This is a genomic window from Pseudoalteromonas sp. 120-MNA-CIBAN-0494 (genome assembly GCF_040308885.1).
In the GTDB taxonomy this organism is placed as follows: domain Bacteria; phylum Pseudomonadota; class Gammaproteobacteria; order Enterobacterales; family Alteromonadaceae; genus Pseudoalteromonas; species Pseudoalteromonas nigrifaciens.
In genome coordinates, this window is record NZ_JBEOOE010000002.1 from 229,533 (window position 1) to 287,203 (window position 57,671).

General features: G+C 40.6%; 49 protein-coding genes and 3 pseudogenes (2 of these 52 cut by a window edge). 10 read left to right on the plus strand and 42 right to left on the minus strand.

Annotated features, from left to right (window positions below; translation table 11 throughout):
- Window positions 1-364, plus strand: a pseudogene (locus AAEY55_RS02765) (methyl-accepting chemotaxis protein) (it extends 1,654 nt beyond the left edge of the window).
- Between the two features lie 56 nt (window positions 365-420).
- Here AAEY55_RS02765 and rfaH read toward each other — a convergent pair.
- From rfaH to radC, 4 genes are all read right to left on the minus strand, one after another.
- Window positions 421-906: a transcription/translation regulatory transformer protein RfaH gene (gene rfaH, locus AAEY55_RS02770; protein WP_197107650.1), complete on the minus strand. Its 486-nt coding sequence runs from the start codon at window positions 904-906 to the stop codon at window positions 421-423.
- Window positions 907-1,222: 316 nt separating this feature from the next.
- Window positions 1,223-1,378, minus strand: coding sequence for a 50S ribosomal protein L33 (gene rpmG, locus AAEY55_RS02775; RefSeq protein ID WP_004335545.1), 156 nt, complete (start codon window positions 1,376-1,378; stop codon window positions 1,223-1,225).
- A gap of 11 nt (window positions 1,379-1,389) precedes the next feature.
- Window positions 1,390-1,626, minus strand: a complete 237-nt coding sequence (gene rpmB, locus AAEY55_RS02780; protein ID WP_041454777.1) for a 50S ribosomal protein L28 — start codon at window positions 1,624-1,626, stop codon at window positions 1,390-1,392.
- 273 nt (window positions 1,627-1,899) lie between these two features.
- On the minus strand, window positions 1,900-2,574 hold the full coding sequence (gene radC, locus AAEY55_RS02785) for a DNA repair protein RadC (protein WP_011329290.1): 675 nt from the start codon (window positions 2,572-2,574) through the stop codon (window positions 1,900-1,902).
- 143 nt (window positions 2,575-2,717) lie between these two features.
- Between radC and coaBC the strand changes: the two genes are divergently transcribed.
- The 4 genes from coaBC to AAEY55_RS02805 all read left to right on the plus strand — a co-directional run bounded on the left by coaBC (window position 2,718) and on the right by AAEY55_RS02805 (window position 8,825).
- On the plus strand, window positions 2,718-3,911 hold the full coding sequence (gene coaBC, locus AAEY55_RS02790) for a bifunctional phosphopantothenoylcysteine decarboxylase/phosphopantothenate--cysteine ligase CoaBC (RefSeq protein WP_011329291.1): 1,194 nt from the start codon (window positions 2,718-2,720) through the stop codon (window positions 3,909-3,911).
- Between the two features lie 158 nt (window positions 3,912-4,069).
- The gene (gene slmA, locus AAEY55_RS02795; protein WP_011329292.1) at window positions 4,070-4,657 is read left to right on the plus strand and encodes a nucleoid occlusion factor SlmA; all 588 of its coding nucleotides are present in this window, start codon (window positions 4,070-4,072) and stop codon (window positions 4,655-4,657) included.
- Between the two features lie 161 nt (window positions 4,658-4,818).
- On the plus strand, window positions 4,819-7,599 hold the full coding sequence (locus AAEY55_RS02800; RefSeq protein ID WP_089368772.1) for a S9 family peptidase: 2,781 nt from the start codon (window positions 4,819-4,821) through the stop codon (window positions 7,597-7,599).
- A 119-nt stretch (window positions 7,600-7,718) separates the two neighbouring features.
- The gene (locus AAEY55_RS02805; RefSeq protein WP_179806931.1) at window positions 7,719-8,825 is read left to right on the plus strand and encodes a GGDEF domain-containing protein; all 1,107 of its coding nucleotides are present in this window, start codon (window positions 7,719-7,721) and stop codon (window positions 8,823-8,825) included.
- A gap of 80 nt (window positions 8,826-8,905) precedes the next feature.
- On the opposite strand, the gene AAEY55_RS02810 is transcribed toward AAEY55_RS02805, so the two are convergent.
- The gene (locus AAEY55_RS02810; RefSeq protein ID WP_011329295.1) at window positions 8,906-10,090 is read right to left on the minus strand and encodes an NAD(P)/FAD-dependent oxidoreductase; all 1,185 of its coding nucleotides are present in this window, start codon (window positions 10,088-10,090) and stop codon (window positions 8,906-8,908) included.
- Window positions 10,091-10,402: 312 nt separating this feature from the next.
- Here AAEY55_RS02810 and AAEY55_RS02815 point away from each other — a divergent pair, with 312 nt between their 5' ends.
- Window positions 10,403-12,538 (plus strand): S8 family peptidase, encoded by a 2,136-nt coding sequence (locus tag AAEY55_RS02815; protein WP_350549966.1) that lies wholly within the window; start codon window positions 10,403-10,405, stop codon window positions 12,536-12,538.
- A gap of 70 nt (window positions 12,539-12,608) precedes the next feature.
- Here AAEY55_RS02815 and AAEY55_RS02820 read toward each other — a convergent pair whose 3' ends face one another.
- The 7 genes from AAEY55_RS02820 to rplU all read right to left on the minus strand — a co-directional run bounded on the left by AAEY55_RS02820 (window position 12,609) and on the right by rplU (window position 18,478).
- Window positions 12,609-13,082, minus strand: coding sequence for a peroxiredoxin (locus AAEY55_RS02820; RefSeq protein ID WP_350549969.1), 474 nt, complete (start codon window positions 13,080-13,082; stop codon window positions 12,609-12,611).
- A gap of 92 nt (window positions 13,083-13,174) precedes the next feature.
- Window positions 13,175-15,100, minus strand: coding sequence for a methyl-accepting chemotaxis protein (locus AAEY55_RS02825; protein ID WP_350549972.1), 1,926 nt, complete (start codon window positions 15,098-15,100; stop codon window positions 13,175-13,177).
- 382 nt (window positions 15,101-15,482) lie between these two features.
- Window positions 15,483-15,860, minus strand: a complete 378-nt coding sequence (locus tag AAEY55_RS02830; protein ID WP_011329299.1) for a DUF3718 domain-containing protein — start codon at window positions 15,858-15,860, stop codon at window positions 15,483-15,485.
- A 79-nt stretch (window positions 15,861-15,939) separates the two neighbouring features.
- Window positions 15,940-16,431: a type 3 dihydrofolate reductase gene (gene folA, locus AAEY55_RS02835; RefSeq protein WP_172459222.1), complete on the minus strand. Its 492-nt coding sequence runs from the start codon at window positions 16,429-16,431 to the stop codon at window positions 15,940-15,942.
- Window positions 16,432-16,504: 73 nt separating this feature from the next.
- On the minus strand, window positions 16,505-17,662 hold the full coding sequence (cgtA, locus tag AAEY55_RS02840) for an Obg family GTPase CgtA (protein ID WP_011329301.1): 1,158 nt from the start codon (window positions 17,660-17,662) through the stop codon (window positions 16,505-16,507).
- Window positions 17,663-17,892: 230 nt separating this feature from the next.
- A complete protein-coding gene (rpmA, locus tag AAEY55_RS02845; RefSeq protein ID WP_002957747.1) occupies window positions 17,893-18,150 on the minus strand; it encodes a 50S ribosomal protein L27 in 258 nt (85 codons plus the stop codon).
- A gap of 16 nt (window positions 18,151-18,166) precedes the next feature.
- Window positions 18,167-18,478 carry a 50S ribosomal protein L21 gene (rplU, locus tag AAEY55_RS02850; RefSeq protein ID WP_006794538.1) on the minus strand — a complete coding sequence of 104 codons (312 nt, stop codon included), beginning with the start codon at window positions 18,476-18,478 and terminating at the stop codon, window positions 18,167-18,169.
- Between the two features lie 422 nt (window positions 18,479-18,900).
- Here rplU and ispB point away from each other — a divergent pair, with 422 nt between their 5' ends.
- On the plus strand, window positions 18,901-19,872 hold the full coding sequence (ispB, locus tag AAEY55_RS02855) for an octaprenyl diphosphate synthase (protein ID WP_011329302.1): 972 nt from the start codon (window positions 18,901-18,903) through the stop codon (window positions 19,870-19,872).
- Window positions 19,873-19,975: 103 nt separating this feature from the next.
- Here the strand turns inward: ispB and mdh are convergent, their stop codons facing one another.
- Window positions 19,976-20,908, minus strand: coding sequence for a malate dehydrogenase (gene mdh / locus AAEY55_RS02860; RefSeq protein ID WP_011329303.1), 933 nt, complete (start codon window positions 20,906-20,908; stop codon window positions 19,976-19,978).
- Between the two features lie 226 nt (window positions 20,909-21,134).
- Here mdh and argR point away from each other — a divergent pair, with 226 nt between their 5' ends.
- On the plus strand, window positions 21,135-21,602 hold the full coding sequence (argR, locus tag AAEY55_RS02865) for a transcriptional regulator ArgR (RefSeq protein ID WP_041454781.1): 468 nt from the start codon (window positions 21,135-21,137) through the stop codon (window positions 21,600-21,602).
- Window positions 21,603-21,617: 15 nt separating this feature from the next.
- Here argR and AAEY55_RS02870 read toward each other — a convergent pair whose 3' ends face one another.
- From AAEY55_RS02870 to AAEY55_RS02985, 25 genes and pseudogenes are all read right to left on the minus strand, one after another.
- Window positions 21,618-22,517 carry a Dyp-type peroxidase gene (locus AAEY55_RS02870; protein ID WP_011329305.1) on the minus strand — a complete coding sequence of 300 codons (900 nt, stop codon included), beginning with the start codon at window positions 22,515-22,517 and terminating at the stop codon, window positions 21,618-21,620.
- Window positions 22,518-22,567: 50 nt separating this feature from the next.
- Window positions 22,568-23,617, minus strand: a complete 1,050-nt coding sequence (locus tag AAEY55_RS02875) for an ABC transporter ATP-binding protein (protein ID WP_086997672.1) — start codon at window positions 23,615-23,617, stop codon at window positions 22,568-22,570.
- Complete coding sequence (locus AAEY55_RS02880; protein ID WP_350549978.1) at window positions 23,618-25,249, minus strand: iron ABC transporter permease; 1,632 nt, start codon at window positions 25,247-25,249, stop codon at window positions 23,618-23,620.
- Window positions 25,250-26,254: a Fe(3+) ABC transporter substrate-binding protein gene (locus tag AAEY55_RS02885; protein WP_089368781.1), complete on the minus strand. Its 1,005-nt coding sequence runs from the start codon at window positions 26,252-26,254 to the stop codon at window positions 25,250-25,252.
- A gap of 727 nt (window positions 26,255-26,981) precedes the next feature.
- Window positions 26,982-28,409: an NAD-dependent succinate-semialdehyde dehydrogenase gene (locus AAEY55_RS02890; protein ID WP_011329310.1), complete on the minus strand. Its 1,428-nt coding sequence runs from the start codon at window positions 28,407-28,409 to the stop codon at window positions 26,982-26,984.
- 236 nt (window positions 28,410-28,645) lie between these two features.
- Window positions 28,646-28,984 (minus strand): ISC system 2Fe-2S type ferredoxin, encoded by a 339-nt coding sequence (gene fdx / locus AAEY55_RS02895; RefSeq protein ID WP_011329311.1) that lies wholly within the window; start codon window positions 28,982-28,984, stop codon window positions 28,646-28,648.
- Window positions 28,985-28,995: 11 nt separating this feature from the next.
- Window positions 28,996-30,858 (minus strand): Fe-S protein assembly chaperone HscA, encoded by a 1,863-nt coding sequence (hscA, locus tag AAEY55_RS02900; RefSeq protein WP_011329312.1) that lies wholly within the window; start codon window positions 30,856-30,858, stop codon window positions 28,996-28,998.
- Window positions 30,859-30,910: 52 nt separating this feature from the next.
- Entirely contained in the window at window positions 30,911-31,438 is a 528-nt protein-coding gene (gene hscB / locus AAEY55_RS02905) for a co-chaperone HscB (RefSeq protein ID WP_041454584.1), read from the minus strand.
- A 112-nt stretch (window positions 31,439-31,550) separates the two neighbouring features.
- Window positions 31,551-31,874, minus strand: a complete 324-nt coding sequence (gene iscA / locus AAEY55_RS02910; RefSeq protein WP_011329314.1) for an iron-sulfur cluster assembly protein IscA — start codon at window positions 31,872-31,874, stop codon at window positions 31,551-31,553.
- A gap of 9 nt (window positions 31,875-31,883) precedes the next feature.
- Window positions 31,884-32,267 carry a Fe-S cluster assembly scaffold IscU gene (iscU, locus tag AAEY55_RS02915; RefSeq protein WP_011329315.1) on the minus strand — a complete coding sequence of 128 codons (384 nt, stop codon included), beginning with the start codon at window positions 32,265-32,267 and terminating at the stop codon, window positions 31,884-31,886.
- A gap of 43 nt (window positions 32,268-32,310) precedes the next feature.
- The gene (locus AAEY55_RS02920) at window positions 32,311-33,528 is read right to left on the minus strand and encodes an IscS subfamily cysteine desulfurase (protein WP_011329316.1); all 1,218 of its coding nucleotides are present in this window, start codon (window positions 33,526-33,528) and stop codon (window positions 32,311-32,313) included.
- A gap of 24 nt (window positions 33,529-33,552) precedes the next feature.
- The gene (gene iscR / locus AAEY55_RS02925; RefSeq protein WP_011329317.1) at window positions 33,553-34,044 is read right to left on the minus strand and encodes a Fe-S cluster assembly transcriptional regulator IscR; all 492 of its coding nucleotides are present in this window, start codon (window positions 34,042-34,044) and stop codon (window positions 33,553-33,555) included.
- Window positions 34,045-34,251: 207 nt separating this feature from the next.
- Window positions 34,252-34,977, minus strand: coding sequence for a tRNA (cytosine(32)/uridine(32)-2'-O)-methyltransferase TrmJ (trmJ, locus tag AAEY55_RS02930; RefSeq protein WP_011329318.1), 726 nt, complete (start codon window positions 34,975-34,977; stop codon window positions 34,252-34,254).
- 230 nt (window positions 34,978-35,207) lie between these two features.
- The gene (gene tldD, locus AAEY55_RS02935; RefSeq protein ID WP_011329320.1) at window positions 35,208-36,647 is read right to left on the minus strand and encodes a metalloprotease TldD; all 1,440 of its coding nucleotides are present in this window, start codon (window positions 36,645-36,647) and stop codon (window positions 35,208-35,210) included.
- Complete coding sequence (locus AAEY55_RS02940; RefSeq protein ID WP_192531540.1) at window positions 36,644-37,471, minus strand: carbon-nitrogen hydrolase family protein; 828 nt, start codon at window positions 37,469-37,471, stop codon at window positions 36,644-36,646. Before AAEY55_RS02940 ends, tldD begins: the two co-directional genes overlap by 4 nt.
- Before the next feature lie 38 nt (window positions 37,472-37,509).
- Entirely contained in the window at window positions 37,510-41,361 is a 3,852-nt protein-coding gene (locus AAEY55_RS02945) for a YhdP family protein (protein WP_350549983.1), read from the minus strand.
- Window positions 41,361-42,833, minus strand: coding sequence for a ribonuclease G (gene rng / locus AAEY55_RS02950; RefSeq protein WP_011329323.1), 1,473 nt, complete (start codon window positions 42,831-42,833; stop codon window positions 41,361-41,363). The genes AAEY55_RS02945 and rng overlap by 1 nt, the downstream gene beginning before the upstream one ends.
- A gap of 1 nt (window position 42,834) precedes the next feature.
- On the minus strand, window positions 42,835-43,404 hold the full coding sequence (locus AAEY55_RS02955) for a nucleoside triphosphate pyrophosphatase (protein ID WP_179806922.1): 570 nt from the start codon (window positions 43,402-43,404) through the stop codon (window positions 42,835-42,837).
- Window positions 43,404-43,883, minus strand: coding sequence for a rod shape-determining protein MreD (gene mreD / locus AAEY55_RS02960; protein WP_350549986.1), 480 nt, complete (start codon window positions 43,881-43,883; stop codon window positions 43,404-43,406). The genes AAEY55_RS02955 and mreD overlap by 1 nt, the downstream gene beginning before the upstream one ends.
- Window positions 43,876-44,718 carry a rod shape-determining protein MreC gene (gene mreC, locus AAEY55_RS02965; RefSeq protein WP_172459221.1) on the minus strand — a complete coding sequence of 281 codons (843 nt, stop codon included), beginning with the start codon at window positions 44,716-44,718 and terminating at the stop codon, window positions 43,876-43,878. Before mreC ends, mreD begins: the two co-directional genes overlap by 8 nt.
- On the minus strand, window positions 44,718-45,761 hold the full coding sequence (locus AAEY55_RS02970; RefSeq protein ID WP_011329327.1) for a rod shape-determining protein: 1,044 nt from the start codon (window positions 45,759-45,761) through the stop codon (window positions 44,718-44,720). The genes mreC and AAEY55_RS02970 overlap by 1 nt, the downstream gene beginning before the upstream one ends.
- Window positions 45,762-45,888: 127 nt before the next feature.
- Window positions 45,889-47,928, minus strand: coding sequence for a formylglycine-generating enzyme family protein (locus tag AAEY55_RS02975; RefSeq protein ID WP_350549990.1), 2,040 nt, complete (start codon window positions 47,926-47,928; stop codon window positions 45,889-45,891).
- 120 nt (window positions 47,929-48,048) lie between these two features.
- Window positions 48,049-48,105 (minus strand): annotated as a pseudogene (locus AAEY55_RS18760) (hypothetical protein); the annotation flags it as partial.
- Between the two features lie 9 nt (window positions 48,106-48,114).
- Window positions 48,115-49,032, minus strand: a pseudogene (locus AAEY55_RS02980) (ISAs1 family transposase); the annotation flags it as partial.
- A gap of 113 nt (window positions 49,033-49,145) precedes the next feature.
- Window positions 49,146-49,850: an MSHA biogenesis protein MshI gene (locus AAEY55_RS02985; RefSeq protein WP_306288429.1), complete on the minus strand. Its 705-nt coding sequence runs from the start codon at window positions 49,848-49,850 to the stop codon at window positions 49,146-49,148.
- Between the two features lie 304 nt (window positions 49,851-50,154).
- Here AAEY55_RS02985 and AAEY55_RS02990 point away from each other — a divergent pair, with 304 nt between their 5' ends.
- Window positions 50,155-51,063: a 1-aminocyclopropane-1-carboxylate deaminase/D-cysteine desulfhydrase gene (locus AAEY55_RS02990; RefSeq protein ID WP_011329345.1), complete on the plus strand. Its 909-nt coding sequence runs from the start codon at window positions 50,155-50,157 to the stop codon at window positions 51,061-51,063.
- Between the two features lie 2 nt (window positions 51,064-51,065).
- On the opposite strand, the gene AAEY55_RS02995 is transcribed toward AAEY55_RS02990, so the two are convergent.
- The 4 genes from AAEY55_RS02995 to AAEY55_RS03010 form a co-directional block, all read right to left on the minus strand.
- A complete protein-coding gene (locus AAEY55_RS02995) occupies window positions 51,066-52,421 on the minus strand; it encodes an EAL domain-containing protein (RefSeq protein WP_350549995.1) in 1,356 nt (451 codons plus the stop codon).
- Between the two features lie 135 nt (window positions 52,422-52,556).
- Window positions 52,557-52,814, minus strand: a complete 258-nt coding sequence (locus AAEY55_RS03000; protein ID WP_350549998.1) for a hypothetical protein — start codon at window positions 52,812-52,814, stop codon at window positions 52,557-52,559.
- 197 nt (window positions 52,815-53,011) lie between these two features.
- On the minus strand, window positions 53,012-53,746 hold the full coding sequence (gene ssb / locus AAEY55_RS03005; RefSeq protein WP_350550001.1) for a single-stranded DNA-binding protein: 735 nt from the start codon (window positions 53,744-53,746) through the stop codon (window positions 53,012-53,014).
- Window positions 53,747-53,766: 20 nt separating this feature from the next.
- Window positions 53,767-55,134, minus strand: a complete 1,368-nt coding sequence (locus tag AAEY55_RS03010; protein WP_089368797.1) for an MFS transporter — start codon at window positions 55,132-55,134, stop codon at window positions 53,767-53,769.
- Window positions 55,135-55,295: 161 nt separating this feature from the next.
- On the opposite strand from AAEY55_RS03010, the gene uvrA reads away from it, so the two are divergent.
- Window positions 55,296-57,671, plus strand: the 5' portion of a protein-coding gene (uvrA, locus tag AAEY55_RS03015; RefSeq protein WP_011329352.1) for an excinuclease ABC subunit UvrA. The gene runs 447 nt beyond the window's last position; 2,376 of the gene's 2,823 nt are visible here — the first part of the coding sequence; it begins with the start codon at window positions 55,296-55,298; its stop codon lies off the right edge, out of view.

Consider the following 57,671-nt stretch of genomic DNA (forward strand, 5'->3'; position numbering starts at 1 on the left):
AATCAACCCAAGAGATTCAATCTATGATTGAGTCACTACAAAGCGGTGCAGAAGCCGCTGTATCGGCTATGGAAAAAGGTAAACAACAAGCCGTGTCGTGTGTTAAGCAAAGCGATTTAGCAAGCAGCGCTCTCGACTCGATTACTTTAGCCGTATATCGCAAGCGCATAACGTGAGTGAAGAAATATCAACGGCAGCGCAAGAGCAACAACAAGTATCACAAGAAATAAGTGAGCGCTTAGAGTCCATTGTTGCTATAGCCGAGCAAACCGCTGAGGGCGCAATACAAACGACCATATCAAGTTCAGAAGTAGCAAAACTAGCAGAAGAACTTAGGTTATCAGTAGAGAACTTTAAGGTTTAATTACTGCTATAAACATTTATAAAAAGGGGAAGTAATTTATTACTTCCCCTTTTTTATTAAATTTTGCTTATTGCTTGATTACTCACGCTAATTTCTATTTGTTTGTTAAGCAAATTAATGAACAAAATACTGCGCATATCGCCATCAGGCTCTTTATAAATAGCGTCAATATTTTTAAATGACTCATTGTTTACACTCACCAAGTCACCGCTTTTAGGAACTTGCGATTCATGTGAGTGCGAACGCTCTGCTTTAAGCTGATTAATTAACTCAACGGGCACACGCTGATATGCAGCACCATAAGTTACAAAGCCACTTACTCCGCGGGTATTTTTTACCGCAAAAAAGTTACCATTCTCAGCTTCTAAACACACAAATACATAACCAGGAAATAAAGCAGACTGCTTAACAGTGCGGCGTCCTTTAACTAACTTTTCAGTAGTTAACTTTGGAAAAAATGACGCTATTCCTTGGTTTTTTAAATTAACCTGCGCACGCTCTTCTTGGCGAGGTTTACATACAACTAAATACCAACTTTCCATGGCAATTCCTACAGCCTGAGTTGAAGATAAGACAACCATAAACTAAATGAGCGCAGCATTATACTCCTATGCAAACCTTTATGTAAAATAGCCCCACAGTAAATAAGTACTCACTTAGAAAAAGTGATTTAATACGCTGATAATCAAACGAGAAGGTTTTAATTGAGGGGTAAGCGCTGATATATTACAGCTATTAGAAGCAAGCTCTAAGCGAAAGCCAAGGGCAATATTAAACAATTAAGCTATTATTTAACGTAAATCAAAAACAAAAAACCCAGCATAAGCTGGGTTTTTACATTCTAATAGAAAACTAAAATTACTTAATTTTAGCTTCTTTAAAAAGAACATGTTTACGAATCTTTGGATCAAACTTTTTGATTTCCATCTTCTCAGGCATGTTACGTTTGTTCTTGTCGGTAGTGTAGAAAAAACCAGTACCGGCAGTTGAAACTAAACGGATTTTATCGCGCATGATTCAGATCCTTAAACTTTTACGCCGCGAGCACGGATTTCTGTAAGAACCGTGTCGATGCCTTTTTTATCGATAATACGCATACCTTTAGTAGTAGTGCGTAATGTTACAAAACGTTTTTCACTTTCAACCCAAAAACGGTGTGTTTGTAGGTTAGGTAGGAAACGACGTTTAGTCGCGTTTCTCGCGTGTGAACGGTGATTACCAACCGCAGGACGCTTACCTGTAACTTGACATACTTTAGCCATGTCTATATATCTCCAATAACTTAGCTCGAGCTTAATTTTCCCTAAGGCCATGTAGTTGTGCCCTAGAGATAAATCGAAGGGCGCTCTTTATACAGCTTTTACAGGCGAAGATCAAATAACTGATCTCATCCAATCAGCTCATGTGCAAATTTGATAGCGGCTAATTATAAAGATCGAAAGCCCATAGGGAAAGTAAAAACTGCATTTAAATTAAACTAATTTGCCAAAACACACTAAACTGCTCGTTTTTAGTACTCTTCTGTAAAAGTAAAGCTAAATAAGACCTCGTTCAGCAAAAGAAACACAGGTTTCTCCTCCAACAATAATATGATCCAGCACATTTATATCTACCAATTGCAGTGCTTGTTGCAATTTATTAGTAATAAGTTTGTCGGCCTGACTCGGTTCGGCAATCCCGCTTGGGTGATTATGCGCAAAAATAACCGCTGCTGCATTATTTTTAAGTGCCGCTTTTACCACTTCTCGTGGATATACACTGGCAGAATTAATGGTGCCATAAAAAAGTATTTCATCTTTAATTAAGCGATTTTGACTATCAAGATACAGCACCATAAATACCTCCTGCTGCAAACCTCGCATTTGCAAGGTTAAATAATCATATACAGCGTTTGGCGAGTTAAATATAGCATCGCGCTGGCAACGCTCCTGCATATAACGCTGGCTGAGCTCAAGCACCGCTTGCAACTGCACATACTTAGCTGTACCTAACCCTTTTTGCGCACAAAACTCTTCCATACTGGCATTAAATAAATTGTGTAGCGTTTTGTTTTCATTAAGTAAATGTTGGGCAAGCTCAATCACATTCATACCCGGCAAACCGGTGCGTAAAAATATGGCAAGCAATTCAGCATCACTGAGCGCTTTTGCGCCTTTTTCGATTAGCTTTTCGCGGGGACGCTGCGAATTAGGAAGTGAGGTTAGTTGCATTATTCATCCTTGATAAATCGGCTTATATATTAACTGTAATGCAAATTTGAAAATTAGCCTGTTATTTTCATCTTAAAAGCTTAGCTGTACGGGTCAAGATTTGTTATTTTAGCCCTAATATTAAATAAGGCTGATGGACAACCATGATTAATTTAACTAATAAAAAAATAGTGCTGGGAATTAGCGGCGGTATAGCGGCCTATAAATGCGCAGAACTGGTTAGACGCTTAAAAGAGCATGGTTGTAGTGTTAAAGTAGTTATGACTGAATCAGCAAAACATTTTATAACCCCCTTAACTATGCAAGCTGTGAGCGGTGAAATGGTTGCAGACTCCTTACTCGACCCTTCAGCAGAAGCTGCTATGGGCCATATTGAGTTTGCCAAGTGGGCCGATTTAATTTTAGTTGCCCCAGCCACCAGCAACATTATTGCTAAAATGGCGGCGGGCATTGCTGATGACTTACTGACTACCTTATTACTTGCAACTCCGGCTAAAGTCGCTATCGCACCGGCTATGAATCAGCAAATGTATGCTCACCCTGCTACACAAGCTAATTTAGCCACACTTAAAGCACGTAACGTGCTTATTTGGGGCCCAGGAAAGGGTGAGCAAGCTTGTGGCGATGTAGGCGCTGGGCGCATGCTAGAGCCTCATGAGCTAGTTGCTTTATGTATTGCAAAAGAGCAACCTCAGTTACTTGCAGGTAAAACCATTACCATAACTGCAGGCCCGACCCGAGAAGCCATTGACCCGGTACGTTTTATATCTAATCACAGCTCAGGAAAAATGGGCTACGCACTTGCTGAGGCCGCTTTATTACTTGGCGCTAAAGTTAATTTAATTTCAGGCCCGGTGACTATAAAAGCCCCTACTGGCGTAAATTTGATCAACATAGAAAGCGCCGAGCAGCTATTAAACGAATCACTCAACTACGCACCGCGCTCAGATGCGTTTATTGGCTGCGCAGCTGTTGCCGACTACCGCGCAGCAACCGTTGCAGCACAAAAAATGAAAAAGCAAGGCGACGAGCTTACCCTTACTTTAGTTAAAAACCCGGATGTAATTGCACACGTAGCTAATTTACAGCAAAACCGCCCTTACACTGTTGGTTTTGCCGCAGAAACACAAAATGTAGCAAACTACGCAAAAGGCAAACTAAAAAATAAAAACCTGGATATGATTTGCGCTAACGATGTATCACAAAGTGATCTTGGGTTTAACGCTGACAATAATGCGCTAACCCTGTACTGGCATAATGAACAGCTTGAATTACCAACAAATAGCAAAACAGCAATTGCGCTAACAGTGATCCAACAGCTCGCTCAGAGAATATAAAAGAGCTGGAAACAAACTGAATAAAACATTAACATGCTAAACACGCGTTTACTTTTAAGAGTTTAAATTTGTTTAATTCTAAATATAAACGCGCCTTAAACATTTGAATCAAAATGACTAGCTCCTGCTAAAAGATAACTAATAAAAAAGGAATGTTCATGCCTGCGACAAAAAGAAGTAATCGCAAAGAGCAAATACTGCAAGCACTTGCACAAATGTTAGAAACCAGTCCCGGCCAGCGTATTACCACAGCAAAGCTAGCCGCTGAGGTTGGTGTATCGGAAGCAGCGTTGTATCGTCATTTTCCTAGTAAAGCACGTATGTTTGAGGGCTTAATAGAATTTATTGAAGACACGCTTTTATCTCGTATAAATCTTATTTTAGAAAACGAAAAAGAAAGCCAAGCCCGCGTTTATAATATTTTGCATTTACTACTAACGTTTGCTGAAAAGAACCCTGGTATTACCCGTATTTTAACCGGCGACGCATTGCAAGGTGAGCAAGAGCGGTTACGTGAACGAGTGCAAAGTTTCTTTGAAAAACTTGAGACCCAATTTAAACAAGTACTGCGCGAGAGAAAACTGCGTGAAGGTAAAAACTTTCAAAGTGACGAGCTAACCCTAGCCAACTTTTTACTTGCCTATGTTGAAGGTAAAATGAATCAGTTTGTACGCAGTAATTTTAGTACTAAGCCAAGCGCACAATTTGAAAAACAATGGCCGGAGCTACAAAAAATCTGGTTATAAACTCCAAATTCAACACACGTAACCTTGTGAGCCACGCTTGCAAGGTTTTTAAATTTTCACCTTCAGCCTTTCAACTCTGCTTTGCTACCACTTGTCGTATATACTCGAATTATAGACAAAACTCGTTACAATAAAATAACGCTAAAAAACGAGAACCTATAATGAAAACAAAGCTCACCCTTTTAAGCTCTGCGCTTATTGTCAGCGTAGCTAGCACCACAGTTTACGCTAAAGAGTCGCTACAATTTAACGATGTGTTTGATTTTAAATCAGCCAAAGCAACGCAGCTATCTGAAGATGGCCGTATTTTATCGCTCAGTGCAACCCCGTATCGTGGTGATGCCACTGGCCAAGTTTACTCGCTAAGCGGTAATAGCTTAATTGCAGAAGTACCGCGTGGTACTAAACCAGTTATTAATCAAGCTGCTAACTGGGTTGCATTTACCCAAGTACCCACGCTACTAGAACAAGAAACCACGAAGAAAAAAGATGCTCTAAAAAACAACCTGGTACTAGTAAATACCCAAACAGGCGAGCAACAAAGTTTTAGTAATGTGAAAGACTATAAGTTATCAAACGATGGAACTTGGCTTGCCTATCGCTTAAATCAAAAAGCAGCTAAAGGCGATGATGAAAAAGCCGAGGATGAAAGTGCCAGCACTCATGCTAATAAAAACGATAGCGCCATCACACCAGACAAAGATGATAAAACCTATCCACTGGTTATTGTAAATTTAAGCAATAAACGCAGCCACACAATTACAGATGTATTTAACTACAGTATTAGCGCAACTAACCAGCAACTATTAGTTAGCCAGAGTTACAGCGATGGTAACAACAATCAAATAGCACTGCTTAATTTAAATGACTTTGTAAGCAGCATACTCATAGATGAGCCTGGTGTTGTGGCCAGTAAAATAGCCTGGCACCCAACTGAGGCAAGCGTAGCATTTACGTTAGGTAACTATGTTAACGACGACATGCGCCGTCGTAACTACAGCTTACAACTTTGGCAAAATGAGCAGCTAACAACGATTAACTCCCCCAACAAAGATTGGGGAATAGGTAAAACCGCCGCGTTAATATGGTCTAAAAATGGCGAGCGTTTATATTTTGAAAATCGCCCTAAACTAGCCGCTAAAGTAAAAGCTAAAGAGTATAGCGACGAAGCCTCACTATACGACTTTGACACTATACGAGAGCATAAAGGCTTAAAAGTATGGCATAACAACGACGCGCAAATAAAACCGCGTGAACAGCAGCAGTGGAACGAAAAAAACAAAAACCGCCATTACAGCGCGGTGTACCACATAAATTCGCAAAAAGTTATCCAGCTAAGTACTGTGAGCATGCCAGAGGTTGCGCTTAATCCGCAGCGCGATACATCACTGCTTGGTTATACTGATATCCCATACCTTGAGAAAATAATGTATGGCGGCTTTTTTGCTGACTACTTTGCTGTAAATATTAATACAGGTAAACACACTCCCATTGTTAGTAACTACCCGTTTAAACCAAGTTTGGCACCTAATGGCGAGTTTGCCGCCTACTTTAGCGATAACCATATACAGCTAAAAGATTTAAAAAATAATAAAGTCACTACGCTTACACGTGCAATTCAAGCTACTTTTGCTGATGACAAGCACGACTACCCTTCAGCCCAACCAGGTTATGGTTTTGCCGGTTGGAATCAAGATAGCAGCCAACTACTTGCTTACAGTAAGTACGATATTTGGGCGTTTGATGTAAATAGCCAGCAGGCAAAACGTTTAACTAATGGTAAACAAACCAATACTCAATATCGCGTTATTAAACTTGATAAAAGCCAAGTTGGCTTTAAAAAAGACGAAACATTGCTTATATCGGCTATTAACTTACAAACTAAGCAAAGTGAAATAGCCAAGCTTGATTTAACCACCAACACAGTAACTAAAGTGCTCAGTGGTAATAAACGTTTTGATTTAGTTAAAAAAGCAAAAAATGCCGATAAATACCTATTTACTGAGCAAGCGTACCATCAGTTTCCAGACTTTTATCAAACTGACTTTAGTTTCAGTGCTCCGCAACAAGTGACTACACTTAACCCACAAATAAGTAACTTTGCCTGGGGCGAAAAGCCAGAACTCATAAGCTACAAAGGCTTTGATGGCGAAGACTTACAAGGCGTACTAATTAAACCTGCGAGTTACAAAAAAGGCGAAAAAGTACCAGTAATGGTGTATTTTTACCGTTATATGAGCCAACGCATGTACGACTTTCCTAAAATGGAATTAAACCACCGCCCTAATTTTCCTATGTTTACCTCAAACGGTTACGCGGTATTTTTACCCGACATTCGTTTTGAAATAGGCCACCCAGGTAAATCATCAACGCAAACCATGATCAACGCCACGCAAAAGCTCATTGATTTAGGCATTGCTGATAAAAATAAAATTGGTTTACAAGGTCATTCGTGGGCAGGCTACCAAAGTGCCTTTATGATCACTCAAACCGATATGTTTAAAGCGGTTGTATCGGGTGCTCCCGTGTCTAACATGACCAGCGCCTATAGTGGCATTCGTTTAAAATCGGGCTTAGCGCGTCAGTTTCAGTACGAAACAGGACAAAGCCGCATTGGTAAAAACCTTTTTGAAGCGCCAGAATTATACATAGAAAACTCACCGGTATTTTTTGCCGATAAAGTAAACACTCCTATTTTAATTATGTTTGGCGATAAAGACGACGCTGTACCTTGGCACGAAGGGGTACAGTATTACTTAGCCCTGCGCCGTGCGGGTAAAGATGCCACTTTTTTACAGTATGAAGGCGAACCTCATCACTTGAAAAAGTTTCCTAATCAAGTCGATTTTTCAATTCGTATGATGCAGTACTTTGATCATTACTTAAAAGGCAAACCCGCCGCAAAGTGGATGAAAGAAGGCGAAGCATTTATACAAGAGTAAAAATAAATGATAAAAACCCCGATAGATTTAAGTCTATCGGGGTTTTATAATTTATTACTACCCACTTTATAATAAATAGACAATACTGAATTAATTAATAATTATTAAGTCGTTATTTGATGCTACATTTTTGGTATAAAGAATTTCCGCAATACCCTAGAGATCATAAGGATTACTGGCGAACACGCTTAATTGCACATTCTTTATTAATCTGCTGCTGCTACTTTTTAATTTTAACCTTACTAAATGTTTTTTATTTTTCGAGTTACGATATTGCACTTATTGATGCCTTAGGACTTATAGCGTCATTAAGTATTTGTATATGGTTTAATAAAACAGCTCAGGTTAGTAAAGCTGCTTGGGTTGTTGCATTAATGATAGTTGGCTTAATAATGCTCTTTATAGTATCGGCAAAGGGTCATGCTCATTCATTATTTTGGGCAACACTTATTCCGCCTTTTACCTTTTTTTTAGTTGGGCGGAATTGGGGAAGTATATTAAGTAGCATTGCTTTTGGTATTTGTGCCTATCTAGTTTACTTACAGCAACAACTATCAATTACCATAGGTTTATCTGCATTATTTAATTTTATTGAAGTGTCTATTGCGCATGTTTTATTATTTAGGTTTTATGAAAAAACGCGTTTTTCGGCTTACTCTCATCTTTCGAAGCGCAATGCCGAAATAAAACAGCTAGCCGAAACCGATAAGCTCACCGGGCTATATAACAGGCAAAAATTTGATTTTGAATTGTCGCAATTACTGAGTGAAAATAATAATGAGCGAAAATCAAATATAGTGATGATTTGCGACATAGATCACTTTAAAAAAGTAAACGATACTTATGGCCATTTAGCGGGTGATAACGTGCTTAGTGAGTTTGCCAATATTTTACAAAACAAGCTTACAAATAGTGCATTAATTGCACGCTGGGGCGGAGAAGAGTTTACTATTATTCTTCGAGATAGCAGCCTAGATAACGCAATTAACGAAGCTGAAGAGCTCAGAGCGTTTATTGCCACTCATTTAATCGATAATAGAGCGTTAACTATCAGTATTGGTATAGCTAAAGCGCATGTTGACGACACTGCTTTGCATCTTTTAGAGCGCGCCGATAAAGCGCTTTATAAAGCAAAATTACAAGGGCGAGATCAGGTCTGTGTTGCTAGCGACAACTTAACCAAAACTCACTATGAAAACACATTAAGTAAATCCGCTGCTATTTAAAAGTTAGCTCTAAAGTATCAGCGGTTAAACCCAATAAACTAAATTAACCTTGTAACTGCTAACTTATTGTTCCTAAAATATTAAGCATACTGCCCAGCAGCAAAACCGCAGCTCCACGCATACTGAAAATTATAGCCCCCTAGCCAACCGGTTACATCGGTTACTTCGCCAATAAAATATAAGCCTTGTACTTTTTTTGCTTCGAAGGTTTTTGAGCTAAGTTCATCGGTATCTACACCGCCTAGCGTTACTTCCGCTGTTCTGTAACCTTCTGTGCCATTTGGTTTAATTTGCCATGCATGTATATAGTTAACTAACTCGTCAATTTGGCTATGTGTTAGCTGGTTAATATTACAATCAGGAATTGCTTTCCCCTCATGAAGAACTTCAATAAAACGTTTAGGTAAAATAGTGGCTAAGCTATTTTTTAACGACTTTTGAGATTGCGTTTCACGCCAATCGGCTAGCTGTTGTCTTAAATCTGTTTCGGGTAATAAATTAATAGTTACCGCCTGTCCGGCGCGCCAAAATGAGCTTATTTGTAATATAGCAGGGCCCGATAACCCTCTATGGGTAAATAAAATATTTTCTTTAAATGCAGTGCCATCTTCACTAGTAACATCGCATAAAATACTTATACCTGAAAGCGCTTCAAAACGTTCTTTATCGTGCTGATGCAAAGTAAATGGTACAAGTGCCGCCATGGTCGGTAATACTTTTAAGCCAAACTGCTCAGCAATTTTATAGCCAATGGGTGTTGCGCCAAGCTTAGGCATAGTTAACCCACCGGAGGCAATCACTAACGACTCACAATAAAATGTTTCATGCTCGGTTACTACGCTATAACCAGTTTCAGTTTTTGAAACGCTGATTACTTCGTTACGCAACTTTATAGATACACCCGCCCACTCACACTCAGTAAGTAAAATATCAACAATGTCTTGAGCGTTATTATCACAAAAAAGCTGACCTAGTGTTTTGTGGTGATAGGCTAAACCATGACGATCTACCAGTTCAATAAAGTCATGTTGGGTATAACGACTTAAACATGATTTAACAAAATGAGGGTTGCCACACAAATAATTACTAGGGCTGGCATTTTCGTTGGTGAAGTTACAGCGCCCACCGCCACTAATGAGTATTTTTCGACCTGGCTTTTTGCCCATATCAAGTACTGTAACACTACGGCCACGATATCCTGCTTGCGCTGCACACATTAAGCCTGCTGCTCCCGCACCTATTACTATCACATCTACTTGGGTCATTTATTTATCTCATTAATTTTTTTTGATTATAACAAAATTTATGCACCGGCTGGACATCGAATTGATTATTTTCAATTGCACAACAAATAAAAATAAAAGTATTAATACTCAAATTTAAAACTAGTTACTTATGCTTATATTTATAAATATAAAAAGTACAAAGTAACTACAAACCCGCTAATAACAAGGTTATAACCAAATGAAAGAAGCTAATAAGTAATTAATCTTTCAATTAATTTAACAGATCATTTACCTTTGTACCCACTTCGTGGATTTGTGCTACGAAATAACAAATAAAAACTAAGGATAATCATGACAACAGGTAAATCATTTAAAAAGTGTGCAATAGCCTTTACTATCAGCTCACTATTTGCTGCAACATCGAGTATTGCAACTCCTGCACAAGCAATTGCACCATCAATGGCAGAAACAACAGCTAAATTACAAAATCAAACTGGTTTTGAAACACAATTCATTATTAAATATAAAAATAACACTAATGATTTAGCTAGCTTTGCAGCTACAGACACAGATGTAAGCCAATCAAATATGCAAAATAAAGCGCAGAGCTTTGTTAAAAATTACACCTCTAAAAAAGGCAAAGTAAAAGCGAAGTATATTCGTGCCATGGCACTTAATAATCACCATGTAATGCGTGCAAGTAAAAAGCTAAATGCACAAGAAGCACAGCAATTTATGCAAGAAATGCTTGAATCTGGCAACGTTGAGTACATTGAAGTCGATCAAATGCTGCAACCGTTTGCAACGCCTAATGATCCACGATTTGACGACCAATGGCATTATTATGAACAAGCTGGCGGCTTAAACTTACCTACCGCATGGGATACAGCCACTGGTAGCGGTGTTGTTGTTGCAGTACTCGATACAGGCTATCGCCCTCATGTTGATTTAAACGCTAATATTTTACCCGGTTACGATATGATCTCGAATTTATCGGTGGCTAATGATGGCAATGGTCGCGATAGCGATGCCCGCGATCCGGGCGATGCGGTTGCTGCCAATGAATGTGGTACTAACGGTGCACAAAACTCTAGCTGGCACGGTACACATGTAGCGGGTACTGTTGCTGCAGTTACTAATAATGGTGAGGGTGTTGCTGGGGTTGCTTACGGCGCCAAAGTAGTGCCTGTACGTGTACTAGGTAAGTGCGGCGGTTTAACCTCTGATATTGCTGATGGTATTATTTGGGCTTCTGGTGGCAATGTATCTGGGCTACCGGCAAATGCCAATCCTGCAGATGTAATAAATATGAGCTTAGGGGGCAGTGGCACATGTAGCTCTACAACACAAAGTGCTATTAACACCGCACGTAATAACGGCACAGTAGTGGTAATTGCTGCCGGTAACGATAACGATAACTCAGCAAACTATAACCCAGGCAACTGTAATGGCGTGGTAAATGTAGCCTCGGTTGGCCGTAATGGCGGTCGTGCTTATTACTCTAATTACGGTAGTAATATTGATGTTGCCGCACCGGGTGGTGCGCAAAGTTTTGCTAACGATTCTGAAGGTGTTTTATCCACTTATAACGCCGGTTCGTCAACCCCTTCTAGTGATAGCTACGGTTTTTCGCAGGGTACATCAATGGCAGCCCCCCATGTTGCTGGCGTAGCGGCACTGATAAAACAAGCAAAGCCGAATGCTACTCCCGATGAAATCGAAAATATTTTAAAAACAACCACCCGCTCGTTCCCAGCCACATGTACTAGCTGTGGTACCGGTATTGTTGATGCAGCAGCTGCCGTAGCTGCTGCAAGTGGTGGCACTGCACCACCACCAAGTGGTAATGAACTTCTTGATGGCGAAACTCAAACCGGTTTAAGCGGCGCAACTAACTCTGAAACATTTTATACAATGACAGTGCCCAGTGGCGCAACTAATGTCACTTTCACTATGAGTGGAGGCACTGGTGATGCCGATTTATACGTGCGCTCTGGCAGTAAGCCAACAACCTCTACATACGATTGCCGCCCTTACAAAAGTGGTAACAACGAAGAGTGCTCAATCGATAACCCTACATCAGGTACGTATCATGTGATGCTACGAGGTTATTCTGCCTATTCTGGGATCAGCTTAACTGGTAATATTACAGCAGCTTCGGGCGGGGGCTCAGGCACACCTCAAGCTGGTGGTGGCACTGTAAGCGATGTGAGTGCTAATGCAGGTCAATGGAAGCATTACACACTAGACGTGCCAGCAGGTATGGCTACATTTACAGTAACAACAAGCGGTGGCACAGGCGATGCTGATTTGTTTGTTAAGTTTGGCAGTCAGCCCACGACATCGAGTTACGATTGTCGTCCATATAAAAATGGTAATGCCGAAACCTGTACTTTCTCAAGCCCACAAGCGGGTACGTGGCACTTAAGTGTTAACGCGTATAAAACCTTCTCGGGCTTAACAATTAGCGGGCAATATCAGCCTTAATAAGCAATAATTGCAAAAAGCCGATGTTGCATCAACATCGGCTTTTGTATTTTCAAATCGCTAATTTATTCTATAGCTTTTCTAAAATAGCAGCAGCACGACTAACCACAAATTCTTTTTCTTGCTCTACAAATAAACCGGTTACTACACTATTTTCCACGATCATTGCGTAACGCTTTGAACGCACACCGCCAAACCCTGCCGTATTCATATCAAGGCCTAATGCTTTGGTAAAGCTCGCATCGCCGTCTGCCAGCATGGCTATTTTTTGTGCATTTTGTGATGCCCCCCATGCTTTCATAACAAACGCATCGTTTACCGATACACAATAAATTGCATCAACGCCCTTTGCTTTTATTTTATCTGCCAGAGTAATAAACTCAGGTAAGTGTGCATTTGAACAGGTAGGTGTAAACGCACCGGGGACTGCAAACAATACAACTTTTTTATCTGCAAATAATTCACTGTTAGTCAGTGTTTGCATACCATCGTCGGTTAACTGGCTTAGCGTAACCGAGGGAATAGTTTGACCTTGTACAATCATTATAAATCCTTCATTTTATAAAATAAAACCAGCATACAGCTTAGCACATAGAATTTAGAGCATGATATAAGATGAGCGCTAAAGCTAATTAATTACAACCCCAGGCCCCCTTTAATCGAATGAATTTGTTGTTGTAGCTGATGTCGTATATCATCCACCAACGAGCTCGACTCACTTACTTGCCCCTTCATTTCAGCCATTGACTGACTAAAGTTATCTAATAAATTGCTTTGCTGCTTAGCAAGCTTCATCGCCTCAAACGCTACTTTATTAGCATTTTTTGCATTACTTGCCACCGCTTCCGAATTTAACTTAAGTTCTTGGGCATTTTGCGTTTGCGATTGAGCACCTTGGGTTAATGCTGTTATTTGCGTAGCAACTAGCCGTGAGTTTTCACTCAGTATGGTGAGCTGCCCATTTATCTCGCTCAGCGAGCCTTGCGTTTGCAGTGCCAATTGCCTAACTTCATCAGCCACTACTGCAAAGCCGCGACCATGCTCACCTGCCCTAGCTGATTCTATTGCTGCATTTAGCGCAAGTAAGTTGGTTTGATCTGCAATATTACGTATTACTTCTATAATTTTACTTACGCCTTCAACACCATTAAGTAGCTCTTGTAAGCTTTGTATACTGCGTTCAACCCGTGCCTGTGTATCGGCACTCGCACTTAACATACTTTGCGCAAATCCTAAGCTTTGTTCCATGGCACTAAAGGTACTTTGTGCGTTATCAGCTACTTGTGTATTAATATCATTAACTTGCTCTCCAATCTGCTGAATATCGGTTAGTAAATACTGATTCTGTTCCACTTGCCCATAACTCGTAGTAGTTTGTTGCTCAATCGTCTGTAAGTGTTTACTCATTTGCTGCATAAAAGCATTCACTACTTTTAGCATTTGCGCTCGCTCTTGTGCTTCTATGCGCTGGCGTTCAATTAACTGATTAAAGTATTGGGCTATTTCCCCAACTTCAGTTTTTGGGTTATTACTGACAATATTTTTAAACTCATTCGTTTCAATTAAAAATGCAAACCCGTCGCGCAATCGTCGAAGAGGATTAAGTACCAGATTACGCTGAACAATATAAACACCGCCAGCAAGTATAACTAGCCCACTAATAGCAACACAAAACACCCAAAATACTTGCTGCTTTAAATTATCTTGTTGTGTTTTTAGTGCTTGCTCTGCATTTATCACTGTTTTAGATAAATTACTAAGCTGCGTGCGCAATTCATCGGCCCCCGTCTGTCGTTGTTGTGCCTGAGTTAATGTACTGGTTAAATCCCGAGGATAGCGATTTGGCCAACTACTTAATTCTGATTTAATATCAGTAGCTAAATCTTCACTTTGCTCGTCAATAAATAAACTATACTCATCTACTTTATCCATCACACCTAAGTTTGGTAGCTGCTCTATTTTTGCTGCTAATACATTTAAATTTTTCACGCTTTGTTGCAAACTCTGCTCTACACTCTGCTGATAATCTAGCACCAGTTGATAACTAAATAATGATAAGTTAATCACTTCACTATAATACTCATTGGCCAATTTATAATAACTAAGCGTGTTGTTACTATTATCCGAAGCTGAGCGCGCATAATTAATTAACGAGGATGCCGAACCAGCCATTTGCCTTAGCGCATTATCAAGTAAAGCCGTTTCGTTACCAGAGAGCTTACCCAAGGCTCTATATTTACCGTTTATATCATTATTTAGAGTAATTAACTGCTCAGTAAGTTGTGATTTAAGAGCTGCTGGTAATAGCGTTAACTGTTTTTGCTCTACTTGCGAGATTAAACTTGAGGCTTGTGTTAAGTATTGGCTATCGCCTTGTGCTAAGTAATTACTTAGATAGCTCGCTAGATCAACCATAATCGTATTTTTAAGCTGTCTATATGCACTGTCTTGCTGCTCTAGTTTTAGAAAAGTTTGACTGGCCCAAAGTAGAGTCATAGCTAATAAAACACTTGCGAGAGTTAACAAAACAGCCAGTAAGCGGGTAAATGTAGAGGCGCGCATAAATAAATCCCTAAAATCATATGCGCGTAGAATATTGACTATTTATGACAGTTTAATGGCAAATACTAACAATCGTATTAAATTCATGAGCTGTCAAAGCAACAACAAGAATGTTAACCCAAATAAAAACAATGAGTTATTTTGTGTGGCTATTCCTAGGTTACTTTAACTTCAGCACCTATAGAGTCGGCTATAAGTTCATTTCAACACAATAAGTAAGTTAATAAGTAAAAAGGGTTATGTTTTTAATAAGGTTGGCGTTTGTGTTAAAAGGGGGGGATTACAATACTAAAATAGTGCTGTGTTATTTAAAATTATTTATAAAAATACAGGCGTAAAAAAACCACGTATAAAACGTGGTTTAATCGTATTTATTGTAAAATTAAAGACCTGCGCGCTCTTTAATTATAGTAATTAAGGGCGATCCTGAATGACCGTTCGATTCAGCCCATGATATATCAGCACCATCTTCTAGCGAGCTTTTAGATAAGTTTTTTACTATATATTCACCGCTGTCTAATGCATTACTTGCCACTGCATGACGCAATAAATTATTGCCGTTACAAAATACTGCGTCGTATATATTACGAACTTTCACTCGTGAGCTTTTAAGCTTACTACGTAAACGATTTTTATCATCCGCTGCAATATACTCACAGATAGAAATCGCTAACTGATCATCTGCTTGTGCAGGGGCAGTATATACAAACGAACCGGCTGCAAGCGCAGTAATAACAACTAGCTTTGATAACTTAATCATGGAAAACCCTTTTTATAATACTTTATTCCTATTGGATTAGTTAATATTGTACCAATATGCTCAGTATTTCGCAATAATGTTAAGGGTTTTTATATAAAGTTACAAACTTATGACTATATTGATTTTTTTCATCCGCAGCCATTTGTATTTCATCTTTAACCTGCCAGGTTGCCACTTTTTCGTAATCAGGAAACTGAGTGTCACCTTCAACATCTAAGTCTATAAAGGTTAAATAAAGTCTTTGTGCACTTTCTAAAAATTGTTGATAAATATTTCCACCACCAATGATCATCACCTCTTCCACATCAGCAACTAAATTTAACGCGGCCTCTGGCGTTGTAACAATTTCTATTCCAGTTGCTTGATACTGGCTATTACGGGTAATAATAATATTACGACGCCCAGGTAAAGGCCGTCCAATAGACTCAAATGTTTTGCGCCCCATAATCACAGGTTTACCTGTGGTTACTTTTTTAAAATGCTGTAAGTCTCCAGGTAAATGCCAAGGCATTGTATTATTAAGGCCAATTACACGGTTATTTGCCATTGCAGCAATCATTGAAATTATCACACTAATTATCCAGTATTTATTATTAAACAAAGAAAAAGGAGCATAAGCTCCTTTTATATGTAATTAATTATAATTAACGCTCGTACACAACTTCTACGTCGTAATCATCTTCATTCCACTCATCCCAATCATCATCATCGTCGCTCTTTTTAGCGGCTTTTTGATGATAGGTGTCCCACTTAAACTCAACCTCTTCGTCTGTAGTTTCAACGAATTTCTCTTTTGGCATGCTTTCAAGCAATGTCATTACGTCATGAATTAGTGGTTGAGTATTTGATTTATTAATAGCAGAAATACTGTAAATATTTTCAGTTTCGCCTAGCTCTTGTGCAATTTTTTCACATAAAGCTTTTGCTTCGTCAGCTGGTAATAAATCTATTTTATTAAATACCAACCAGCGCGGTTTTTCTGCTAATTTAGGACTGTACTGATGTAACTCATTAACAATCGCAAATGCATTATCAACTGGATTTGAGCCATCAACTGGCATTACATCAATAATATGCAGTAATATTCTACAGCGCTCTAGGTGTTTCAAAAATTGAATACCTAAACCAGCACCATCCGATGCGCCTTCAATTAAGCCTGGTATATCAGCGATAACAAATGATTTATTAGCTTCAGGACGGACCACACCTAAATTTGGAATAAGCGTCGTAAATGGGTAATCTGCTACTTTTGGTTTTGCTGCCGATACACTACGGATAAAGGTAGACTTACCTGCATTTGGCAAACCTAATAAGCCTACATCTGCTAGTAACAATAACTCTAGTTTAAGGTTGCGTACTTCGCCTTCTGTCCCTAAGGTTTTTTGACGCGGAGCACGGTTTGTACTTGATTTAAAACGCGCATTTCCTAAGCCATGGAAACCGCCTTTTGCCACCAAAATCTTTTGGCCATGTTGGGTTAAATCCCCTAATCCCTCTTGCGTATCAACGTCCATAATACGTGTACCTACAGGCACCATAATAATTAAATCGTCAGACTTTTTACCAGTACAGTTACGGCTGCGGCCATTAGTACCGCGATCTGCTCTATGGAAGCGTTCAAATTGGTAATCAATTAAGGTATTTAAGTTTTCATCCGCTTGTAGATAAACACTACCACCGTCACCACCGTCACCACCGTCAGGCCCACCTTCTGGGATATATTTTTCACGACGGAAAGACACGATACCGGCGCCACCGTCTCCAGCTTCTACGCGAATTTCTACTTCATCTACAAACTTCATGATTACTCACTTTAGGGATTGGCTTGTTAATAACACTATTATATACCCAAGCCAACTTAATACCAATTGGCATAAATATTTGAACCATTTTACGAATTAGATCGCTCTATAACTTCGTTAAAGAGCCCGCTACTTAAACCCATAGGTATAATTGCAGGCTTGGGTATATATTGTAAAATAATGAAAACAAAAAACCCCGCAAAGGCGGGGTTTTTTAACTATCTTACTGATTACTCAGTTACGATAGTTACGTATTTACGGTTTAAAGGACCTTTTTGTTCAAACTGAACTTTACCATCTGCTTTTGCGAAGATAGTGTGGTCTTTACCGATACCTACGTTTGTACCAGGGTGGAAACGAGTTCCACGCTGACGAACAATGATGCTACCCGCTAGAACTGATTCGCCACCAAAACGCTTAACACCTAGGCGTTTGCTTTCTGAATCGCGACCGTTACGAGTACTACCAGCTGCTTTTTTATGTGCCATTTCTAAGTACCTCTAATTAAGCGCTAATGCCAGTGATTTTAACTTCTGTGAACCATTGACGATGGCCCATTTGCTTACGAGAATGCTTACGGCGTCTAAATTTAACAACCTTAATCTTCTCACCGCGACCATGTGAAACAACCTCAGCTGTTATCTTACCACCGTTTACGAACGGTACACCAATCTCGATTTTCTCACCATCAGCAACTAAAAGTACTGAATCAAATTCTACTGCTGCACCAGTTTCAACGTCTAATTTTTCAAGACGAATCGTTTGACCTTCAGTCACACGATGCTGTTTACCACCACTTTGGAAAACCGCGTACATAATTAACTCCGTCTGTGCGCCCTCAAATCGACGCAACTAAAATATTCTTCGATAGGGCGCGAAGTTTACGCTACGGCGTAATAACTAGCAAGCCTATTTTGTAATTAAAATGAATAAAAAGTAGCTGCATTGAGAGCAATTCAATATTTCCCCTATTTTATATTAAATAGCCCTTTTGCCAAGCGCTTTTTCACGATTAGTGAAAATAATTTGCCTTAGCTAAACACACACTACAACGGATAATAAATAAACATAAATTACAGCACACTTTGTACGCTAATTAATCAGCTATCTCTCGTATTTAAGTGCTAATTAGCGATGTTAACCGTGTTTTTTCAGGGAATCGTCACAAAATATCGAGCTAGTGCTTTTTTTGTTGTACAATCTGCGCCGTTCACACATAAAAATTGGCTCGGAGATCAATGGATATAAAAGCTATCCAGGCGTTAATCGAAAACGATATGAATGACGTCAATCAACTTATACATGCGCAAATGCGCTCAGATGTGGCGTTAGTTAACCAACTTGGCTTGTATATTGTAAACAGTGGCGGCAAGCGCGTGCGCCCAATGTTGGCAATACTAGCGGCCAGAGCATTGGGTTATCAGGGTAAAGATCATATTACACTTGCAACTATTGTTGAGTTTATTCATACCGCAACACTATTACATGATGATGTTGTTGATGAATCTAACTTACGCCGAGGCACGCCTACAGCAAATGCTGAGTTTGGTAATGCTGCCAGCGTATTAGTGGGCGACTTTATTTACACTCGTTCATTTCAGCTTATGGTTGGCCTTGGTAAAATGCAGGTAATGCAAGTGCTTGCAGATGCAACTAACATTATTGCTGAAGGTGAAGTATTACAGTTAATGAACTGTAATGACCCCGACACCACTGAAGCGAGTTATATGCAGGTTATTTACTCTAAAACCGCTAAGCTATTTGAAGCCGCGACAGGCCTTGCGGCCATTATTACTGAGCAAAACCAAGCCACGCTTGATGCGCTTAACCTATACGGCATGCATTTAGGTACTGCGTTTCAGCTCGTTGATGACGTACTTGATTACAACGCAGATGCAGATCAATTAGGTAAAAATATTGGTGATGATTTAGCCGAAGGGAAACCAACTCTGCCGCTTATTTATGCAATGCAACATGGTAATGAGCAGCAAACACAGCTGATCCGTGACGCTATAGAGCACAGTAATGGCATGGATCATCTTGAAGAAATTTTAGCGGCACTTAAACAAACCAATGCGCTTGAATTTACGATGCAAAAGGCCGAACTTGAAGCCGACAAAGCCATTGCTTGCTTAGACTTTTTAGCTGAGTCTGAATATAAACAAGCACTTGTGAGCCTTGCCCGTATTGCAGTTGATCGCGATCACTAACTTTACTGCCTTTATGTGTAGCTAACCTGGGTGCAGGTTAGCTAAATTCCGAGCAATAAAAAAGCCTGCAAACGCAGGCTTTTTTGTCACTTGATTTTGGCTATTACGCCATGAAATCAACACCTTCTTTGATGTCTTTTTTCAGTGTTTCAAGCATGTCATTTTTTGCTTTTGTTTCAAATGCGCTTAGTTCGCCGTAAGAAAGAATTTCTTCTACGCCGTTTTTACCTAAACGTACTGGGTGTGCAAAGTACTCCGCATCGCCATTTTCAACAGCAACGTACGCGTAATCTACAACGTCTTCACCTTGTAGGCCTTTAACTAAAGACATACAAAAACGAGCTGCTGCTGCACCCATTGATAAAGTAGCTGAACCGCCACCCGCTTTAGCATTTACAACTTCAGTACCCGCATTTTGGATACGTGGAGTAAGTGCTGCAACTTCTTCATCTGTAAAGCTCACGCCTTCAACTTGAGAAAGTAGAGGTAAAATAGTAGTACCTGAGTGGCCACCAATTACAGGAACTTTAACAGTTGCTACGTCTACGCCTTTAAGTTCAGCAACAAATGCTTCTGAACGAATAACGTCAAGCGTAGTAATACCGAATACGCGTTTAGCGTCGTAAGTACCAGCTTTTTTAAATACTTCAGCAACAATTGGTACAGTGCCGTTTACTGGGTTAGTAATAATACCTACTAACGCTTTAGGACAACTTGCAACTATGCCTTCTGCTAACGTTTTGATGATGCCAGCATTTACATTAAATAAATCTGCACGATCCATACCTGGCTTACGTGGCATGCCAGCAGGAATAAGTACGATATCAGCATCTTTAAGCGCTTCATTTAACGCATCAGCGCCAAAGCCAGCTACTTTAACCGCTGTAGGGATATGAGATAGATCAACCGCAACACCTGGAACTACTGGTGCAACATCATATAGTGATAATTCAGAACCAGCTGGTAAGCCTGTTTTTAATAATAAAGACAACGCTTGACCGATACCGCCTGCAGCACCTAATACAGCAACTTTCATTGGAATTCTCCGTGATTTGAGGTAGGAAATATTTATGGCTCTAAGATAAAGAAATTAGCGACTAAAAACAAATTTATCCTGCCTATTTTCGTAATATTTTAGACCATAGTTGTAAAAACATTTGGCCTGAATACAGTAAACTGGCAAGTTAAATAAACAACTGCTGCATAATTATTCGTTTTTGTGTAGAATTTGCGGCATGGATAATAAAAAGCAAATAAAAACTATGCAACCACAAGACAAACAGGAAGCGTTAGTAAAAGCATTTAAAGCGCTTTTAAAAGAAGAAAACTTTGGTTCTCAAGGCGATATAGTAGATTCGTTAAAAGAGCAAGGTTTTGACAATATAAGCCAAAGTAAAGTGTCGCGCATGCTTAGTAAGTTTGGCGCGGTACGAACGCGCAATGCCAAACAAGAAATGGTGTATTGCTTGCCAGCAGAAATGGGCGTACCCACAGCAAAAAGCCCGTTGCGCCAGCTTGTTATTGATATAATGCATAACGAAATGATGATTATTATCCGTACCAGTCCAGGCGCGGCTCAGCTTATTGCGCGTTTACTTGACTCATTAGGTAAAGCCGATGGCGTGTTAGGTACTATAGCTGGCGACGACACTATTTTTATTGCCCCAGCTAAAATATCTGAAATAGACTTAACCCTAGAGCGGGTACGTATTTTATTTGATACGGTTTAGTATTTAAAACATGCGTTATAACTGTTTTAAAAACCCAACTGACGGTGCAAAAAACGCAGACCCCATATCGGCTTGAGTAAAATCAAGCCAATGATCATAGCACTCCCCCTCACCTAAACGACTTTTTAATACCTGTTCAAATGCGGTTCCACTGGCCGAGCAAGTAATTGACAGCATTCCTTGCTCGTAAACATCGCCATAAGGCATGCCTTGATTAAGTAATATTGGCTGGCCTTGCTCATCTTTTAATTCACTGCGTTGTGCATGGCTGGTTTCAAGCGCTGGGGCTATAAGAGTGTTGTCTAAGCGAGTGCGACCTATTATTTGCTCTTGCTCATCTAGCGATAGATGCTGCCATACACTTAGATCGTGCTTATAACGTTGCACATGAATATAACTGCCTTGATCCTCAAAGCTACCTGGTTTATTTATTAACGCCGTTGCCCGCTTTTGTCGGCCATGCGGCATTTTGCCACCATAAATAAAACCATTGAAATCGCGACCATCTAAAAATCTAAAATTACGAATTTGTTCCACCAGCTCTACGTCTGGTGCAAATAACTTTAAAATTTGCAGTGCAAATAAATGATTGACGTCTTCGCGGTCTGAACGTATTTGCACAAACAAATCACACGGCTGCACGCTCATTGCGTGTTCATTATGATTTATATTAGGAAAGCTTTGTAGTTCACTGGGGATATACTCTGGCAAAATATGCGGCCAATACTGTGCACCAATAGCCACCATACAAGAAAGCATAGATTCAGAAAACTGATCGCTAAACTCTTCCTCAATAGCGCTTACTTGCTTGAGCTTTGTACGTAATGACTCATCTTGGCCATCAAACACATTAAAAAATAAATGCAAACCGTGTAAGTTTGCTTCAGCACAAATCCCTGATTGCGCTTGTGCCATTGTTATTCCTTAGCTTATAAATAGATAAACACAGCGAATAACAAATTAATTTATGATTCGAAAAAATTCACCGTGTGGGGTTTTATTTTTATTATAACCTGCTCATTTTGAACAAATGACTGGCCATATTGCGCTGCAACTTCTATTTCTTGTTGTGCAATAACTACAGTGTAAACATAAGCCGAACCAATAAAACGACTGCTTAATATGGTGGCGCGTTCACTATGGCTATCTTTTTTATTGTCGCTCATTAGCTCTATTTGATGAGGACGCACATATATTTTTCCTATATTAGCCTGGTGCTGGTGCGCAATAACCGACTCAACTAGGCCAAAAGCGGTTTTATATTCAGTTGCTGTTAACACTTCTGCGCTTAAGTATATGCCCTGACCCAGAAACTCTGCAACCTCCTTTGAGCTTGGTTTAGCAAAAAGCTGTTCTGGGGTGCCCTGCTGAGCTATTTTACCCTGGTGCATAATAGCCAGCGTGTCTGCAAATGCAAAAGCCTCTTCCTTTGAGTGGGTAACAAATACTGCCGACACTTGTTGAGTTTTAATTATGCGGCGAATATCGGCAATTAATTCAAAGCGTACTTGAGTGTCTATATTCGAAAACGGCTCATCAAGTAATAGTAAACTTGGTTTGTAAGCAAGTGCACGCGCAATCGCCACGCGCTGTTGTTGCCCACCCGATAACTGATGCGGATACCTGTCGGCGCAGCCAACTAAATGCACCAGCTTAAGCATTTCATCAACGCGCTGTTGCTTTTGCTCTTTACTCATTTTACTTAAGCCAAAAGCAATATTATGTGCCACGGTTAAATGCGGGAATAACGCATAATCTTGAAACATCATGCCAATATTACGATGCTCTGGCGAGATAAATGTATTGGCGTTACTCACCAGCTTACCATCGATAAACACGCTTCCTTGTTGCGTTTCTATTAGCCCTGCAATTGCTTTTAAGGTGGTGGTTTTACCACAACCACTGGCACCTAACAAACACACTATTTCGTTTTTACCTATGGTTAAATTTAGCTCGTGAATAACCTTAGTACCGTTATATTGATAGCTCACGCCTTGTAAAATCAAACTACTCATTTAACTACGTTGCTCCATAGAACGGTTAATAAAATACAGAGGGATAAATCCAACCAGCACAATAAATAATGCCGATATAGAAGCCAGCTCTAATTGCTCATCACTCACATACTGAAACACATGCGTAGCTAAGCTTTCAAAATTAAACGGCCTAAGTAACAAAGCCGTAGGTAGCTCTTTCATGCATTCAATAAACACCAGCAAAGCCGCAGTAAGCAACCCGCGTCTAAGTAGGGGTAAATGCACCAAACGTAACGTATGGCCTTGGCTTTTGCCCATAGATTGGCTAGCCATGTCGAGAGAGGGGCTAATGCGTAAAAAGCTCGACTCAATCGCGCCATGTGCTACTGCGTAAAAACGCACTACATAAGCAAAAATAATGGTAAATACACTGCCAGTGAGTAACAAGCCTATATTTAAGTCGTATGGCTCAAGCACACGGTTTACAGTATTTTCTAACAGCGTAAGCGGTAATAGCACCGCAATAGCCAGTACTGTTCCTGGTAAAGCGTAGCCGGTGCTAGCTAATCGCCCCGGAATAAGTGGATAATTTTGCTTGGCTATACGTTGATAAAACACCACTAATACACTAAGTAACAGCGTTACTACGCTTACTACTATAGCTACCTTTAAACTTTGCCACGCATAGCTAAAAAACTCACTACTCCATGCTTGATCAAAATAAACAATGGCGTACTTTATTAACACAGTGATAGGTATAACAAAGGCAACAATTAAAATCACACTGCAAAATAGCGTTGCCAGCCAAGCCGACTTGCCTTTTAATATATAAAGCGCTTCACTATTTATACCCGACTGACGCTCAAACACCGCTTGATTACGGCGACTAAAGCGCTCCGTCATTAAGGCTAAAAACAATAGTAATAACATCACGCCCGATATTTTAGCTGCAGCGGTTAACGAGTAATAACCAAACCAAGTATCGTATACGGCAGTGGTTAAGGTGCTTACAGCAAAGTAGCTTACTGTGGCAAAGTCAGCCATGGTTTCCATACTAATTAGCGCTAGCGCAGCTACAATTGCGCCGCGCGATAACACTAAGCTCACCCTAAAAAAACTCTGCCACGACGACAGCCCCATTAACTGGCTAGCCTGTACTAACTTAAAAGACTGCTCACGCAAGGCTGTTTTAAAAATTAAATATAAATAGGGATAAAGCACCAGTGCAAGCATTACAATAGCGCCGGGCAAAGTGCGTATATCAAAAAACCAGTAATCATCCGGCGATTGCCACCCAAACCAGTCTCTGAGAGTATTTTGTACTGGGCCTGCGTAATCAAGCAAGTCGGTATAAACATAGGCAATAATATAGGTAGGCATAGCCAGTGGCAGCATTAACGCCCATTCAAACTGTTTTTTACCCGGGAACTGGCAATAAGCGGTTAGCCAGCCAAGTGGTAAGGCAATAGCACAGCTTAGTACACACACACCTAAAATAAGTAATACGGTATTAGAAATGTAATCCCACAGCACTGTATCCCAAAGATGCGAAAACACCTCTGAGTTACCTTGTAGAGATTCAAATAGCAGAAAAAACAATGGGGTCGACAGTAATAATCCTGTCGACCATGCAAAAAGCTGCCATTTAGACAGCTGAAATTTATAAGTCATTTAAAGATCGAATTTCACCTCATCAATTAGCCTTAACGCTAACGGACGATATTTACTAATTTCATCAAGTGGTAAGCTATCTTCTTTAAAGCTTCCCCAAGATGCAACTAAACTTGATAATTCTACGCCTAGCTTAACCGGATATTCCATATTAATTGAAGCGTACATGTTTTGCGCTTTATTGTCGGTCATATACTCTAGGAGTTTCAAGGCATTTTCAGGGTTTTTAGCGTATTTTGTAATAACTGCACCCGACACATTTATATGCGAGCCGCGATTGATTTGGTTCGGAAAGTTAATATTTACCGCTTGTGCCCATTCTTTTTGGGTTTCATCTTGCAGCATTTTACCTAAATAGTAACTATTGCCAAATGCAAGATCGCACAAACCTTCTTTTACTGCTTTTACTTGCGCTCTATCGTTACCTTGTGGTTTACGCGCTAAATTTGCTTTAACCCCCTCAAGCCATACTTTGGTATCTGCTTCACCATGGTGTGCAATCATTGATGCAACTAAACCCAAATTATACGGATGTTTACCAGAGCGAGTACATATTTGCCCTTTATATTTTGGATCTGCCAAATCTTCATAAGTCAGCTCAGGTAGCGCGCCCACACGCTCTTTTGACGAGTAAACATTACGTACTCGCTTAGTAAGTGCCACCCACTGGCCGTCGCCATCACGAAATGCCGCAGGCACATTGTTATTAATTGCTTCGCTACTAATAGTTTGCGTTAAATCTAAATCTTCAAGTTGGATTAAGGCGCTAAAATTAGACGTTAATACTAAATCGGCTTTGCTGTGTTTACCTTCGCGCTTAACGCGCTCTATTAAGCCTTTATTAGCAAACACTACATTTGTTTTAATACCAGTTTGTTTGGTAAAGTCATCTAAAATTGGTTTTATTAAAAAAGGCTGTCGAAAAGAATAAATATTAACGGACTCAGTTGCAAAAACGGGTGCCGACACAGCCAAACCAACTACAATTGCGAATACTTTTTTCATATTTCCCACCTGAATAATAACTATTATCAATAATTCTACCGTGCCTTACCCAAAAGTGCACACTTTATATAATCTGATCCTGTTAAAATCGCTAAAATAGAAAACCAACGTAAGACATATCCTACAAACGTGACAGCCAATGATGAAAACACAACATGGAAAACCATAACAAACAAAGTAACCAATTGTTTTAATTAAAGTAAATTATTTTAACTATTACGACTATAGCAATTAATTAGCAACCTATACTTCTTTAAAATATCGTACCGCCTATAATTAACTTAACAACCAAGCAGTGATGCTTAACGAGTAAATGGAAACGGACAACTTACTCGACCAACCAATGATTTAGGTTACTAATACAAAACGGATTTTAGGACAGGCTCTAGGAGAGCAGCACAATGGAATGTCTTAAAGGATAGCATCTGGATGATGCGTAAAGGATAGCAACAAAGGATTTACGTTGTTTTACAGGATGTTGAGGAAATAAAGGATACAGGCAGGAGCGCCTACATTACATAGAACTAAAAAGTAATATTGTAATAACAAGGATTTGTAAGAATTTGGAGTTGATTAAGTTCAATTGCAGGATGCAGAAAATTAGAAGATTCCGCAAGCGCGCCTAGAGATAGAGCGCGCTTTTCTTTGCCTAAAATAAATTGCTCAATGTATTTGTACAGCGCCTTGAAGTTGTTTTACTGCAAGCCGCCAAGAGCATATAAACGGTTTAAATTTTAATACACACGTATTTTTCTTCTAGGTACTCATTTAACCCTTGGTGCCCCCCTTCACGGCCAAGGCCCGATTGCTTAACACCACCAAATGGCGCTACAGGGTTAGAAATAACGCCTTCGTTTACACCAATCATGCCAAACTCAAGACCTTCGCTAATGCGATAAACCTGCTTAATATTTTGGCTGTAAAAATAAGCGGCTAAGCCGTAAGGTACGTCGTTTGCTAGGGTAAGTACTTCGCTTTCATCATCAAAAGGAATAATTGTTAATACTGGGCCAAATACTTCTTCATGGTAAATATCCATGTCGGTAGTGACGTTATTTACAATCAACGGGTTTTGAAAGCTGCCACCTAAATCACTGTTATCACCAATCAATACTGCCCCTTTATCTAGTGCGTCTTGTACTAGCTGCTGTACTTTTTCTTTTGCCTTAGGGTAAATAAGCGGGCCGATATCAACATCTGCTGTAAAGCCATTACCGACTTTTAAAGCAGCCACCTTAGGGGTTAGTTTATTTAGTACCGCATCAATAATATTACGCTGAATAAAGATACGGTTTGCAGCAACACAAGCTTGCCCACTATTTCTAAACTTAGCAGCCATTAACCCCTCAATAGCTGCATCGAGGTCTGCATTATCAAAAATAATGAAAGGTGCGTTTCCTCCAAGCTCCATAGAAGTGCGCTTAATAGTACCTGCGCATTGCGCTAATAACTGCTTGCCTACCCCCGTTGATCCGGTAAAAGTAAACTTACGCACTATCTCAGAGTCGGTTAGTATTTTTCCTACTTTTTTAGCATTTTGCGATACTAAGACGTTAAATGCCCCTTTTTCAAACCCTGCTTGATCGGCTAAATAAGCAAGTGCAATAGCGCATAATGGGGTGTGCTCTGAAGGTTTTAATATAAAACTACAACCGGCTGCATAGGCGGGGGCAACTTTACGCGTAATCATAGCAACAGGAAAATTCCATGGCGTGATCCCTGCAACAACTCCTACAGCCTGCTTAAAGCTGGTTAATCTATGGCTATTGTCGGTAGCAGGTATAACATCGCCATAGCTGCGCTTAGCTTCCTCGGCAAACCATTTTATAAAGCCTGCGCCGTAATCAATTTCGCCCAATGCTTCTTTAAGTGGTTTACCTTGCTCTTTGGTCATTAACTCTGCAAGCGTTTGCTTGTGTTTTATAACTAGCTCATACCAGCGCATCAAGGTTTCGCTTCGCTGCGTAGCATTGGTTGCTTTTAATTTAACAAATGCGCTTTGAGCAGCAACTATTGCATTATTTACACCCTGCTCATCAATATCGCTTACATCAACAATGCTTTTTTCGGTAGCAGGATCATCAACACTAAAGTGTGTGTCTGTTTTATAAAATTCACCATTAATAAACGAGTCAGAAAAAATAAGATTACTCAAAATAAACCTCCAAATTACGTTTAAGGTGTTAGCTTTTAATGCGTGACATAGAGCCAAGGCTAACTTTTTAGATAAATCTGCGCGAGGTAAACTCCCGCCTACGGGTAACACTATGTAGATACAAGTCGGGGTTTTATGCCGCGCTTTGTGTGCGCGAGATAAACTCTTGCCTACGGTTTGCAAACAAAAAAGCCGCTGTATTAAACAGCGGCTTTTATTATATTAATCGTTAAAAGCTAGTGCTCTTCATTAACTATATTAACGTTATACTTAGGTATTTCAACCACTAGGTCTTCATCTCTAATAATTGCTTGGCAACCTAAGCGCGACTCTGGCTCTAAGCCCCATGCTTTATCAAGCATATCGTCTTCTAACTCGTCGCTTTCTTCTAGCGAATCAAAGCCTTCGCGGATCACTAAATGGCACGTGGTACACGCACATGACTTTTCACATGCGTGAGCAATGCTAATGCCATTTTTAAGGGCAACATCAAGAACCGTTTGACCACTAGGTGCTTCAATTGCAGCGCCATCTGGACACAATTCTGGATGGGGAAGAAAAATAATTTGTGGCATTCTAATCTCTCTTAAATATTGTCTACTGACTGCCCAGTAAGAACTTTTTTAATTGATGCATCCATTCTGCGTGCGGCAAAATCGCTGCTGGCGTTATCCATTTTTTCAATCGCGGTTTTAATCTCGTTTGGTTGCTGCGCATTCTCACGCACTTTTACCAACTCTGCAATTTCAGCTCGTAAATATGCTAGTTGCGCTTCGTCAAGTAAACCACTGTCACTCGCAAGTGATGCCTCTAGTGCTTCAATTACACGTAGTGCTTCTACTTGTTGCTCTTTGAGCATACGCGCTTGCATATCGCCTTTAGCGTTGCTCATTGACTCTTTTAGCATATTAGATACTTGGTCGTCTGATAAACCAAATGACGGTTTAACTTGAATATCTGCTTGTACGCCTGTCGATTTTTCCATTGCCGATACGCTAAGTAAACCATCGGCGTCTACTTTAAACGTAACCCGAATATGTGCAGCACCCGCAGTCATTGGCGGAATACCTTTTAAACTAAACTTAGCAAGAGAGCGACAATCGTCTACCAATTCGCGCTCACCTTGTAGTACGTGCAACGACATGGCTGTTTGGCCATCTTTAAAAGTAGTAAACTCTTGGGCACGTGCTACTGGAATAGTGGTATTACGTGGAATAATTTTTTCCACCAAGCCACCCATAGTTTCAAGACCTAGCGATAGTGGTAATACATCAAGTAACAACATATCTGAATCAGGTTTATTACCTATTAACACGTCTGCTTGCAACGCAGCGCCTAACGCTACAACGCGATCGGGATCAATTGACGTTAATGCTTCTTTATTAAAAAACTCACTAACTTGGCTGCGAACTAATGGCATGCGAGTAGAGCCACCCACCATAATTACTTGCAGCACTTCTTCGTTCTCAATACCAGCATCTTTTACAGCACGGCGACAAGAACGAAGCGTTTTTTTAACGAGTGGTATCGCAAGCTCGTCAAGTTTTTCGCGGGTCACTTCAACCATGTGTTTCTCATCATCAAACTCAAGCCCAACATTAACAGTTGAGTATTGGCTTAATGCTTCTTTACAGGCTTTAGCTTTATTAATAAATAAGCGCAGCACCGCTGGAGATAAAGTGGTTACACCCGTTTGCTGCTTTAAGTAATCAACAATCAGTGAGTCAAAGTCATCGCCGCCTAGGCTTGAATCGCCACCGGTAGCTAATACTTCAAATACACCTTGGTGCAAGCGCAAAATTGATATATCGAAGGTGCCACCGCCTAAATCGTAAACAGCAATAATACCTTCTTGACCCGAGTCTAAACCATAAGCAACAGCGGCTGCCGTTGGCTCGTTTAATAATCGCAGTACGTTAATACCTGCAAGTTCAGCGGCATCTTTTGTACTTTGGCGCTGAGCGTCATCAAAGTATGCCGGTACAGTAATAACTGCACCTAATATTTCTTGATTACCAAAGCTTTGTTCTGCACGGGCTTTTAATGCAGCTAAAATATGGCTAGATGCTTTAACTGGGCTGATTTTTCCAGCAGCTGTTTCTATGGCAAGTGCACCATCGTGCTGACAAAATTGATACGGTAGTTGCCCATAGCTTTGTTCTATTTCTGCTTGGGTTTTACCTAAAAAGCGCTTAACTGAAATTAGCGTATTAACGGGATCTTGCGTTGCTGATTTTACAGCTTCGCTGCCTACAGTGATCCCACCCGCCTGATAGCGCACTACCGAAGGAAGCATTGCTTCACCTAAGTCATCTGTTAAGGTGCGTGCTTCGCCACTTTGTACCGTGGCTACCAATGAGTTAGTTGTACCTAGGTCAATACCTATGGCTAGTTTATGTTCATGTGGTGCCGCGCTCTGCCCCGGCTCAGCAATTTGCAATAATGCCATAATATTTTTTAAACTCGCTTTACCTTGCTTTATAAATTAGCAAGTTAGGTGATTAGTCATCAAATAAACTGTCTTCAATACGCTCTAGTTCGTCACGTAGTTTATAAACAAATTTTAGTTTACGAACATTATCTGCAGCAGCTTGGTATTGCTGCTCGTCGTTACTTGCTAATTGCTGTGCAAGTTGTGCACTGTATTGTTCGTTAAGTTGCTTGATTTGCTTTTCAAAATTAGCGATTGCAGTGTCAGGATCGCTCGCTGACGTTAGCTCTTCTAACTCTTCGCGAAGTTCCATTTGCTGCATTAAAAATGCCGGATCTTGCAAGGTTTGTTGCTCAGCACGAATATCGACACCCAACTCACTTAACATATATTCGGCACGCTTTACTGGGTGCTTTAATATTTGTAGTGCGTCGTTAATTTCTGCGGCGCTTTGCACGGCCATTAATTTATCGCGACTGCTGGCGTTGGCATGGCGATCGGGGTGCACTGCACGCTGTAGCTCTAAGTAGTGCTTGTTAACTATTACTAAATCAATATTGTAGTCAACTGGTATTGCAAATAACTCAAAATAGCGCATAACTTCAACCAATAATATTCAGAAATTAATTTCAAAAATAACAAAGCCCTACGTTTATTGGCAGGGCTTGTTTTATACCCAAGTAACTTAGGTATTCAAAACACGTTTAAATTTAAACGGTAAAGCTTTCGCCACAACCACACTCGTCAGCTTGATTAGGGTTAGTAAATTTAAACCCTTCATTCAAGCCTTCTTTAGTGTAATCGAGCTGCGTGCCGTCAATGTAAACTAAGCTTTTAGCATCAACAATTAAGGTAACGCCTTTTGCTACAAATGTTTCGTCGTCGTCGTTTAGCTCGTCAACAAACTCAAGTACATAGGCAAGACCTGAACAGCCCGTCGTTTTAATGCCAACGCGCAGGCCTAAACCTTTACCGCGATTTGCTAAAAATGATTGTACGCGGTTTGCTGCCGCATCTGTCAATGTCACTGCCATGGAACTCTCTTACTTCGCTTGTTTACTTTTATAATTTGCAATTGCTGCTTGAATTGCATCTTCGGCTAAAATTGAACAGTGAATTTTCACTGGTGGTAACTCTAGCTCTGCACTTATATCAGTATTTTTAATAGTCGCTGCTTGCTCTAGTGTTTTGCCTTTAACCCACTCTGTTACCAGTGAAGATGAAGCAATTGCACTACCACAACCATACGTTTTAAATTTTGCATCTTCGATAATACCATCGGCAGATACTTTAATTTGTAACTTCATTACGTCACCACATGCTGGTGCGCCTACCATACCCGTTGCCACTGACGGATCATTTTTGTCTAAAACACCTACGTTACGTGGGTTTTCTACGTGGTCGATTACTTTATCACTGTAAGCCATAATTCTATCCTCACTACCTGCTAGGTATGTACTCGCACTATTATTAGTGGTGAGCCCATTCAACTGAATCTAAATCAATACCTTCTTGATGCATCTCCCAAAGTGGAGACATTTCACGTAGGCGACCGATAGAGTTTTTCATTAATTCAACGGTGTAATCAATCTCTTCTTCGGTGGTAAAACGACCAATACTAAAACGAATTGAGCTATGTGCTAATTCGTCGTTACGGCCAAGTGCACGTAAAACATAAGAAGGCTCTAAGCTTGCTGACGTACAGGCTGAACCTGACGATACTGCAATGTCTTTTACTGCCATTAGTAACGACTCACCTTCAACAAAGTTAAAGCTGATATTTACAATGCCTGGTACTGATTGGTCTTGTGTACCGTTAAAGTACACTTCTTCCATATCACTCATAATACCGTCAATTAAGCGCTTACGTAGGGCGCTTATATGTGCATGGTCTTTTTCGAAATCTTGCTTAGCAACTCTAAACGCTGTCCCCATACCCACTAACTGATGCGTAGCAAGTGTGCCAGAGCGCATACCACGTTCGTGACCGCCACCATGCATTTGTGCTTCTAGGCGAGCGCGCGGTTTACGACGAACGTAAAGTGCACCAACACCTTTAGGACCATATACTTTGTGGCCTGAGAACGACATAAAATCAACTTTAAGCTGTTGTACGTCAATTAATACTTTACCTGCGCTTTGCGCTGCATCTACGTGGAACATAATTTTACGTTCGCGACACATTTCGCCAATAGTAGCGATATCTTGAATTACACCTAGCTCGTTATTAACATGCATGATGCTTACAAGTACGGTGTCGTCGCGCATAGTGTCGGCAAGTTTTTGTAAATCAAGTAGGCCGTTTTCTTCAACGTCCATATAGGTTACTTCAAAACCTTGACGCTCAAGCTCACGACACGTGTCGATTACAGCTTTGTGCTCAGTTTTAGCGGTAATAATATGCTTACCTTTCTTTTTGTAAAACTGTGCAGCGCCTTTTATTGCTAGGTTATTTGATTCAGTTGCACCCGAAGTGAAAACAATTTCACGTGGGTCTGCATTAATTAAATCAGCAACATCGGTACGCGCTTGATCGACCACTTCTTCAGCTTGCCAACCAAACCTATGTGAACGTGACGCAGGATTTCCAAAATTACCGTCCATTGTCAGGCATTGCATCATTTCTTTGGCAACACGTTCGTCAACAGGCGTGGTTGCTGCGTAATCTAAATAAATCGGTAACTTCATTTCTCTCTCCGCTGCAGGTCAACCTTAAAGTTGACAGCTTACTTGAATATTTTCCAACTGCTTAATTGCATCATTAACACTGTTATCTTGGCGTAATGCGATTTCTTTCACATCAGATTTCTCTACCAATTCAGCAAGGGTAATATTATCTAAAAATTCTTCTATTCGTGCGCTTAATTCTGACCACAAATTGTGAGTTAAACAGCGCATACCACTTTGGCAACCTATATCACTTTTTTGGCAACGTGTTGCATCAACTGACTCATCTACTGCATTTATCACATCACCAACAGAAATAGCGTCCGCTTTACGCCCCAATAAATAACCACCGCCAGGGCCGCGAACAGAGCTTACCAAACCGTTTTTACGTAAACGGGCAAACAACTGTTCAAGGTAAGACAAAGAAATTTCTTGTCGCTGTGAAATATCAGCAAGGGCAACAGGACCTACACCTGTGTGCAGTGCAACATCCAGCATAGCTGTAACGGCATACCTGCCTTTTGATGTTAACTTCATAACGCCCTCCGCACAAAAGAGTGCAAATTTTAATTACCAGAGTAAATTAGTCAAGTATTAAAACTTAAAACCAGTTCTTAGCTAAACACGTAATACCTGAGTGTTTTACTCAAGTATTACGTCCTATTGTAATTACCTGAGTAATTTAGTCAAGTATTAGCGCGTTATTTAATCGTAGCTTGTTATAACTAATTGCTATAACCATTATTATTTAGGTATCGACTTATTTATAGAGGTTAAAATACCACGTAAAATGTTCATTTCAGCATCTTCAGGGCGAGCACGATTAAACATACGACGTAACTTGGTCATAACCATGCCTGGGTGCTGCTTAATGATAAACCCAGTATTAAACAGTGTCTCTTCAAGATGCCCGTAAAATAACTCAGTTTGTTTTGAGCTAGGGTAAACGGTGTCATCTTCTTCGGCTATTTTAGGTTGCTGATTTAAAAACGCCATTCGCGTTTCGTAGCATAATGTTTGCACTGCCATAGCTAAATTAAGCGAGCTGTACTCTGGATTTGCCGGAATACATACATGATAATTGCAAAGCTGTAATTCATCGTTGCTCAAGCCGCTATTTTCACGACCAAACACCAAAGCAACCGGGCCATTAACTGCTTCGCTTACTAGCTTTTCACCACATTCACGTGGTTCAACCATAGGCCAAGATAGTGTGCGAGAGCGCGCACTCGTGCCAATAGTTAACGCGCAATCGGCAATTGCATCAGCAACAGTATCAACAATCACAGCATTACCTAAAACATCACTTGCTCCAGCGGCTAATGCACTGGCATGGCTGTCGATTTCACACGCTGGGTCGACTAAATAAAGCTTTGATAAGCCCATGGTTTTCATGGCGCGAGCCGCCGAGCCAATATTACCTGAGTGTGATGTGTTAACTAAAACAACGCGAATATCATCTAAGATCATTGCTGTGCTACTTTGTTTGCTGCAAAAAATTGCGCAAATTCTACCATGTAATTAAAAACACGGCTACGATAAGCGCAGCCGTGAATAGGGTTCAGCTCAAAATACAAACCATGTTTAGGTTTATATACCAGCTTATTTAAAGCACACACTTAGTGATCGCAAGCCAACACCCTTTACTTATGTCCAAACACTGCGCTGCTTTTATCTTTTATTAAATCAAATAGCAGTAATTAAGCTGTTCCGCCTACTGTTAACTTGTCTATTTTCAAACTAGGTTGACCCACCCCAACAGGGACGCTTTGGCCGTCTTTACCGCACACGCCAACGCCTTTATCAAGCGCAAGGTCGTTACCTACCATAGATATTTGCTGCATTACTTCTGGGCCGTTACCTATTAAGGTTGCGCCTTTAATTGGTTGGGTAATTTTACCGTTTTCGATTAAATAGGCTTCTGATGCGCTAAATACAAATTTACCTGACGTTATATCAACTTGTCCGCCACCAAAATTAGGCGCAAACACGCCTTTTTTAACACTACTGATAATATCTGCTTGGCTGTGCTCACCGCCTAACATGTAAGTGTTGGTCATGCGTGGCATAGGTAAATGTGCGTACGATTCACGACGTGCGTTACCCGTTGGGCTAACGCCCATTAGGCGCGCGTTCATTTTATCTTGCATGTAGCCTTTTAAAATACCGTTTTCGATAAGTACGTTATAGGCCGCAGGTGTGCCTTCGTCGTCTACGTTAAGTGAGCCACGACGATCAGCCATAGTGCCATCATCAACCACAGTACATAGCTCAGACGCTACTTTTTGCCCTACTTTGCCGCTAAACGCCGATGCGCCTTTACGGTTAAAATCGCCCTCTAGGCCGTGGCCTACGGCTTCGTGTAATAATACACCTGGCCAGCCATTTCCTAGCACCACTTCCATGGTTCCTGCTGGCGCATCAATGGCTTCTAGGTTTACCTTTGCTTGGCGTACTGCCTCTTCTGCAAACTCCATCCAACGTGGTTTACCCTCTACTAACTCTTTAAAATAACCATAATCTAAACGCGCACCACCACCGGCTCCACCGCGTTCACGACGACCATTTTTTTCAAGTAGTACTGAACAATTTAAACGAATAAGTGGGCGAATATCGGTGGCAAAAGTACCGTCGCTAGCGGCAATAAGTACTTCTTCGTACACGGCCGACATTGAACTTATTACTTGCTCTGCGTCGGGTGCTAGTTCACGAATATAGTTTTCAAGCTCTCGTAACAAATTTACTTTATCGGTATCGCTCATACTTGAAATTGGCTGATGCGGGGCAAACTGCTGCTTTGCAGTTACATCGCTAAATACTTGAATTGATTTATTTTCACCGGCCTCAGCAATACTACGCGCTGCAGTTGCGGCTTTATTAAGTGCTTCAAGGGTGATTGCATCTGAGTACGAAAAACCGGTTTTTTCGCCGCTTACTGCGCGTACACCTACGCCTCGTTCAACATTGTATGAACCTTCTTTTACTAAGCCGTCTTCAAGTACCCATGATTCATGGTGACTTGATTGAAAGTATAAATCAGCGTAATCCACCTTATGTTGATGAATGTAGGCGAGCGTTTTTTCGAGTTCTTCTCGATTTAGCTGGCTGTCGTGTAATAAATGCTGTTCAACCGTATTCATAATAAATGCTCTCTAAATCGTTGATGAGATTGCACTGGCATATCTCGTCGAATTTTGTGTAATTGCTTTAAATCTAACGTGGCGCTTATAAAACCTGTACCCGTGGGCAACTCACTTAATGTATCTCCCCAAGGAGACAGAACTATACTGTGGCCATAGGTTTGGCGGCCATTTTCATGTGCTCCATATTGCGCTGCAGCAATCACATAACACTGTGTTTCTATTGCACGAGCCGCCAATAAAGGTTGCCAATGGGCTTGTCCGGTCACTACCGTAAAGGCGCTAGGGACTAATATAACTTCTGCACCTTGGCGTACAAGTTGAGTATATAAAGTACTAAAACGCAGATCATAACATACTGTTAAGCCTATTTTACCAAAGGGAGAGTCGACAACAACAACTTCATTTCCTGCTTGAGTAAAGTCTGATTCTCGATAGCTGGCTGTTGAATCGTCAACTGTTACATCAAATAAATGCATTTTATTGTAGCTGGCAACTAGCTCACCTTGAGCATTAAATAAGTGCGACGCGGCGTAATATTTATTGTCGTTATAAGGCTCTGGCATAGTACCAGCGCTTAACCAAATATTATGCAATTGGCACAGCTCGCTTAACTGCTGCTTATAACGCTCTGCATGCTTAGCCACTTTTAAGGTATCGTTACCCGATTTACTAAACACTAAAAAGGCTTCAGGCAAGCACACTAATAGTGGCCTTGTAGTGGGTAATTGTTGTAACTGATTAACTAGCGTTTGTATGTTTTGCTCCGGATCAACCCCTGAGCACATTTGCAGAGCAATAATTGTCGGAATTGCTTCACTCATAAGGTAGCACTCATTAGCTATTTCTCATTGACTATTTCTCATTGGGTAACGCTCACCTCAGCGTCTTTTAGTTTAAGCTTTGTTGCTGCTTGAGGCTGATTTTGCGCCGCTTGTGGTAGCGTTACTTCACGACTTTTACGGTCAAGTTCTTGTACTTGCGGGTCATTCATTTTACCGGTTACTTTAAAGTTTATTTCGGAAATAACGCGCGCCGAGTGAATCACTTTATCTATAGCAAGCGCAGCAAGGCCGGTAACGGGGTTAACCATCCAAGCTACTATTATAGGTATGCTGGAGGTTACTTGCGGCGCAACCGCTAGGTCGTAGTCTATTTCTAGGGTATTTAAATTAGCATAACCTTTAATGGTTAAGTCGGCTGGTACACCATCCATTTTAGTATCTTGAGTGTAGGCAATGCCTTTATCAAGCTGCATTGTGCCTTGCATGCTGTTATAAAAAAAACCTTTGGAAAACACATCTCTAAAATCGAGTTTTAATTTACGCACTAGTGAATCTAGGCTCAGTAACGAGAACACCCGCGCGCCACCATCACTAACCTCAGTTAAATGTCCTTCGCCTAAACGCCAATCAATATTGCCCGACAGACTTGCTACATCAAGGTTATACGGGGCTGCTTGCCATGCAAGATTATAGTTAATGGTTGCGTTTGAATCTTTAATTGCAGTGGTTAAGTCAAACTCATTAAATAATGCGCCTATATCCTCACTTTTAAGCTCACCGCTGAGTTGCGTTTGGCCATTTTGCCACTGCCCATGGGTGCGTAAAATATGATCGTTCTTATCAACCACTAACTCAGAAATAACAAGCCGCTTACCATCCCCCAATAAAGACGCGCTTACTTTACCTAACTGATACTGACTCACCTTACAGTCGCCACATTCAAATTCTATTGCGGGTAGCTGAGTAAGCCAGCTTACGTCATCGGCTGTTTCTGTGCTTGCAACTGGCTTAACGTTTGCAGGTTCAATAAAGTTAACCCTTAAATAATCGCTATTAATTCGAATCGGCTGGCTGGCTTGCGAGATAGGAATTAACACCCCTGCACGCAACTCTTTAGCATTTAACTTTAGGTATAAATCGTTTTGGGTAGGTGCTAAGCGCATTTCAAAGTCATTAAATTGCACGTCACTAATATTAAGTTTTTCTATATTAGCAAGTACTTCATGCAGTGGTGGCATAACACTAGCTGATGCTTGCTCTGAGCCTTGCTTAGATACATTTATAATTTGCTCAATTAACTCTAGCCACGGAAGCAAATCGGTTTGTGGTAAATTAATACTAACCGCTAAATCTTTTTTATTAAGCCCTAAATCATTTTTACCGATAACAAAATGAGCATTGTTAAAGTGGGTGTTGGCGTTATCTAAAATGGCGTTAAAATAAAATAGCTGCTTTATATTAGCGGTAATTAAGTTAGATATATTATCGCCTTGAATAACTGCATTGAGTGGCCATGCTTGCTCGCTGCTTTTAGTATAGTCACCCGGTAAAGTACTGCTTAAACCAATTAATGACGAGGTTACTTGCGCACGATAATCAAACCCTTGTTCGGTAAAGTTAAGCACTAAACCAATATCGGCTGCACTTTTCCCGCTAAGGTAGTTTTTTAATAACCCTTGGCCGCTCGCAATAAGAGTCTCGGCATCTAGCTGCGCTTTTATGTTTATATTGGCGCGATAATCTTGCTCAATACTTTTGCTGTCATAGTTAATATTGAGTGGCATGCCCAACCATGTTGCAGTGGCATTAGTGAGGGTTATTTCATTGTTTTTAAAATGCAGCTCGCCGTTTAAGTTATCCAGTTCAATGCCTGGAGTCGCAATATAAACAGGTAAGTCTATTAAATTTACTTTGCCGCTCACACTTGCACCATTAGCAAATTTAGAACCAATTAACAGCTCTATATCTGCACTAGCTTCGCCTTTACCTTGCACAATTTTAAAAATTTCAGCAAGCGGGCTGGCAAGTGGCGTGGCCGCAAAAAAGTAGTGCATTTTTTCAAGCTCGGCTTGCTTATCTATTTTAACTACTAGCTCATCGGCATGCATTAAATCGCTAATGCTAACGCGTACACTACTACCCACAGCTAAATTTACTAACTTGCCTTGCTGGCTATAAATATCCATGCGCTCGTTGGCAAAATGTAACTGGGCGCTGGCGTTAGTAACTGCAGGCCAGTCGGGATCAAACTGATAAGTGGCGTTATCTATTTGTGCTAACACATCAAACTGCCCAGAGCCGTCACTAAATGGAAAGCCTGTTAGCGGGCCTGCAAAAAGCACTTGTGCTTTTGACACTTCACCGCCTTTTATAGCGCCATTTAAATAGCTAACTAATTCAGGGCTCATCGCTTTTAAAGGAAAATAGTGCCCAGCAATACTCGCGTCGGGTGCAAATGCTTCGGCGTATAAATCTAAACGCGGTTCGTCGCCTAAGCTAAGCTGCATTTCTGCAGCAAAGGTTACTTCATCATTATTAAACCAAATATTGTCACTACTAATGTGCCAAGCATTACTGCGCTTGGCTAAATTGAGCTCTATATTTAATTGCTCATAATCTATATTTTGGCTAAAACTATCACCGGTAATTAGGCTGTTATTTTCACCAAACAGGGTAATTCGCCCGTATTGCTGATTAACCAGAGCACTAACTCGCAGTTCTTGTGCGGCAGGTATTGCGTGCTGCTCTTGCCAGCCAATATTATCGGCTTCAAACCACAGCTGCCATTGCTCACTATTGGTATAGTCTAAGTAAGCTTGCTTTATTTGCCCACTAGGTTGGCGCTGTAAAAATGGCGTTAGGTTATTAAAGTTAGTCAGCTCGGCTAAATCGCTAAGTAGCGCTATATCAACTTGCTGTAACCAAATTTTATTTTGCTTACCCAGCAGTGCCTCAAACTCTAAACTCGGCCAGCTTTTATCATTACTATTAAACGCTAACCCCGTGCTTTTCAACCGCCAGCTTTTTTGTTCAGGAAATAAATGAAATCCCCCTTCGCTTAGGCTCAGCTGTTGTTTTTCTCCAGCCAACTCCCAACGTGCAAAACTAGGTAACCACTGTACTTTAACATCACTCACTAAACCTTGATTAAGCTCTAACCAAGCTTGTAAGTTTATGTTGCTGTGCAGTTGCTGTTTTTCGGTATTAATATATTGCGCTAACCAGTTAGATACATCTACCTCATTAGCTTGCACATACATGTCGCCTGCCATTTTTTCAATAGTATCGCCTTTGAGTGCAATTCGCGCATCAAAACTTCCCACCGAAATACCCGGTAATGCTAAGCTACCGCTACCTAAATGTTGCTTATTTTGATTTTGCCAAACAATATTCTCTAACAGTAACTTACGCTCAGTACCGTCTTCTAAAATAAAGTTAATGCTGGAGTTTTCTATTGCGAAGTGGCCTGTGTCACCCAAAAATAGCTCTTCTATTAACTCTTTTTGTTCAAACGACACTTCGCCTTCATTTTTGGCAATTAAATTAGCTACTTTAATACTGGTATGAAAGCCATTTATTACAAAGTAGTTTGACTTTAATTGCAGCGTTTTTAAGCTTTCCCACAAGTTAAGCTCTAAGCTGGTTTTAGCTATAGTGAGTGCAATAGGTGCAGTTTGGTTGTCTTTAAATGATAGGTTTTCGAGCACTAAAGCAGGCCCGCTACCTTGCCAACTTGCTGAAATAGAGCCGATTGATAAACTAATATCAAACTTGGTATGTAGGTAGTTCTCTATATTATCTTTATAGTCGTTTGCATAAGGTAGGGTATATTTTAAAATAGAAACAGTCACGGCCAGTAACACTAAAATTATGGCACACGTTTGCCATAACTTTCTAAAACAAAAAAAACAGACCGCTTTTGCTTTCATTACATCATTACCACATCAAACTGCTCTTGGCTGTATAAACTCTCAACTTGAATATTGACCTGTTTGCCAATAAATAGTTCTAACTCGGCTAAGTTATGATATTCATCGTTTAGTAATGCTTCACATACCGCTGGCGCGGCATAAACCACAAACTTATCTGCATCGTAAGCACGATTAACCCTCACTATTTCGCGCAGTAATTCGTAGCACACTGTTTCTACTGTTTTTTGTGAACCACGACCAGAACACGCAGGACAAACATCACATAATATATGTTCTAAGCTTTCGCGGGTGCGCTTACGGGTCATTTCTACTAAACCTAATGCCGACAAGCCATTAATATTAGCTTTAGCACGATCTTTTGCTAATGCCGATTCGAGCGAATGCATTACGCGGCGTTTATGATCTTCACTTACCATATCGATAAAATCGATAATAATAATACCGCCTAAATTACGCAGCCTAAGCTGGCGCGCAATAGCAGAAGTTGCTTCAACATTGGTATTAAAAATGGTTTCTTCTAAATTACGATGACCAACAAATGCACCAGTATTAACATCAACCGTGGTCATCGCTTCGGTTTGATCGATAATTAAATAGCCACCCGATTTAAGGGTTACTTTACGATGCAGCGCTTTTTGTATTTCGTTTTCAACATCAAACAAATCAAAAATGGGGCGCTCACCCGGATAATATTCAAGCACTTGCGACAAAATTGGCACAAACTCTTCGGTAAATAATTTAAGCTCTTGGTAGGTTAGTTTAGAGTCAACCCTAATGCGTTCCATGTCTTCGCCCACATAGTCACGTAGCGTTCTAAAAGCAAGGGTTAAGTCTTCATGTAAGATACTGGCTTTACTGGTTTTTTTACGGCGTGACACCACTTTTTGCCACAATTTTTGTAAAAATGCAGCATCGTGCCTTAATTCGGCTTCGCTTGCGCCTTCTGCGGCGGTTCGCACAATAAAGCTGCCGTTTTCATCGCTGTATTCAGCAACGATTTTCTTTAATCTGCCACGCTCTTCTTCTGTTTCTATACGCTGGCTTACGCCAACGTGGGTGGCGTCGGGCATAAACACTAAATAGCGAGAAGGTATGGTAATGTCGGTAGTTAAACGCGCGCCTTTAGTACCCAGTGGATCTTTTACCACTTGCACCATAATATATTGCCCTTGGCGCACTAGCTCACGAATATCTTGTACTTTTTTAATCGGGGTATCGTCAACACCTTCAACAATAGAGGCGCTATTTACAATATCTGAGGCGTGTAAGAATGCAGCTTTTTCAAGGCCTATATCAACAAAGGCGGCTTGCATGCCGGGTAAAACACGGCTAATTTTTCCTAAGTAAATATTACCAACAATCCCTAAATTGCCAATTCGCTCTAATTGTATTTCTTGTAGAACACCGTTTTCTATTAGGGCAACACGGCTTTCACTTGGCGTGACATTAATTAGTAATTCTATACTCATGCTAGCCTCTTAAGAATGTTTGTAATAATTGTTCGGTCTCGTATAAAGGTAAGCCTACTACAGCAAAATAGCTACCCGAAATATGAGTAACAAATCGACCGCCTAAGCCTTGAATGCCATATCCTCCTGCTTTATCTTGTGGCTCGCCACTTTGCCAGTAGGTATGTATTTCATCATCGCTGAGGGTTTTAAAAGTAACATTAGTACTTACTACGCAGCTAAGCACCTTATCTGTTGTTGCAAAAGCAACCGCGGTTAATACCTGGTGAGTATTGCCCGACAAGCGCTTTAATGTATGGGTAAAGTCATTTTCATCACAAGGCTTACCAAGTGATTTATTGTCAATAACCACTACGGTATCGCTGCCTAGCACTGGGCGATCGGTATAACCAAGTGCTACACCCGACTGCGCCTTTAAACGCGCTAAGCGCTCTACATAATCATAAGGTGGTTCATTGGGGAGTTGGCTCTCGTCGGCATCAACACTAAACTGTGTAAATTCGATTCCTAGTTGCGTTAAAAGCTCTTTACGGCGAGGCGAGGCAGATGCCAAATATACGGCGTTGGTCATTATCTGATCCTAAAATGTCTACGGTATTTACGCAGTAATAAAAACACCCATACCCAACTCAACATACCTGTAAGCACAGGCCATAAGTATTGCGGGCTAAAGTACACACCCAATAAAAAGTGATTTAGCCAAAACTGCATTAAGTGATAGAGAGTTAAAAATAAGCCAATTAATAAGCTTTGTTGCCATAGCGAAAAGTTACGGATTTTTTGAAAATTACTGGCGGTAACAAAAATACAGATTGAATAAGTAAGTGAATTAACCCCTAGCGGCGAACCAGAAGCTAAATCTATTAATAAGCCTACAATCCATGCGGTTCCTATATTTAAACGATGTGGCACAGCAAGTGACCAATACATTAATACCAATAGCACCCAGTCAGGACGAAAGGATTCAAACGAAAACGGTAACGGCATCAAAGCCATTACTAACGCAAAAAAAATGCTCAGTGCAATTAACAACGAATAACGATTAATCATCGCTAACCTGCTCCTGTTGATTTCGCCACAGCACTACTAATAATCTAATACGATCTAGCTGCGCTATGGGTTCTGCATAAACTTGTGCAAACGGCTGGCCTTCATCGCGATTTATTTCAGTAACTACGGCAACGGGGTAGCCCTCCGGAAAGATGCCTCCAAGACCTGAGGTCACTAATACATCGCCAATACGTACATCTAGGCTATGCGGTACATGAGAGAGCTTAACAACATTAATTTTACCTATGCCTTCAACCACTGTACGCACATCGTTACGTAAAATACGTACCGGCGTAGCGTGGGTAGTGTCGGTCATTAATAACACGCGCGAGGTGGTTGAGCCTACTTTGGTAAGCTGCCCTACTACACCCATATCATCAATTACGGCTTGGCTTTCGCTAAGTCCATTGGTGGTTCCTCGGTTTATAACAACTTGATGGCTATACGGGTTTGAATGAACTGACAGTACTTGCGCAATAATTTTACGATTTGACGGTTTAGCCGATGAGCCTAATAAGGCGCGCAATTTTTGATTCTCTCTGCTCAAAAACTGGTATTGCTGTAGCTGCTCGCTTTGCAGCATTTGCTTTTTTTTCAGCGCTTCATTTTCGGTAAGTAATTGATCGCGGGTATGTAAGCTTTTTGCACCAAAGCTAAATACTTCGTAGGGTAAATTAGCCACATAAATTAATGGGCTAACCAGTGTATTTAAACTAGTACGAACGTTTGTTCCACCTTCGGTGTACTTATCGCCAATAATCAGTATGACACTCAAAAGCACTGCGACAAAGAGTCGCAGTTGCAAGGAAACGGTTTGTGCAAACATTGATTTCATTAGTCGTAACTAAATACATCACCGCCGTGCACGTCTATCATTTCAAGCGCTTTACCACCACCACGGGCAACACATGTAAGCGGATCATCAGCAACCACAACTGGAATACCAGTCTCTTCCATTAATAAACGATCTAAATCTTTTAGTAATGCACCACCACCGGTTAACACCATACCGTGTGCTGAAATATCTGACGCTAGCTCTGGCGGTGATTGCTCAAGGGCAACCATTACAGCACTAACAATTCCCATTAATGGCTCTTGTAGCGCTTCAAGAATTTCGTGCGAGTTTAATATAAATGAGCGCGGTACGCCTTCGGCTAAATTACGGCCACGCACTTCAATTTCGATTGGTTCATCGGTTTTAAAAGCAGAACCAATTTGATGCTTAATATTTTCAGCAGTAGCTTCGCCTATCAGGCTACCAAAGTTACGACGCACATAATTAATAATTGCCTCGTCAAACTTATCGCCACCAATACGTACCGACGAGGAGTAAACTACGCCGTTTAACGAAATAATAGCCACTTCGGTAGTACCGCCACCAATATCAACAACCATAGAACCTGTGGCTTCTGATACCGGTAAACCTGCACCAATTGCCGCAGCCATTGGCTCTTCAATTAAATACACTTCGCGAGCACCCGCTCCCATTGCAGATTCACGTATTGCACGTTTTTCTACTTGGGTTGCACCACAAGGCACACATATAAGTACACGTGGACTTGGACGCATAAAGTTATTGTTATGCACTTGCTTAATAAAATGCTGTAACATTTTTTCGGTAACATAAAAATCGGCAATTACGCCGTCTTTCATTGGTCGAATAGCTTTAATGTTACCAGGCGTACGGCCTAACATCTGCTTTGCTTCAGTACCTACTGAAGCAACGCTTTTAGGCCCACCAGCACGCTCTTGACGAATAGCAACCACTGATGGTTCGTTAAGTACTATGCCTTCTTCTTTTACATAAATGAGGGTATTGGCTGTACCCAAGTCGATCGATAGATCGTTTGAAAAAATACCACGGAGTTTTTTAAACATGAGGCTGGATGACCTTTGAAATACGTTCTTATTTAAGCTGCTTTCACTTTAATACGCTAATATAATGAGCGATATTAAGCACAGCTGCCTTTGTAATTTAGTTAAAAAAGGAAGCAAAGCTTCCTATTTATCGTTCGCGAACTAAGCGAAAACCTATGTAGTTAGCTCTAAAGTCGGGCGCTAATATTAATCGCGTTGAGGCACGTGCAAGGCTAGGCGCAAAATTCCACGCTCCACCTCTAACCGCAACATCCGACTCACCCGAGTTTTTGTTAGTCCATTCCCATACATTGCCTACGGTATCGTATAAACCAAATGCATTAGGAGAAAATGATCCTACCGGTGCAGCACTCTTGTTTGACCATTGACTACCACACCAGCCACAATTCGCTAAATTTTTACCAATATCGTTACCCCAAGGGTATTCTGTTTGACTACCTGCGCGTGCAGCGTATTCCCACTCAACCTCATTAGGTAAACGAAACTGTTGACCTGTTTGCCCTGACAACCAATCAGCATACGCTTTAGCGTCGCTATAAGTTAAACAAACAGCCGGAAAATCACTTGTTTGCTCAAACCCAGGATTACGCCAATTTAAATTAGCTTCCCATACGGGTTCGCCATTTAAATAATAGGCGCAGCCTTTACCTTGCTCAGCTTGTGTTTTGTAGCCTGTATTAGCAGCAAACTGCTCATACTCACCTACTGTCACTTCTTTGCTTTGCATAGCAAAAGAGTTGGCAATTACTTTTTCAATAACTGGGCGCTCATTGGCTAAACCATTGCCATTAATATCGCCCATTTTAAATTTACCTGCCGGAATAACAACTACCGAAGTTTTTACATTAGCGTTTAATACACTAATGTTGTCGCTAACTTTACGAGTTGTTTGCTCTGGTTGCTCACGCGTGTATGTCGGTGCAGCAATCGACTCTGACTTTTTTACTAAATTGGCATGCACGGTTTGTGCTTTATTTAAATCAACACGTACCTGATAAGGTTTATAACCAAGCTTGCGCACTTCAATATTGTGCACACCTCGCGGTAAGCGGGTTACTAAGCGGGTTGAGCCAAAGCTAACCCCATCAATAAACACTTCGTCGTCGTATACGTTTGAGCGTAGCGTTAATTCTACTGCTTGGTTTTTATCGTTATTAGCAATAACCGAGTTGTTTGTTACCATAGGCTTTACTGCATAATCACGCACTGGTTGCTCGTTTAAACGAGCCGCCGAAACGTTGCCATTATCCGCGTGCTTACTGAATGTTAACTGACTATCTGAAAAAGTTGTGCTGTAAGTAGGCTGATATGTTGCCGCCATGGGCGTGCCGTATTCAGAGCAGTAGCGGTTATCAATGCTTAATAAGTTACATAAACGGCTACTGTTAACTTCACCACGCATAGTAACGCTTAAATTAACGTTATAATTGCCTTGGCCACTAAATGCACTTTTTACCACATGACTACTTAAAATTTGTACCTGAGCACCGGCCAAATTACGTTTGGGTTCAACTAAACGCTCTTCAGTTAAGTTAGCAAATATTTGGTCAACAAAACGCTTAGTCGCTTTTTGTAACCCCATTTGCTGTCCGCGTTGCTCACACGCTGCAAGTGTTTCGGTACGCTTACAATTAATTGTGTGATTAACCTCTAACGTGCCTTCGCGGGTAAATTCGTTACGTAAACGCTCTACTCTGGCGGTAGTTAACTGCTCTTTTAAGCTCTCTAAAGTGTTTAAAAGCGTGTGTTTAGCCACACGAATTTGCTCAATGTCTTTACGGTGGGATGCAATTGCCGCCAACTGCATAGAAATATCATCTTTATTTTGCTTGTGATCGGCCACAGCTTTTTGATAACGCGCCTGAGCAGCGGTTATATCAATGCTAGGATCATCAATTAAACGACGGTACATTTCATTCATCGCGTCGAGTGCTTGGTTTTTTTCTTTATCTAACTCGGTTGAACGTGAACGCAAAAGTTGCAACTGGGTTTGCAGTTGGCTTTCTTCTTTTAAATGTTTATCAAGTATTGTTGTAGATTTGTCATAGTCGATCTGTTTTGTACTAATCTCAGATTCAATTCCAGTTACTGTTGCTGTGTCTTGTGCAAATGCACTACTAGCCAACAAACTAGCTGAAATTAACAGAGATAAAGGAGTAATTCGCATATATTCAGTCCCAAAAAGCGGCAATTATTTGGTCGTTATTATTTTTCTAAAATAAAGCCTTATGCTATGTACTTGAAGCACAAAACACAAGCTTTGTTCAATTATTATCTAAGTTTACAACTATTCACGTGTTTCACGCCAGTAAATAACCCGATCATTCCCTCGAAAGTGGCCAAATTGTCACGGCTAGCGCATTTTAATCCCAGACTCTAGCAGGGTTGAGCGGTAATCATCGTCTAGCCCTGCCATTTTCTTTTTCCTCGCCATACTTGCTGACTTAGATGCATCTTGTTTAAAAAGCGCCATGGCTATCTTTCGCATTACATTAAACATTAATGGCCCTTGAAGTTTGCGTATTCTCGATTCATCTTCTCTGAAGTTCATATCAAGCATCCAATGCATGCTTTCAACCTGCCAGTGACTGCGTACTGCATTGAGTGCTTGCGCTGCATTTAAGTCTAATGAACTTATATACCAGCGTGTTTCAGTGGTATCCGACCCTGCCGACTTATCATGAACTTCAGCCCTGACCTTAATAATACTCGTTAAGCCAGGCCAACGATAATCCTTGCCTAACCAGCTTTTATCTATAAGTAACTGCTGGCATGTACGTGTTTCAACACGCCCATGTCCTGAGCTTATTTCGGTATGTTCATCACAATTATGCTGAGTTAACCTTTCACGCTCGCACTTGTGCCACCACGCTTCTAGTTCCTTTTGCATGCCTGAATGATTACCTTTAAGTGCAAGAATATAATCTGCTTTTTGTTGGATGATTTGTTTTGCTATTTCTTGTTGGCATCCCATCGCATCTAACGTAATGATACTGTTTTCAATATCGAGCAGGGTGAGTAATTCTGGTATTGCGGTGATTTCATTTGTTTTATTATCAACAGCCGTCTGCCCAAGCACTAACTGGTGTTGGCAACTCCATGCACTGACCGTGTGTAAGGCACTTTTTCTGTCTTTTGTGGTAAATGAACGCCGTGCGGTTTTGCCATCGATAGCGATGATATCTGCACCTGTAGTTTCAATCAGTGATGATATCCAAGATTGAAATGCCCTTTCTATTTCATTTGCTTTTAACCGACACATGACGCGACTCGAATTCAAGTATTAAGTGCAATAATTAACGCGCCACAGCATTAGCATATTTTGCAGTAATACTGGATCACGCCTTACACGTAAGGACTTTTGATAAAAGTTAATCCGGGTTTTCATATCACAGACTCCGGCTCAGTTAATTGATAAGCCGCACCCAATGCGTAGTAATATTGCGTTTCTAATTGCTGTGCTAGGTCTAGGGTTGGTTTAAAATCAATCACTTTAACTTGTAAAAACTCAGCCAACTCTGCTCTAAGTGTTAGTGACGTCAAATCGTCACACTGTAGCTGAATACTGCGAATAGGTGGCTGCTTCAACTGGCTCTCAAAAAAGTCCATAGAACGCTGAATTTCAAGTCCAAATGCCTCTACCAACTCTTGGCTTTGATCTTTATCTGACATACCCAGTAAGCCATTTAAACGCCGAGTAAGTAATAGCTGCCCATCGCGAATAATTAAAATACGTGGCTCAAAGCTGGCATGCTGCACAATGAGCATGTGGGCGTCTTTACTCGTGCCGAGTAGAGTTACAAGAGTCATTTCCTCTGATGTCATAGTCCGTAAAAGAGGCTTTACCTGCTTAAAACTATCTATAAACGGCAATAACTGCAGCTTACTGGTAATAAACACGTTCATTTTTTTACTTTGCATCGGCAATGTAATTGGATAATCAATAAAATCAGCAACAATATTTTCAGGATCAATATCGACTAGATCTTTCGTTGTCCACGGTAGCGATTGAATGATCTCTTCATCACTTAGTGCGGGTTTTTCTATTTGTACAATTTGATAAAGAGAATGAGGAATAACTAAGTTCACTGCGCACACATCACTACTAACCTGTTGCGTACATAGCGTAATTGCAGCAGTATAGTCATGTTTTTCAGTGATCTCTACACTGTGATATTTGTGTATTTTCCAGTGTCCATACTATTTTTTTAAACAGACTGCATTAACGGTATTAGCATATGTTGCTACACCCACAACTGTATTTTTATCTAAACTACGCTTGAACAAGGAAAACAGTGAAAACAGTTTTCTTTTCATATAGCTACTATTATTATTAGTCGATGTACTAACTGCCGTACATTTTCATTACTTTGCCAAGTGATTATCATAAACAATGTTAAATAAACTTAAAATAAATGAAAACAACCAAATACAACAAATAGATAGTGATTTATTAAAGCGCAAAAATATATTTTTAGGCGTTAAGCGCGATGATCTACTCCACCCCCTCATAAGTGGAAATAAATGGCGAAAGCTTAAATACAATTTAGCCCAGATGCAGGCGCTTAAAAAAACTGAATTACTCACTTTTGGTGGTGCTTTTTCTAATCATATTCATGCGTGTGCGGCGGCTGGCAAGTTTTTTAATATAAAAACGCACGGGATTATTCGCGGCCCAGAACTAGACCCTAACAATCCTACACTTTTGTTCGCACAGCAATGTGGTATGCAGCTACACCCAATCACACGTATAGAGTACAAACAACGTAGCCAAAGCGATTATTTAACGCAGTTGCAATCGCGTTTCCCTAATGCCTATATTTTACCTGAAGGTGGGACAAATAAACTGGCGCTTGAGGGTTGTAAAGAGCTTGCCCTGAGCTTACCTAAGCACGACTACTTAGTTTGCCCCACAGGAAGCGGTGGCACCTTAGCGGGGCTTATTGAAGGCAGTTCAGTTAATACAACGGTACTGGGAATTGCGGTACTAAAACAAGCTGACTATTTACGCGATGAAATTAAAGCGCTTAGCCCTAAAGCCGCTTCACAAACTAATTGGCAATTATTATGTGATTTTCATGGTGGTGGTTATGGTAAGTTTTCTGCCGAACTTTGGCAGTTTTGCCAATACATGAAAACTGAGCACCAACTGCCATTAGAGCCTATTTATACTGGTAAAATGATGCATGCTTTGTGGCAATTAATTGCGCAGGACTACTTTGCGCCAGGCAGTAAAATTATTGCGGTTCATACGGGTGGGTTACAAGGATTAGATGGTTTAAAATACAGAGGACTTATTTAAAATTAATGAAATACAGTTTGTGTAAAATCAGGCAACAACTGCGTAAAATAAAACCCCTGCGCGGCATCTACCCCTAAAATAGTAAGCATTTGTAGCTCTTGTTTGGTTTCTACGTCACTAGCAAATACCGCTATATTTAATAACTGGCAAGCATTTACAATGTTTTTTACACAACTTTGTTGATGCGTGCTTGCCTCTATTGAGTGCACTAAATCGTAGGCTAATTTAACTCCTAAAACTTGTGGATAATTAACCAGTTGAATAATATGGTCGCTACTTTTAATACCATCAATAATAATCTGATAATTTAGCTTAGTTATTATTTTTAATACGCCTTGTAAACGTATTTGATATTTAAAAAAGTCTGCTGCATTTATTTCAAATTGTAGTTTATGCTCTATTTTAAAATCGCTTACTTGCGTTATTAGCCATTGCCAAAACGCTTTGTTAAACCAATTTTTAGGATGTAAGCTAATGCTAATAATTGCGGCTGAAGTATCTGCTAGTAATAGCTTTTTAACTTTGATGATAATTGCTTGATCAAATAAAAATGCGTCTTGATCATTATCTAGCTGATTAATGCCAGCATTAGCTAGCAGCAACTCATTAGCGCCACCGCGTACTCTAATCAACACTTCATGTTGCAAAATACGCCCACTATCGAGTTCAAATAAAGGCTGAAAATAAATTACAAATTTATTTTTTTTAATGCTTTTTATTATTTGGTTATTCGAAAATATATTTACTCGGCTATGGCTTATTCCCAAGCGATGACAATGCTGTAATGGGCTTTGCTGCGATAAAGTTAACGCAGACTTTGCTTGTTGATAAACCAGTGTTTGATTAGCACTTGCTCTGTAATTACACAGGCCTATTTTTACATTTTTTGCCGTTAAGTGTTTTTGATGCTTTTTACATATTGTTAGTGCACAAAAATTTAAGCGCTCAATGTACAGCTCTAACTTAATGATTGGAATATGCTTTATGGTTACCGCTAAGTTACCCGCACTTAATAATTTAACTGAAATATAGTTTAACGCAGGTAAGTTTTTTGCAAGTAGAATTTTAAAACTAGCTTCTAGATCAGTACTGGGATCAAAATGACAATGACACTCGATCAGGGCAAATATATTATAAGCTGCAGCCGTACTCTCACTCAAAGGGCGATCATTATCTAAAGTATTAATAGGCGCTGTTTCTGCCTCTATTTTATGCTTTACATTACACCTTGATTTCAATGGCGCTACTAGAGTTGCTAAATGAGTAACCCAGCGAGTTGCCGCTAATATAATTAAATTTAGCAACACAACAAGATGAGCCTTAAAGCGGTTAATAAACTTAAGCTTACCCTTTTGCATAATGCACTCGCTAGTTAAATTACTAGCTAAAGTGTTGTCTAAGATCCCAATAAGCACAAGGTAATAGTAAAAGTTTAGTATTGCATTTATAGCTAATAAATAATGTTTATAAACTTCTCTAAATAACTTAAAGCGTTACGCCCCATTTAGCTCTTGTACTATAAACGCTTTATGCGGACCCGCTGCTGGGGCGCTAGTAATAGAGTGTAAAAATGCCTCAAGAGCTTTTTTTTCTTTGCTCGTTAACGATAAAGGCTGCAGTATTTTAGATGTTTGTAGTGACAAAGGATCGTTAGGATCTTTATTAAAAACAAAGCCGCCGGCATTATAAATATTTAAAACACCTGCAATAGAAGGAAACACGCCATTATGCATCCACGGCTTACTATTCATCACATTTCTTAAGCTGGGAGTTTTAAATTTGCCTATATCGGTTGCTCGCTGTATGAAGTTAACCGCCTTGATATTGGCACACATTTATCATCATTTATCTAAACTAAGCAGAGTAAGTCCTAAAAAAAAACCCAGCAGTTACGCTGGGTTTAGATAATATTAAATGCCTAAATTGACACTCTATATTTATGTATTCCTCAAAATGGTATGTCGTCATCAAAATCAATGGTTGGTTCCATTGGGTTAGACGCGCCGCCTTGTGGAGCACTTTGCGGTTTAGGAGCAAAGCCACCTTGCTGTTGTGGTGCACTACTTTGCTGTGGTGTAAAACCACCTTGTGGCTGCTGATATTGGTTATTTTGCTGTGGTGCAGGAGCAGACTGTGGCTGTGCTGCTGGTGCAGACTGCTGTTGTGGAGCATAACCACCTTGCTGTTGGTTATTCTGCCCTTGGTTGTTTTGGTAACCACCACTTTGTTGGCCGCCTTGTGATTGATTATTTTGATAACCACCACTTTGCTGTCCGCCTTGTGATTGATTACCTTGGTAACCACCACTTTGTTGCCCACCTTGCTGGTCGCCACCACGGCTCCCTAACATTTGCATTTGGCCGGTAAAACCGTCAACTACAATTTCAGTCGTGTATTTTTCTTGGCCTTGTGGGTCAGTCCATTTACGTGTTTGAAGTTTACCTTCAACATAAATTTGTGAACCTTTACGGCAATATTCACCAACAATTTCTGCTAACTTGCCAAAAAATACCACACGGTGCCACTCAGTTTTATCAACCATTTGGCCAGTGTTTTTGTCTTTGTAGCTATCTGAAGTTGCTAAGGTGATATTTGCTACACCGTTGCCGTTAGGCATATAACGTACTTCAGGATCTTGTCCTAAATTACCAACCAAAATTACTTTGTTCACACCGCGTGCCATGGAACTATCTCCTATAAACGTTAGATTAAACCAGCTACTTTACGTGCTTGGTCTAGGTCAAATTCTTTATCATTAATCTTTAAGTAGCTGCGGCTTTCGTCGCGCACTACAGTTGCTTCTATTACGCCAGGTAAAGCAACTAACAGAGAAGCAAGCGACTGTGCCTGCTCTTCTGAATCTAATTTGGTCATTAAGCTAATAACTTTACTTTTGGGTGGGACTTGCATTTTCCACGCAATAATAAGCCATATTAACCCAACAAGTGCCGCTGCCGCAAACACCGCTTGCGTTGTTGTGGTTTGTGCTACATAACCGCCAAGCATACCGCCTAAAAAGGCACCTAAAAACTGGCTAGTAGAATACCCTCCCATGGCAGAGCCTTTTTGGCTTGCTGGTGCAATACGCGATACTAGCGCTGGCATGGTGGCTTCTAAAAAGTTAAATGCAACAAAATACAACAGCATACAAACAGCAATACCTACAATACTGTTAACCCATACCGACATAGCCAGCATGCTCAACATTAACAGTATAACGGAGCCAATAAATGCCTGCTTTTCTTTCTCTTTTTTAATGGCGATTATCATAATAGGCACCATTAATAAAAAAGCTAAAAATAATACTGGGATATATAAATGCCAGTGATTATCGGCCACTAAGCCATCTTTAATAAGCTGACTCGGTAACACTACAAAAATAGTAGTGAGGGTTAAATGTAGTAGTAATACACCCGCATTTAAGCGCGCTAACTGCGGGTGTTTAATTAATTTTTTAATATCGCTAAAGCTGGCGAGGGTATCGCCTTTAGGGGCTTTATTAACCGCATTAGGCACTAGCATAGTCACTATAAATATGCCGATTATAGCTAATATTGCGGTTAACCAAAATACCCCCGAAATACCCCACGAGGCAGCAACGATTGGCCCAAGTAACATAGCAAACGCAAAGCTCATGCCTATGCTCATACCAATAACGGCCATTACTTTAGGGCGTTGTTCATCGCGGCTTAAATCGGAAGCAAATGCCAGTAATGCACTGGCTATAGCGCCCATGCCTTGTAGCGCACGCCCAACTGTAACCATTTGAATTGAATCGGCTAATGCAGCTATTACCGAACCCAGCGCAAACATTAGTAAGCCGCCAACAATAACCTTTTTACGGCCAATTTTATCAGACAGTCGGCCCATAGGTATTTGCAACACCGCTTGGGTTAACCCATACGCGCCAATAGCAAAGCCTATCCAGATAGGCGAAAAGCCCTCCAATGATTGGCCATAAATAGCTAATACAGGCATCAGCATAAATAAGCCGAGCATTCTAAATGCAAACACACTAGCTAGCGATATGGCAGCGCGTTTTTCTCGTGAATTAAGTGAAGATGCGGTCATTATTTGCGTGATCTTACTGTGTGGAAAATTTAGGCTGAGATTCTACCATAAGCTTACTAATAATTAATCGTCATAAGTAAGGATTTTTCATTGATCATAGATTAATAATGTTACGTATTATGCGATACTGGACAAATAATTTTGGTAATAGACGAGATAGCATGGAAAACATTGAAGTCCGAGGCGCCCGCACGCACAATTTAAAAGACATCAGCCTAACCATCCCACGTGATAAGTTAATTGTTATTACTGGCCTATCTGGTTCGGGTAAGTCTTCGCTTGCATTTGATACTTTGTATGCAGAGGGGCAGCGTCGTTATGTTGAATCACTTTCTGCGTATGCAAGGCAGTTTTTATCACTGATGGAAAAACCCGATGTAGATCATATTGAAGGTCTTTCTCCGGCTATTTCTATTGAGCAAAAGTCAACATCGCACAACCCGCGTTCGACTGTGGGTACGATTACCGAAATTTATGACTATTTACGTTTAATGTTTGCCCGCGTGGGCGAACCGCGTTGCCCAACTCACGACCTACCGTTAGCCGCACAAACTATTAGCCAAATGGTCGATACTGTTTTAGCTCTGCCTGAGGGCAGTAAACTCATGTTGCTTGCACCGGTAATAAAAGAGCGTAAAGGTGAGCATGTTAAGCTCCTTGAGCAATTGGCGAGCCAAGGCTACATTCGTGCCCGTATTGATGGCGAAGTATGTGACCTATCGGATCCACCGCCACTTGATCTACATAAAAAACATACTATAGAAGTAGTTGTAGACCGCTTTAAAGTAAAAGATGGCCAACAACAGCGTTTAGCTGAGTCATTTGAAGCTGCATTAGAAATGTCGGGTGGCGTGGCTAACATAGCTTATATGGATGACAGCAGCGCAGAAGAAATGCTGTTTTCGGCTAATTTTGCCTGCCCTACTTGTGGCTATGCCATGACCGAGTTAGAGCCAAGATTGTTTTCGTTTAACAATCCAGCCGGAGCATGCCAAAGCTGTGACGGCCTAGGCGTACGCCAATATTTTGATCCAAACCGCGTAGTACAAAACCCTGAACTAAGCTTGGCCGGTGGCGCAATTAAAGGCTGGGATAAACGCAGTTTTTATTATTACCAAATGCTACAAGCCGTTGCGCAGCATTATAATTTTGATTTAGATGTGCCATATCAGGATTTAGATAAAGCCTCGCAAAAAATTATTTTAGAAGGCTCAGACACTACTAAAATAGCCTTTAGCTACCGTAACGACCGCGGCGATTTAATTACCCGTAATCACGAGTTTGAAGGGGTACTTAATAATATGTACCGTCGCTACCGTGAAACTGAATCAAACTCGGTACGTGAAGAACTAGCAAAGTATCAAACCAGCCAGGCCTGCCCTAGCTGTCATGGCTCGCGTTTACGCCAAGAGTCGCGCCATGTATTTATTGGCCAAACTAACTTACCCACTATTACTCATATGAGTATTGGTGAAGCAATGGACTTTTTTGAAGGGTTAAAACTAACCGGACAAAGAGGCCAAATAGCTGAAAAAATATTAAAAGAAATTCGCGACCGTTTATCGTTTTTAATTAACGTGGGTTTAAACTACCTCTCACTCGATAGAAGTGCCGATACGCTTTCGGGCGGTGAAGCACAACGCATTCGCCTTGCAAGCCAAATTGGCGCAGGCCTAGTGGGTGTTATGTATGTACTGGATGAGCCATCAATTGGTTTGCATCAGCGCGATAACGACCGATTATTAAAAACATTAGTGCATTTACGCGATTTAGGTAATACCGTTATTGTGGTTGAGCACGACGAAGATGCTATTCGCGCAGCCGATCATATTATTGATATTGGCCCAGGTGCTGGTGTGCATGGCGGGCATATTATTGCCCAAGGTACTCGCGACGATATTTTAGCCTGTAAAGAGTCGGTTACTGGGCAGTTTTTATCCGGCGTACGTAGAATAGAAATACCTAAATTACGCCACCCCACTAACGACAAATGGCTGGAGTTATTTGGCGCTACTGGTAACAACTTAAAAAATGTTGATTTAAAAATTCCATTTGGCTTAATGACCTGTGTAACAGGTGTGTCTGGCTCGGGCAAGTCTACGCTCATAAACGACACCTTATTTAAGCTTGCGCATACTGAATTAAATGGCGCAACAACTGCCGAAGCTGCTGCGTATAAATCAATTTCAGGGCTTGAGCATTTTGATAAAGTGATCGACATTGATCAAAGCCCCATTGGCCGCACACCACGCTCTAACCCGGCTACTTATACTGGTATTTTTACTGGTATTCGTGAATTATTTGCCGGTACGCAAGAGTCGCGCTCTCGTGGTTATAAAGTAGGTCGCTTTAGCTTTAACGTTAAAGGCGGACGCTGTGAAGCTTGCCAAGGCGATGGCGTAATTAAGGTAGAAATGCACTTTTTACCTGATGTGTACGTGCCGTGCGACGTATGTAAGGGTAAACGATATAATCGCGAAACCCTTGAAGTACTGTATAAGGGTAAAAATATTCATCAAGTACTCGACATGACAGTG

What these genes read in the sequence shown, in the direction of transcription:
- AAEY55_RS03000 (WP_350549998.1), bottom strand. Translation starts at nt 52,814, where the DNA reads ATGAATAGTAAGCCGTGGATGCATAATGGCGTGTTTCCTTCTATTGCA.
- AAEY55_RS02995 (WP_350549995.1), bottom strand. Translation starts at nt 52,421, where the DNA reads ATGCAAAAGGGTAAGCTTAAGTTTATTAACCGCTTTAAGGCTCATCTT.
- AAEY55_RS02990 (WP_011329345.1), top strand. Translation starts at nt 50,155, where the DNA reads ATGTTAAATAAACTTAAAATAAATGAAAACAACCAAATACAACAAATA.
- rpmG (WP_004335545.1), bottom strand. Translation starts at nt 1,378, where the DNA reads ATGCGCGATAAAATCCGTTTAGTTTCAACTGCCGGTACTGGTTTTTTC.
- mreC (WP_172459221.1), bottom strand. Translation starts at nt 44,718, where the DNA reads ATGAAATCAATGTTTGCACAAACCGTTTCCTTGCAACTGCGACTCTTT.
- rplU (WP_006794538.1), bottom strand. Translation starts at nt 18,478, where the DNA reads ATGTACGCGGTTTTCCAAAGTGGTGGTAAACAGCATCGTGTGACTGAA.
- AAEY55_RS02940 (WP_192531540.1), bottom strand. Translation starts at nt 37,471, where the DNA reads ATGAGTGAAGCAATTCCGACAATTATTGCTCTGCAAATGTGCTCAGGG.
- AAEY55_RS02825 (WP_350549972.1), bottom strand. Translation starts at nt 15,100, where the DNA reads ATGCGCGCCTCTACATTTACCCGCTTACTGGCTGTTTTGTTAACTCTC.
- radC (WP_011329290.1), bottom strand. Translation starts at nt 2,574, where the DNA reads ATGCAACTAACCTCACTTCCTAATTCGCAGCGTCCCCGCGAAAAGCTA.
- AAEY55_RS02920 (WP_011329316.1), bottom strand. Translation starts at nt 33,528, where the DNA reads ATGAAGTTACCGATTTATTTAGATTACGCAGCAACCACGCCTGTTGAC.
- iscA (WP_011329314.1), bottom strand. Translation starts at nt 31,874, where the DNA reads ATGGCAGTGACATTGACAGATGCGGCAGCAAACCGCGTACAATCATTT.
- cgtA (WP_011329301.1), bottom strand. Translation starts at nt 17,662, where the DNA reads ATGAAGTTTGTAGATGAAGTAGAAATTCGCGTAGAAGCTGGAGACGGT.
- rfaH (WP_197107650.1), bottom strand. Translation starts at nt 906, where the DNA reads ATGGAAAGTTGGTATTTAGTTGTATGTAAACCTCGCCAAGAAGAGCGT.
- AAEY55_RS03010 (WP_089368797.1), bottom strand. Translation starts at nt 55,134, where the DNA reads ATGACCGCATCTTCACTTAATTCACGAGAAAAACGCGCTGCCATATCG.
- rng (WP_011329323.1), bottom strand. Translation starts at nt 42,833, where the DNA reads ATGAGTATAGAATTACTAATTAATGTCACGCCAAGTGAAAGCCGTGTT.
- AAEY55_RS02945 (WP_350549983.1), bottom strand. Translation starts at nt 41,361, where the DNA reads ATGAAAGCAAAAGCGGTCTGTTTTTTTTGTTTTAGAAAGTTATGGCAA.
- iscU (WP_011329315.1), bottom strand. Translation starts at nt 32,267, where the DNA reads ATGGCTTACAGTGATAAAGTAATCGACCACGTAGAAAACCCACGTAAC.
- AAEY55_RS02955 (WP_179806922.1), bottom strand. Translation starts at nt 43,404, where the DNA reads ATGACCAACGCCGTATATTTGGCATCTGCCTCGCCTCGCCGTAAAGAG.
- AAEY55_RS02870 (WP_011329305.1), bottom strand. Translation starts at nt 22,517, where the DNA reads ATGGCACAAGCGCAATCAGGGATTTGTGCTGAAGCAAACTTACACGGT.
- mreD (WP_350549986.1), bottom strand. Translation starts at nt 43,883, where the DNA reads ATGATTAATCGTTATTCGTTGTTAATTGCACTGAGCATTTTTTTTGCG.
- AAEY55_RS02810 (WP_011329295.1), bottom strand. Translation starts at nt 10,090, where the DNA reads ATGACCCAAGTAGATGTGATAGTAATAGGTGCGGGAGCAGCAGGCTTA.
- fdx (WP_011329311.1), bottom strand. Translation starts at nt 28,984, where the DNA reads ATGCCACAAATTATTTTTCTTCCCCATCCAGAATTGTGTCCAGATGGC.
- AAEY55_RS02880 (WP_350549978.1), bottom strand. Translation starts at nt 25,249, where the DNA reads ATGACTTATAAATTTCAGCTGTCTAAATGGCAGCTTTTTGCATGGTCG.
- tldD (WP_011329320.1), bottom strand. Translation starts at nt 36,647, where the DNA reads ATGAATACGGTTGAACAGCATTTATTACACGACAGCCAGCTAAATCGA.
- AAEY55_RS02875 (WP_086997672.1), bottom strand. Translation starts at nt 23,617, where the DNA reads ATGAGTAGTTTGATTTTACAAGGCGTGAGCTATCAATATAACGGTACT.
- rpmA (WP_002957747.1), bottom strand. Translation starts at nt 18,150, where the DNA reads ATGGCACATAAAAAAGCAGCTGGTAGTACTCGTAACGGTCGCGATTCA.
- AAEY55_RS02800 (WP_089368772.1), top strand. Translation starts at nt 4,819, where the DNA reads ATGAAAACAAAGCTCACCCTTTTAAGCTCTGCGCTTATTGTCAGCGTA.
- ssb (WP_350550001.1), bottom strand. Translation starts at nt 53,746, where the DNA reads ATGGCACGCGGTGTGAACAAAGTAATTTTGGTTGGTAATTTAGGACAA.
- AAEY55_RS02975 (WP_350549990.1), bottom strand. Translation starts at nt 47,928, where the DNA reads ATGCGAATTACTCCTTTATCTCTGTTAATTTCAGCTAGTTTGTTGGCT.
- trmJ (WP_011329318.1), bottom strand. Translation starts at nt 34,977, where the DNA reads ATGATCTTAGATGATATTCGCGTTGTTTTAGTTAACACATCACACTCA.
- AAEY55_RS02805 (WP_179806931.1), top strand. Translation starts at nt 7,719, where the DNA reads ATGCTACATTTTTGGTATAAAGAATTTCCGCAATACCCTAGAGATCAT.
- iscR (WP_011329317.1), bottom strand. Translation starts at nt 34,044, where the DNA reads ATGAAGTTAACATCAAAAGGCAGGTATGCCGTTACAGCTATGCTGGAT.
- AAEY55_RS02885 (WP_089368781.1), bottom strand. Translation starts at nt 26,254, where the DNA reads ATGAAAAAAGTATTCGCAATTGTAGTTGGTTTGGCTGTGTCGGCACCC.
- argR (WP_041454781.1), top strand. Translation starts at nt 21,135, where the DNA reads ATGCAACCACAAGACAAACAGGAAGCGTTAGTAAAAGCATTTAAAGCG.
- ispB (WP_011329302.1), top strand. Translation starts at nt 18,901, where the DNA reads ATGGATATAAAAGCTATCCAGGCGTTAATCGAAAACGATATGAATGAC.
- hscB (WP_041454584.1), bottom strand. Translation starts at nt 31,438, where the DNA reads ATGCGCTATTTTGAGTTATTTGCAATACCAGTTGACTACAATATTGAT.
- AAEY55_RS02815 (WP_350549966.1), top strand. Translation starts at nt 10,403, where the DNA reads ATGACAACAGGTAAATCATTTAAAAAGTGTGCAATAGCCTTTACTATC.
- coaBC (WP_011329291.1), top strand. Translation starts at nt 2,718, where the DNA reads ATGATTAATTTAACTAATAAAAAAATAGTGCTGGGAATTAGCGGCGGT.
- slmA (WP_011329292.1), top strand. Translation starts at nt 4,070, where the DNA reads ATGCCTGCGACAAAAAGAAGTAATCGCAAAGAGCAAATACTGCAAGCA.
- rpmB (WP_041454777.1), bottom strand. Translation starts at nt 1,626, where the DNA reads ATGGCTAAAGTATGTCAAGTTACAGGTAAGCGTCCTGCGGTTGGTAAT.
- AAEY55_RS02830 (WP_011329299.1), bottom strand. Translation starts at nt 15,860, where the DNA reads ATGATTAAGTTATCAAAGCTAGTTGTTATTACTGCGCTTGCAGCCGGT.
- mdh (WP_011329303.1), bottom strand. Translation starts at nt 20,908, where the DNA reads ATGAAAGTTGCTGTATTAGGTGCTGCAGGCGGTATCGGTCAAGCGTTG.
- hscA (WP_011329312.1), bottom strand. Translation starts at nt 30,858, where the DNA reads ATGGCATTATTGCAAATTGCTGAGCCGGGGCAGAGCGCGGCACCACAT.
- AAEY55_RS02820 (WP_350549969.1), bottom strand. Translation starts at nt 13,082, where the DNA reads ATGATTGTACAAGGTCAAACTATTCCCTCGGTTACGCTAAGCCAGTTA.
- AAEY55_RS02970 (WP_011329327.1), bottom strand. Translation starts at nt 45,761, where the DNA reads ATGTTTAAAAAACTCCGTGGTATTTTTTCAAACGATCTATCGATCGAC.